General features: G+C 40.3%; 49 protein-coding genes (1 of these 49 only partly in view). 24 read left to right on the forward strand and 25 right to left on the reverse strand.

All coding sequences use genetic code 11. The features are described from left to right. Positions 1–163, forward strand: the end of a protein-coding gene (locus LZZ90_RS12150) for a 5-formyltetrahydrofolate cyclo-ligase (protein WP_237790969.1). 407 nt of this gene lie to the left of the window's left edge; only the last 163 of its 570 coding nucleotides appear in the window; the start codon falls outside the window, past its left edge; the stop codon is at positions 161–163. Between the two features lie 34 nt (positions 164–197). Then, positions 198–380 carry a hypothetical protein gene (locus tag LZZ90_RS12155; protein ID WP_237790970.1) on the forward strand — a complete coding sequence of 61 codons (183 nt, stop codon included), beginning with the start codon at positions 198–200 and terminating at the stop codon, positions 378–380. A 54-nt stretch (positions 381–434) separates the two neighbouring features. On the opposite strand, the gene LZZ90_RS12160 is transcribed toward LZZ90_RS12155, so the two are convergent. From LZZ90_RS12160 to ileS, 3 genes are all read right to left on the reverse strand, one after another. Beyond that, complete coding sequence (locus LZZ90_RS12160) at positions 435–1,028, reverse strand: lipoprotein signal peptidase (RefSeq protein ID WP_237790971.1); 594 nt, start codon at positions 1,026–1,028, stop codon at positions 435–437. Between the two features lie 85 nt (positions 1,029–1,113). Further along, positions 1,114–1,494: a TraR/DksA C4-type zinc finger protein gene (locus tag LZZ90_RS12165; RefSeq protein ID WP_237790972.1), complete on the reverse strand. Its 381-nt coding sequence runs from the start codon at positions 1,492–1,494 to the stop codon at positions 1,114–1,116. Between the two features lie 60 nt (positions 1,495–1,554). Further along, positions 1,555–5,013: an isoleucine--tRNA ligase gene (ileS, locus tag LZZ90_RS12170; protein WP_237790973.1), complete on the reverse strand. Its 3,459-nt coding sequence runs from the start codon at positions 5,011–5,013 to the stop codon at positions 1,555–1,557. Positions 5,014–5,228: 215 nt separating this feature from the next. Here ileS and LZZ90_RS12175 point away from each other — a divergent pair, with 215 nt between their 5' ends. Then, positions 5,229–6,677 (forward strand): hypothetical protein, encoded by a 1,449-nt coding sequence (locus LZZ90_RS12175; protein ID WP_237790974.1) that lies wholly within the window; start codon positions 5,229–5,231, stop codon positions 6,675–6,677. A 68-nt stretch (positions 6,678–6,745) separates the two neighbouring features. Here LZZ90_RS12175 and recO read toward each other — a convergent pair whose 3' ends face one another. Together recO and LZZ90_RS12185 are read right to left on the reverse strand one after the other, a co-directional pair. Beyond that, a complete protein-coding gene (gene recO / locus LZZ90_RS12180; RefSeq protein WP_237790975.1) occupies positions 6,746–7,459 on the reverse strand; it encodes a DNA repair protein RecO in 714 nt (237 codons plus the stop codon). After that, complete coding sequence (locus LZZ90_RS12185; RefSeq protein WP_237790976.1) at positions 7,459–9,753, reverse strand: T9SS type A sorting domain-containing protein; 2,295 nt, start codon at positions 9,751–9,753, stop codon at positions 7,459–7,461. Before LZZ90_RS12185 ends, recO begins: the two co-directional genes overlap by 1 nt. Positions 9,754–9,949: 196 nt before the next feature. Between LZZ90_RS12185 and LZZ90_RS12190 the strand changes: the two genes are divergently transcribed. Next, positions 9,950–10,732 (forward strand): pre-mRNA-splicing factor 38, encoded by a 783-nt coding sequence (locus tag LZZ90_RS12190; RefSeq protein WP_237790977.1) that lies wholly within the window; start codon positions 9,950–9,952, stop codon positions 10,730–10,732. 56 nt (positions 10,733–10,788) lie between these two features. Here the strand turns inward: LZZ90_RS12190 and LZZ90_RS12195 are convergent, their stop codons facing one another. The 3 genes from LZZ90_RS12195 to LZZ90_RS12205 are packed head-to-tail and all read right to left on the reverse strand — an operon-like array spanning position 10,789 to position 12,882. Further along, positions 10,789–11,934, reverse strand: a complete 1,146-nt coding sequence (locus LZZ90_RS12195; RefSeq protein ID WP_237790978.1) for a cystathionine gamma-synthase — start codon at positions 11,932–11,934, stop codon at positions 10,789–10,791. Positions 11,935–11,976: 42 nt separating this feature from the next. Continuing rightward, complete coding sequence (locus LZZ90_RS12200; RefSeq protein WP_237790979.1) at positions 11,977–12,432, reverse strand: DinB family protein; 456 nt, start codon at positions 12,430–12,432, stop codon at positions 11,977–11,979. A 12-nt stretch (positions 12,433–12,444) separates the two neighbouring features. Further along, positions 12,445–12,882: a thioesterase family protein gene (locus LZZ90_RS12205; RefSeq protein ID WP_237790980.1), complete on the reverse strand. Its 438-nt coding sequence runs from the start codon at positions 12,880–12,882 to the stop codon at positions 12,445–12,447. Between the two features lie 123 nt (positions 12,883–13,005). On the opposite strand from LZZ90_RS12205, the gene LZZ90_RS12210 reads away from it, so the two are divergent. The 7 genes from LZZ90_RS12210 to LZZ90_RS12240 all read left to right on the forward strand — a co-directional run bounded on the left by LZZ90_RS12210 (position 13,006) and on the right by LZZ90_RS12240 (position 18,189). After that, the gene (locus LZZ90_RS12210; RefSeq protein ID WP_237790981.1) at positions 13,006–13,359 is read left to right on the forward strand and encodes an arsenate reductase family protein; all 354 of its coding nucleotides are present in this window, start codon (positions 13,006–13,008) and stop codon (positions 13,357–13,359) included. Further along, positions 13,356–14,282 carry a DMT family transporter gene (locus LZZ90_RS12215; RefSeq protein WP_237790982.1) on the forward strand — a complete coding sequence of 309 codons (927 nt, stop codon included), beginning with the start codon at positions 13,356–13,358 and terminating at the stop codon, positions 14,280–14,282. The genes LZZ90_RS12210 and LZZ90_RS12215 overlap by 4 nt, the downstream gene beginning before the upstream one ends. A gap of 51 nt (positions 14,283–14,333) precedes the next feature. Then, positions 14,334–15,194 carry a YicC/YloC family endoribonuclease gene (locus LZZ90_RS12220; RefSeq protein WP_237790983.1) on the forward strand — a complete coding sequence of 287 codons (861 nt, stop codon included), beginning with the start codon at positions 14,334–14,336 and terminating at the stop codon, positions 15,192–15,194. Positions 15,195–15,262: 68 nt separating this feature from the next. Further along, positions 15,263–15,835 carry a guanylate kinase gene (gene gmk / locus LZZ90_RS12225; RefSeq protein WP_237790984.1) on the forward strand — a complete coding sequence of 191 codons (573 nt, stop codon included), beginning with the start codon at positions 15,263–15,265 and terminating at the stop codon, positions 15,833–15,835. Positions 15,836–15,857: 22 nt separating this feature from the next. Further along, positions 15,858–16,439 (forward strand): nicotinate (nicotinamide) nucleotide adenylyltransferase, encoded by a 582-nt coding sequence (nadD, locus tag LZZ90_RS12230; RefSeq protein ID WP_237790985.1) that lies wholly within the window; start codon positions 15,858–15,860, stop codon positions 16,437–16,439. 9 nt (positions 16,440–16,448) lie between these two features. Further along, positions 16,449–16,946, forward strand: coding sequence for a DUF1648 domain-containing protein (locus tag LZZ90_RS12235; protein ID WP_237790986.1), 498 nt, complete (start codon positions 16,449–16,451; stop codon positions 16,944–16,946). Between the two features lie 76 nt (positions 16,947–17,022). Continuing rightward, positions 17,023–18,189, forward strand: coding sequence for an iron-containing alcohol dehydrogenase (locus LZZ90_RS12240; RefSeq protein ID WP_237790987.1), 1,167 nt, complete (start codon positions 17,023–17,025; stop codon positions 18,187–18,189). Positions 18,190–18,219: 30 nt separating this feature from the next. Here LZZ90_RS12240 and LZZ90_RS12245 read toward each other — a convergent pair whose 3' ends face one another. Beyond that, complete coding sequence (locus LZZ90_RS12245; RefSeq protein WP_237790988.1) at positions 18,220–19,770, reverse strand: T9SS type A sorting domain-containing protein; 1,551 nt, start codon at positions 19,768–19,770, stop codon at positions 18,220–18,222. 353 nt (positions 19,771–20,123) lie between these two features. Between LZZ90_RS12245 and LZZ90_RS12250 the strand changes: the two genes are divergently transcribed. Beyond that, a complete protein-coding gene (locus LZZ90_RS12250; RefSeq protein ID WP_237790989.1) occupies positions 20,124–21,119 on the forward strand; it encodes an NAD(P)H-dependent glycerol-3-phosphate dehydrogenase in 996 nt (331 codons plus the stop codon). 214 nt (positions 21,120–21,333) lie between these two features. Continuing rightward, positions 21,334–22,308 carry a TerC/Alx family metal homeostasis membrane protein gene (locus LZZ90_RS12255; RefSeq protein WP_237790990.1) on the forward strand — a complete coding sequence of 325 codons (975 nt, stop codon included), beginning with the start codon at positions 21,334–21,336 and terminating at the stop codon, positions 22,306–22,308. A gap of 66 nt (positions 22,309–22,374) precedes the next feature. Here LZZ90_RS12255 and LZZ90_RS12260 read toward each other — a convergent pair whose 3' ends face one another. Next, on the reverse strand, positions 22,375–25,191 hold the full coding sequence (locus LZZ90_RS12260) for a GH92 family glycosyl hydrolase (protein ID WP_237790991.1): 2,817 nt from the start codon (positions 25,189–25,191) through the stop codon (positions 22,375–22,377). A gap of 203 nt (positions 25,192–25,394) precedes the next feature. On the opposite strand from LZZ90_RS12260, the gene LZZ90_RS12265 reads away from it, so the two are divergent. Both LZZ90_RS12265 and LZZ90_RS12270 read left to right on the forward strand, forming a co-directional pair. Beyond that, complete coding sequence (locus LZZ90_RS12265) at positions 25,395–26,354, forward strand: YjgN family protein (protein WP_237790992.1); 960 nt, start codon at positions 25,395–25,397, stop codon at positions 26,352–26,354. Further along, positions 26,354–27,412, forward strand: a complete 1,059-nt coding sequence (locus LZZ90_RS12270; RefSeq protein WP_237790993.1) for a M48 family metallopeptidase — start codon at positions 26,354–26,356, stop codon at positions 27,410–27,412. The genes LZZ90_RS12265 and LZZ90_RS12270 overlap by 1 nt, the downstream gene beginning before the upstream one ends. On the opposite strand, the gene LZZ90_RS12275 is transcribed toward LZZ90_RS12270, so the two are convergent. After that, positions 27,413–27,820 (reverse strand): hypothetical protein, encoded by a 408-nt coding sequence (locus LZZ90_RS12275; RefSeq protein WP_237790994.1) that lies wholly within the window; start codon positions 27,818–27,820, stop codon positions 27,413–27,415. It abuts the gene before it with no gap. A gap of 99 nt (positions 27,821–27,919) precedes the next feature. On the opposite strand from LZZ90_RS12275, the gene LZZ90_RS12280 reads away from it, so the two are divergent. After that, positions 27,920–28,372 carry a copper resistance protein NlpE gene (locus LZZ90_RS12280; RefSeq protein ID WP_237790995.1) on the forward strand — a complete coding sequence of 151 codons (453 nt, stop codon included), beginning with the start codon at positions 27,920–27,922 and terminating at the stop codon, positions 28,370–28,372. Positions 28,373–28,405: 33 nt separating this feature from the next. Here LZZ90_RS12280 and pheS read toward each other — a convergent pair whose 3' ends face one another. Both pheS and LZZ90_RS12290 read right to left on the reverse strand, forming a co-directional pair. After that, the gene (pheS, locus tag LZZ90_RS12285; RefSeq protein WP_237790996.1) at positions 28,406–29,425 is read right to left on the reverse strand and encodes a phenylalanine--tRNA ligase subunit alpha; all 1,020 of its coding nucleotides are present in this window, start codon (positions 29,423–29,425) and stop codon (positions 28,406–28,408) included. Positions 29,426–29,525: 100 nt separating this feature from the next. After that, positions 29,526–29,882: a hypothetical protein gene (locus LZZ90_RS12290; protein ID WP_237790997.1), complete on the reverse strand. Its 357-nt coding sequence runs from the start codon at positions 29,880–29,882 to the stop codon at positions 29,526–29,528. A 133-nt stretch (positions 29,883–30,015) separates the two neighbouring features. Here LZZ90_RS12290 and LZZ90_RS12295 point away from each other — a divergent pair, with 133 nt between their 5' ends. Continuing rightward, entirely contained in the window at positions 30,016–30,534 is a 519-nt protein-coding gene (locus LZZ90_RS12295; protein ID WP_237790998.1) for a CvpA family protein, read from the forward strand. A 12-nt stretch (positions 30,535–30,546) separates the two neighbouring features. On the opposite strand, the gene LZZ90_RS12300 is transcribed toward LZZ90_RS12295, so the two are convergent. From LZZ90_RS12300 to LZZ90_RS12340, 9 genes are all read right to left on the reverse strand, one after another. After that, a complete protein-coding gene (locus LZZ90_RS12300) occupies positions 30,547–31,290 on the reverse strand; it encodes a tetratricopeptide repeat protein (RefSeq protein ID WP_237790999.1) in 744 nt (247 codons plus the stop codon). A gap of 11 nt (positions 31,291–31,301) precedes the next feature. Further along, positions 31,302–33,119, reverse strand: a complete 1,818-nt coding sequence (locus LZZ90_RS12305) for a BatD family protein (protein WP_237791000.1) — start codon at positions 33,117–33,119, stop codon at positions 31,302–31,304. A gap of 20 nt (positions 33,120–33,139) precedes the next feature. Continuing rightward, complete coding sequence (locus tag LZZ90_RS12310) at positions 33,140–33,895, reverse strand: tetratricopeptide repeat protein (RefSeq protein WP_237791001.1); 756 nt, start codon at positions 33,893–33,895, stop codon at positions 33,140–33,142. Further along, positions 33,895–34,935, reverse strand: coding sequence for a VWA domain-containing protein (locus LZZ90_RS12315; RefSeq protein ID WP_237791002.1), 1,041 nt, complete (start codon positions 34,933–34,935; stop codon positions 33,895–33,897). The genes LZZ90_RS12310 and LZZ90_RS12315 overlap by 1 nt, the downstream gene beginning before the upstream one ends. Before the next feature lie 2 nt (positions 34,936–34,937). Further along, positions 34,938–35,939 (reverse strand): VWA domain-containing protein, encoded by a 1,002-nt coding sequence (locus tag LZZ90_RS12320; protein WP_237791003.1) that lies wholly within the window; start codon positions 35,937–35,939, stop codon positions 34,938–34,940. Continuing rightward, the gene (locus LZZ90_RS12325; protein ID WP_237791004.1) at positions 35,939–37,543 is read right to left on the reverse strand and encodes a DUF4381 domain-containing protein; all 1,605 of its coding nucleotides are present in this window, start codon (positions 37,541–37,543) and stop codon (positions 35,939–35,941) included. Before LZZ90_RS12325 ends, LZZ90_RS12320 begins: the two co-directional genes overlap by 1 nt. A 33-nt stretch (positions 37,544–37,576) precedes the next feature. Then, positions 37,577–38,440, reverse strand: a complete 864-nt coding sequence (locus LZZ90_RS12330; protein WP_237791005.1) for a DUF58 domain-containing protein — start codon at positions 38,438–38,440, stop codon at positions 37,577–37,579. 67 nt (positions 38,441–38,507) lie between these two features. Next, the gene (locus tag LZZ90_RS12335) at positions 38,508–39,512 is read right to left on the reverse strand and encodes a MoxR family ATPase (protein ID WP_237791006.1); all 1,005 of its coding nucleotides are present in this window, start codon (positions 39,510–39,512) and stop codon (positions 38,508–38,510) included. Between the two features lie 152 nt (positions 39,513–39,664). Next, a complete protein-coding gene (locus LZZ90_RS12340; protein WP_237791007.1) occupies positions 39,665–40,471 on the reverse strand; it encodes a DUF4382 domain-containing protein in 807 nt (268 codons plus the stop codon). A 123-nt stretch (positions 40,472–40,594) separates the two neighbouring features. On the opposite strand from LZZ90_RS12340, the gene LZZ90_RS12345 reads away from it, so the two are divergent. Genes LZZ90_RS12345 through LZZ90_RS12360 form a run of 4 tightly spaced genes read left to right on the forward strand, consistent with a single transcriptional unit; the run spans position 40,595 to position 43,645 of the window. Further along, positions 40,595–41,764, forward strand: a complete 1,170-nt coding sequence (locus LZZ90_RS12345) for an ATP-binding protein (protein ID WP_237791008.1) — start codon at positions 40,595–40,597, stop codon at positions 41,762–41,764. Further along, on the forward strand, positions 41,757–42,485 hold the full coding sequence (locus LZZ90_RS12350; protein WP_237791009.1) for a metallophosphoesterase family protein: 729 nt from the start codon (positions 41,757–41,759) through the stop codon (positions 42,483–42,485). Before LZZ90_RS12345 ends, LZZ90_RS12350 begins: the two co-directional genes overlap by 8 nt. Before the next feature lie 26 nt (positions 42,486–42,511). Next, on the forward strand, positions 42,512–43,060 hold the full coding sequence (locus LZZ90_RS12355; RefSeq protein ID WP_255702401.1) for an autotransporter outer membrane beta-barrel domain-containing protein: 549 nt from the start codon (positions 42,512–42,514) through the stop codon (positions 43,058–43,060). 12 nt (positions 43,061–43,072) lie between these two features. Beyond that, a complete protein-coding gene (locus tag LZZ90_RS12360; RefSeq protein WP_237791010.1) occupies positions 43,073–43,645 on the forward strand; it encodes an alkylphosphonate utilization protein in 573 nt (190 codons plus the stop codon). Between the two features lie 158 nt (positions 43,646–43,803). Here the strand turns inward: LZZ90_RS12360 and LZZ90_RS12365 are convergent, their stop codons facing one another. The 3 genes from LZZ90_RS12365 to LZZ90_RS12375 form a co-directional block, all read right to left on the reverse strand. Then, positions 43,804–45,354, reverse strand: coding sequence for an aldehyde dehydrogenase family protein (locus tag LZZ90_RS12365; protein WP_237791011.1), 1,551 nt, complete (start codon positions 45,352–45,354; stop codon positions 43,804–43,806). 106 nt (positions 45,355–45,460) lie between these two features. Then, complete coding sequence (locus LZZ90_RS12370) at positions 45,461–46,006, reverse strand: 3-hydroxyanthranilate 3,4-dioxygenase (protein WP_237791012.1); 546 nt, start codon at positions 46,004–46,006, stop codon at positions 45,461–45,463. Between the two features lie 67 nt (positions 46,007–46,073). Then, a complete protein-coding gene (locus LZZ90_RS12375; RefSeq protein ID WP_237791013.1) occupies positions 46,074–47,174 on the reverse strand; it encodes an endonuclease/exonuclease/phosphatase family protein in 1,101 nt (366 codons plus the stop codon). Between the two features lie 398 nt (positions 47,175–47,572). Here LZZ90_RS12375 and LZZ90_RS12380 point away from each other — a divergent pair, with 398 nt between their 5' ends. From LZZ90_RS12380 to LZZ90_RS12390, 3 genes are read left to right on the forward strand one after another with little or no spacing between them, the layout of a single operon-like run. Then, the gene (locus tag LZZ90_RS12380; RefSeq protein ID WP_237791014.1) at positions 47,573–50,392 is read left to right on the forward strand and encodes a TonB-dependent receptor; all 2,820 of its coding nucleotides are present in this window, start codon (positions 47,573–47,575) and stop codon (positions 50,390–50,392) included. 10 nt (positions 50,393–50,402) lie between these two features. Beyond that, the gene (locus LZZ90_RS12385; protein WP_237791015.1) at positions 50,403–51,020 is read left to right on the forward strand and encodes a DUF5017 domain-containing protein; all 618 of its coding nucleotides are present in this window, start codon (positions 50,403–50,405) and stop codon (positions 51,018–51,020) included. A gap of 8 nt (positions 51,021–51,028) precedes the next feature. After that, positions 51,029–52,399 carry a DUF5689 domain-containing protein gene (locus LZZ90_RS12390; RefSeq protein ID WP_237791016.1) on the forward strand — a complete coding sequence of 457 codons (1,371 nt, stop codon included), beginning with the start codon at positions 51,029–51,031 and terminating at the stop codon, positions 52,397–52,399. The last annotated feature ends 499 nt before the right edge of the window (positions 52,400–52,898 follow it).

Below are 52,898 nucleotides of genomic sequence, written 5' to 3' on the forward strand. Positions count from 1 at the left end.
CAAAGGTTTTTACGATACTTTCTTAGCGGAATGCAAACCCGAAGTAATCAAGATTGGTCTTTCCTATTTTGATCCGGAAGACACTATTTCAGACAGTAACGAAAACGACATCCGATTGAATTATTGCATAACCCCCGAAGGAATTTTTGAATTTAAACTTTAAAAGTTATATTAGCAAAACCAAAAACCTTAACCTTATGAGAAATCTGTTTGGAATTGCTTTATTCGCTTTATTTACGGCATCGCTAACTGCCTGCAGTGTTCGTGTAAATGCTCCCAGAAGAACGGCTGTAAAAGCCAAACCGCTTCCTCCGGGACAAGCCAAAAAAATTACCGGCGAGAAAAGTGCCCGACGCCACGCTCCGGGACACAACAAATAAAAAAGACCTCTAAATAGAGGTCTTTTTTTATTTTATTATATCTGATGATTGAACTTATTTCCCAAAAGCTCGTTTATTGAATACAATCAAGATCCCTACACCGGTAGAAATCGCCACGTCGGCTATGTTAAAAATCGCGTTGAAGAACGTGAAATGCTTTCCACCCCAAATCGGTAGCCATGACGGTAAGTTGCCTTCCCAAATAGGAAAATAGAACATATCGACCACTTTACCGTGAAACCAGTGACCATAAGGTTCGTTGCTGAACAAGGTTGCAACCTGACCGTAACTATCATTAAAGATTCTTCCGTAAAAAACCGAGTCCAGAATATTTCCAACGGCACCGGCTAAAATCAAAGCCACGGCAACAATTAAAAAATTAGACGATTGCTTTTTTACGGCATCCCACAACCAATACGCGATTCCGCCCACGGCCACTATTCTGAAGCTGGTCAATAACAATTTTCCAAAAGCCCCCGGAATTTCAGCACCCCAAGCCATCCCGGAATTTTCAATAAAATGAATACGAAACCAGTCGAACACGAACACTTCTTCATCGAGTTCAAAATTGGTTTTGATGTATATTTTGGAAATCTGGTCGATAACCAAAATCAGAATGACCAGTAAATAGGCTTTCTTTAACGACATTTCTTCTAATTTGGAAACAAAAGTAAACTATTTATGTAAAATAAAAAACGCCCCTAACGGAGCGTTTAGTAAAATTTTGAAAAGATTAACGTTGCAGGTTCTTGGCTTCAATGCTCATGGTTGCATGAGGAACCAGTTTCAATCTCTCTTTATTGATTAACTTTCCGGTTACTTTACAGATTCCGTAAGTCTTATTCTCAATTCGGATTAACGCATTTTTTAAATCACGGATGAATTTTTCCTGACGAATGGCAAGCTGCGAATTGGCTTCTTTTGACATTGTTTCGCTTCCTTCTTCAAAAGCTTTGAACGTTGGTGAGGTATCATCAGTTCCGTTGTTCAAGTCGTTTAGGTAAGCGCTTTTTATCAAGTCCAAATCATTTTTGGCTTTTTCCAGTTTCTTCTGAATCAATTCTTTGAATTCCGCTAAATCCGCGTCGGAATATCTTATTTGTTCATCTACCATAATTTCATCTGTTTTTGGTTAATTACTCATTAATTTGTCAGATGTAACCTTTCGGTTTCCTTACTTTGAAATTAATATTCTTGTTTTTAGGTCGTCAAATTCAATTTCCGTACCATTTTCGATACGTTCGGTGAAAACAAGTTCTTCGGTTAAGGTTTCCGATTTAATGTATGCTTCGTTATCGTTTACGGCTTCCTGAATGATACCGTCTCTTTGCATAGTCACTTTAATCTTGTCCGTTACTTCAAAACCTGAATCTTTGCGGATATTCTGAATTCGGTTGACCAATTCGCGGGCGATACCTTCTTTGCGTAAAGCATCGTTTATCGTGATATCTAAGGCCACTGTTATCCCTCCGGAATTTGCTACCAACCACCCTTCAATATCCTGTGAAGAAATCTCTACATCTTCAGTGGTTAAAGTAACACTATTTCCTGAAATAACAATACTTATTTCGCCTTCTCGTTCTAATTTAGTTATCTGTTCCTGTCCGAAGTTCTGTATCTCTTTGGAAATCAAGCCCATGTCTTTACCAAAGCGGGGTCCTAAAGTTTTAAAATTCGGTTTGATTTGTTTTACCAACACTCCAGACGCATCGTCCAACAACTCTACTTCTTTCACATTTACCTCTGCTTTGATAAGGTCGGAAACAGCTTCGATTTCAGCACGTTGCACCTGATCAAGTACCGGAATCATTACCTTTTGCAGGGGTTGACGCACTTTGATCATCTCCTTTTTACGAAGGGACAACACCAATGAAGAAACCGTCTGGGCTTTCAACATTTTGCTTTCCAGGGATTTATCAACAAAATTGTCAACAAATTTCGGGAATTGCGCCAAGTGGATACTTTCGAAACTTTCCTTATTTGTCGCGGCATTCAGGTCTTTATACAGGCGTTCCATAAAGAACGGAGCAATCGGTGCCGATAACTTGGCTACGGTTTCCAGACAGGTATACAACGTCTGATAGGCCGCAATCTTGTCGGTTCCGTAGTCGCCTTTCCAGAATCTTCTGCGGCACAAACGCACATACCAGTTGCTCAAATTCTCCTGAACAAAATCAGAAATCGCTCTTGCGGCTTTGGTTGGTTCGTAATCTTCATACGCTTCATCCACCAACTTAATCAGTGTGTGCAACTCGGATAAAATCCAGCGGTCAATTTCCGGTCGTTCGTTAAGCGGAACTTCTGCTTCACTGTAAGTAAACCCGTCAATGTTAGCATATAACGCAAAGAACGAATAGGTATTATATAAAGTACCGAAGAATTTACGGCGTACTTCCGCCACTCCTTCGATGTCAAATTTCAAGTTATCCCATGGATTGGCATTGGCAATCATGTACCAACGGGTTGCGTCCGGCCCGTATTCCTTCAAAGTTTCAAACGGGTCTACAGCGTTCCCAAGACGTTTGGACATTTTTTGTCCGTTTTTATCCAGCACTAAACCGTTAGACACTACGTTTTTATATGCTACCTGATCAAAAACCAAGGTTCCGATAGCGTGCAACGTATAAAACCATCCGCGTGTTTGATCGACACCTTCCGCAATAAAATCAGCAGGGAATGATCTTTTCTCATCGATTAACTCTTTATTCTCGAACGGATAATGCCATTGTGCATACGGCATCGCTCCAGAGTCGAACCAAACGTCGATCAAATCCGTTTCGCGTCTCATCGGTTTTCCTGTAGGCGACACTAAAACGATGGCATCTACTACATTTTTATGCAAATCCACCAAATCGTAATTGGCCTCGTCCATGTTTCCGATCACAAATCCTTTGAATGGATTTTCGGTCATGAATCCTGCCGCGATCGCTTTTTCGATTTCATTGCACAATTCTTCCACCGAACCAATACAAACGGTTTCCGTTCCTTCATCGGTTCTCCATAACGGCAAAGGAATTCCCCAGTATCGTGAACGGGACAAGTTCCAGTCGTTGGCGTTTTTCAACCAGTTCCCGAAACGACCCTCTCCGGTTGCTTTCGGCTTCCAGTTGATGGTTTCGTTCAAATCGAACATACGGTCTTTTACTTCTGTAATCCTGATGAACCAAGAATCTAACGGATAGTACAAAATCGGTTTGTCCGTTCTCCAACAATGCGGATAACTGTGCACATATTTCTCAACCTTAAAGGCTTTATTTTCTTCTTTTAAACGAATCGCGATTTCCACATCAACCGATTTCTCAGGTGCTTCGCCTTCGTTGTAGTATTCATTTTTCACATATTTACCACCCATTTCGCCCATCTGAGACACAAAACGCCCTTGCAGATCCACCAGTGGTACAGGGTTTCCGTTTTCGTCCAACACTAACATTGGTGGCACTTCCGGAGTAGCTTCTTTGGCCACTTTCGCATCATCGGCACCAAATGTAGGCGCGGTGTGTACGATCCCGGTTCCGTCTTCCGTAGTCACGAAATCTCCCGAAATCACTCGGAACGCGTTTTCAGGGTTTTGATACGGTAAGGCATAAGGCAACAACTGTTCGTATTGAATTCCAACTAAGTCTTCTCCCTTACATTCAGCTAAAATTTCGAAAGGGATTTTTTTATCACCTTCTTTAAAATTCTCAAAATCGGAAGCCTCACTGGTCTCGAAATAATTCTTAGACAATTGTTTTCCAACCAAATTCTTTGCTAAAATGATGTTGATTGGCTGAAAAGTATACTGATTGAAGGTTTTTACTAAAACATATTCGATTTTAGGACCAACCGTCAAGGCGGTATTACTAGGCAAAGTCCAAGGGGTTGTCGTCCAGGCTAAGAAATGAATTTCATCGAGTTCCAGCGCTTCAAACTTGTATTGTTTTAAATTGTTGGTGGTGATGTACTCATAAAACTTAGCAAAGGTCAGTTTTCTTTGGTTATCTAAAACCTTAAACTGTGCTACAATCGTTGTATCGGTCACATCGCGGTACGAACCCGGCTGGTTTACTTCGTGCGAAGACAATCCGGTTCCTGCTTTAGGCGAATATGGCTGAATGGTATAGCCTTTGTACAACAAATCTTTGTTGTAAATCTGTTTCAAGAGCCACCAAACCGACTCCATGTATTTGGATTTGTAGGTGATGTACGGATCTTGCATATCTACCCAGTAGCCCATTTTTTCGGTCAGGTCGTTCCATACGTCGGTATAACGCATAACCGTTTTTTTACACGCTTCGTTGTATTCGGTCACGGAGATAGTTTTACCGATATCTTCTTTGGTAATGCCCAATTCTTTTTCGGTTCCTAATTCCACCGGTAATCCGTGGGTATCCCAACCTGCTTTACGCTTAACCTGAAATCCTTTTTGGGTTTTATAACGACAAAAAATATCTTTAATCGCACGGGCCATCACGTGGTGAATCCCCGGTAAGCCGTTTGCTGAAGGCGGACCTTCAAAAAACACATACGGGGCGGCTCCTTCACGAGAAGTTACACTTTGCTCAAAGATGTTTTGCTTTTTCCAGAAATCAAGCACTTCAGAAGCCACGGTTGGCAAATCAAGTCCTTTGTATTCAGTGAATTTTGTGCTCATTTTGTCGTTTTCTAAAATCAATGCGCGAAAGTACTAAATTTTGACTAATTCTACGTTAATACTAACATAAATTGCGCGGCTGGTTCAAGATCTATTCTACTAGTAAACAAACAGTTTGAATCAACAAGGAACAGCCCTTTCAAAAACAGGTATTTTTACGCGCAGCGGTTTTGTATCGGATTAGCACCTTTGGGCTAAATTCTAAAACCGACAACATGAACAATTTTACCTCTGTGAACCCCAAGCGTTTCATCTACGGCTGCTTGGCACTGATTCTACTTTCTTCCTGTAAAAAAGAAGTTGAAAAAGAAGAAAACAAAAAAGAAACCGCCGCCTACAACAAAAGTGAAGGCAATAGCTGCGAGGCTTCGTGGTTTCCGCATTCACAAACTCCGGCACCTGAAGAAGGGGAAGGAAGCCCGTTTGACACCACCTCCACCACCAATGAAATTTTCCATCAGTGGTCGTGGCAGAAATTTCTATGGCTGACTAAACCAGAAGCTAATCAAAAACCTTTATTTCTCAATAAATTGACACAAGTTTCCGATGCCTTACTACCTGTTACACCACAACCAGGCGCCTCAATTGTTCTTGCCGATACCGAACAGGCCGGATCAAACGGTGTTTTAAAAGCAAATCCGATTTACGGCGGAACCAACCAGATTGCCAAAGATTTCACGGTGTATTACTCCATACACGCTAATGAGATCATGATAAAAGCTGCCAAAACTTACAAAGACAGCATCAACAGTGGAAAACTGAGTCCTAACAACTTAAAAACATTCCCTGTCGGCTCCTTGGAACTAAAAGTTTCTTGGGTGGATGCTAATACCATTAGAGCCGATAAACAAAAGAATTTCTATATCACGGATGCTGCTGTAAGTGTTGACGGAAAATCGTTCCAGAAAAAGAAAATGGCTTTATTAGGGATGCACGTTGTAGGGGTAGTAATCAACCATCCGGAATTTATCTGGGCTACGTTCCAACATAACGATTTGGCTCCTGTATACGATTGGAAAACCAACCAAGCCTCATCAACAGAGGATAAACTTTTATACAGCAAAGGCACCACAACAGGACTTGACGGCATTACCTGGGTAAAAAACTCAGGGCCGAAACAACCATTAAAAGCTTATGATTTATTTCAGTTCGGAGTTCCGAAAACCTCTGGTGACCAATACATGAAAACCTGCCAGATGGAACCCGAAAACTTCGACAACATAAAAACCATCAATGAATGTGTGGCGGGTAAATTGGACGATGTTTGGAATAACTATTTTTACAACGGCTCTATTTGGATCAATACCGACGGGATGAACCCGCAACAACAAGCGAAAACCATTGTTAATTTAGGTTTCAATATCGGAAATGCCACTCCGGGATCTAGCGCTCGCGGTTCGTTAAACAATGCCAACATCACCATGGAAACGTACACCCAAACTTTTGAGAAAAACATTTCAGACATCAATGCTTCGAATTTGGCCAACTGTTTTTCGTGTCATAACGCTGTGAGTTTTGCTTCAGGTAGTCCTAAATCTCCACTTTACATCAGCCATGTTTTTGATGCCTATCTGTTAAACAGTCAGGGTAAAACAAGAGTGGAAATCAACAACTTGAAAGACAAACAACACTTAATGCGTTTTATAACCAAAACCTTAAAATAATCAAGAGGGAAATTTATAAATTAGGCGTCATGTTACCCACATGGCGCTTATTTTATCAAAGGTATCACTTACGAAAATACTTCTTTTAGCACTTCCAAAGATTTCGGTTTTTTAAATCCGTCCAGATGAATCGAGTAATAATTCAGGAGGATTTTTAAAAGAATTTGACGCTCGGTTCCAGCAAAAATTTTCAGCTGGGAATCAAACCGTAACCCAATGAGTTTTTTAAACAACAACGATTCGTGTTCCGAAAGACAACTCAGCGCCTGAAATTGGGAAAAAACACCTTCATTGAGTTCAAAAAAAGGCAAATCAATTTCGGTTGTATCAGGGTAAAACCCCAAAAACTTAGTAATTTCAAGCAATAAAATCAGGTGAAAATTCGAGATTTCCTCATGAGTATCCAACCAAATCAAAGCGGTTTCCAGAAAAGTAAACAACTCCAGATTTTTTTCTTCTTCCCGAATACTGTGGTGCAAAATCTCCGATAAAAAAATAACAATGGTACTCTTTACCACATCAACATTAATAGAGTGATAAGGTGTTGAGAGCCGAACCTCTTTAAAATGTTCCAGTGTGCCTTTATTTTTGTGATTGGCTTCCACCTCCAAAAGAGAAAGCGGCTGAAAATAAGCAATTTTCTGATTCGATTTCTTGGCCGAGAAAGCGCTGGGCACAAAATACGATTTCAAACCATCCGATTCGGTGAAGCATTTCACAATCAGTGATTTTTCCTGGTATTTTAAGGCACTTAAAACAATTGCTTTGGTTTTGATCAGCATCAGCGGATAATCATCACTTTGGTTACTTTGGTCTCTGTCCCATCTTCCCCTGCAATTAAAACCATGTATACTCCAGAAGCCACACGGTGTTTCCCAAAAGCTGTGGTATCCCATTCGATGGTTCCGCCTTTGGAGGTAGTTTCATGAACCAAATTTCCTTCAATGTCGGTAATTTTAACATTCGCATTATCGATCAATCCACTGATTTTAACCGTTCCGACATAACCCGGACGCACCGGATTGGGGTATGCATAAACGTTGCTCAAGTCTTCGGCTCCTTTGGTGGAAATTCCCATAAAAGACACCAGTCCTTTGTCGGTAGCAAAAAAAACTTCTCCGGTAACTCCATCAATTTCAATGTCGTTTATATTATTACTTGGCAGCGGTGAATTTTCTTTAGTGAAGTGATAAATCGTTTCCTGACCGTTGGGCGAAACCAAGAAAACCCCTCCGTCTGCAATGGACAGCCATTTTCGGTTGGCTCCATCTACAGCGATGTCCATGATGCTCTGTTGGAAAAATAATTCTTGCGCCAATCCGTCTTCCATAATGATGATCGAATTGGTTTTAAGGGTTTCATCGGTAAGGAATTTATCTACACTGGTTAAAATTCGTAAGCCGGAAGCCGTTCCGATCCAGAGTTGGTTTTTAGTGTCTATCGCAAGGCTTCGAATATCTTTTTCGGGCAAATTCCCCTCTTCCCCATATTTGATCAAGTTGAATTTATTGTTGAATTTTTCATTAAATCCAATCACCCCACTTCTAAAAGACGGAATCCATTTGGTACCGTTTTTGTCAATGACCGTAATGGCATAATTATCAATCTGCGGACTTGGTGTTATACCTTCTAACGAATAGGACTGCCATTGTCCGTCGGCTCTGAAAACTTTGATAGCCTTTTTTACCAGACTATTGGTCATCCAGAGATTGCCTTCCTTATCAAAAGCCGGGCCGTTCACCCGTATTGAAACATAATTTGGATTGGGATCGTCCACTCGTTCTAACCCATTAGGCCCTGTATTCAAGTTATTGTAAAGCGATATGTTTTGATTGTCAATTTTCAACAAACCGGAATGAAAAGAACTCACAAAAACCTGTTTATCGTTTCGAGGATTCGGAACTATCGTGGTTAAGGATTTTGCCTGGAGTAAATTCTCATAAGGAAGCAGCGTCCATCCGGAATCTTGAGCATATTTACTGATCGGAAACTCGCCAAGAAACGGATTATAAGGGTTGTACTCATCTGAATAGCTTCCGTAATCAGCCCAAAGAAAATTGGAGGTTTTTTTAATTCTGAAGATGTTATTCATATAAGGACCATTGGGAGTATTGTCTTCAAAAACCGAAACATTACCCGTAGTGGTTGAATAGAGCCCTTTGTCTTTGGTTCCTATAAAAATTTCATCGCTAATAATCGTGGCACTGGTGAAAGTGGAAGCCACTCCCGGAATCTGCGTAATATGCTGCTGTTGAACAAGCTGAGCATTAAACGTATACACATGGTTTGGCGAAGTAAAGACTAATTTGTCCCCCGCAACCCTAAAATCCTCAACTGCCTGACTTACCGTAGAAAATTGCGCAAAGTTGGTTCCTGTCCAGCGGTACAAGTTAAGATTCGTGTTAGAGGCAACCAATTGATTTCCAATGGTAGCGATCCCATTCCAATTCCCTGAATCAAAAACCTGCCATTGGGCATAGCTTACCAAATTCGGATTGGAAAGTGCTCCTTTGCGAATGCCATTATATCGGGTAACGGCATACAACTCATCATTATAAACCGTTGTTTGAAAAACCTGAACATATTCTCCTGAAGGTCCAATTATGTAAGTGTCCCCAAATTGCAGGGTTGCCAAATCAAAAATACAAATTCCAAAATCACAGGAAAGATACGCCTTACCATTGTACTCGTATATATGATTGATTTTTTTAATATTTGGCGGAATAGACGGTTTGTTTACAATATCCAACACATTCAACACCGATTTGTCGGCTTCATTGACCACCAAAAGCAACCCGTTTTGATTTCCGATTAGTAATTTTCCAGTAGAATTACTTTTATAAATACAAGTAATAACATCCGCTTTCAGACCATCAATCGAATTGATTGTTTTTATCTCATTAGTCGTACTGTTTTTGGAAAACACCGCATTTTCAGCTCCCGCATAAACTGTTGTTGGCGAATCGGACACATCGTTAATGTTTGTGTACGAAAAATAACCTTTCCACAACTGATTTTGTTGTGAAAAACCAATCAAGGTTATAAAAAACAGGGTGCAAAAAAATACTTTTTTCATTTACTTAACAGATAGTCTACAAATATAAGCAAAACCGTGAAATACCAATTTTATTGTGATTACACACTGCTTTTTAAAATTAATTGTTCAATCTATTAACAAAATAATTTGAAATTAAAATCAAATTTTTCTTTTTTTTTTCAAAGTAAGTTTGTTTTTATATATTTGTCCGGTAATGACCTAAAAACATTAAAAAATGCCCAGAAAAATTTTATTCTTCCTGCTAGTTGTTTTTGGAAGCAGCTTTGCTACTAGAGCTCAGTTCGGTTTTTCCCATGAAATTGGAGTTATTGCCGGTCCGGTAGCGTTCATGTCGGATTATGGTGAGCGATTTGACTTAAAAACAAACTCAGGAAATACAGGGTATGGAATAGGGCTAATTCACTACCTGAATTTCTCATACAGAGCCGAGTGTAACTGTTATACTCCGGAAACCTATTTCAACGATCACTTTAAATTAAGATCTGAACTTTCTTATAACAAAACTCAGCTTCAGCATTTTGGAGAGTGGGTTGACAAAAAAAGTAACTCAACTTTTACACAGCAATTAAAAGCGATGCGAGGCAGCACGGCTGTAACCAACATCGGTATGCAGTTAGAGTACTTCCCGTTAAGTATTCGTGACTTCACGGCTACAAACGGAGCTTTTGGTCCTTTTATAAGTTTGGGAGCACAGTATTCTTATTTCAGTCCTGAAGCATGGTCTACAAGAGGGCGTATAGATCAGCCAGGGGTTTTACCAACTAAATACATCGGAGCAACTTCCAACGACGACGGAAGCACATGGTCTGTAGTAGGAAGTGTTGGAACCCGTTATAAATTAACCGAACTTTCCGACTTAATGGTTGATTTACGTTGGCAGTACTATTTTTCCAACTGGGTTGACGGTTTAAATCCGGATGAAAACCTATATCCTGAGAACAAAGCAAACGATTGGTTAGTTTGGCTAAACTTCGGATACATTTACTACCTAGATTAATCTAAAGTTTCTGATATAAAAAAACCCCGAGTAATGCTCGGGGTTTTTCTTTTTATTTAAGCCAACGCCTGTCTCAAATCTTCTATTAAATCATCGGCGTCTTCCACACCAACACTTAACCGAACCAAATCATCGGTAATCCCAATTTCTTTGCGTTTGTCTTCAGGAATTGAAGCATGTGTCATTAAAGCCGGATGATTGGCAAGCGATTCTACCCCACCTAACGATTCCGCCAAGGTAAACACCTTAACCTTTTCTAAAAACACAATAGCATCTTCTTTAGCACCCGACTTGAAGGTAAAAGTCACCATTCCCCCAAAACCACCATTCATTTGCTTCTTCGCAATTTCATGAAACGGGTGATTTTCTAAACCTGGATAATAGACTTTATCCACTTTCGGATGATTCTTCAAAAATTCTGCCACTTTTACACCGTTCTCACAATGACGCTGTACGCGTAAATGAAGCGTTTTTATTCCTCTTAACACCAAAAAGCTGTCCATTGGCCCTAACGTTCCACCAGTTGCAAATTGTTTGAAATGCAATTCGTCCCCTAAAGTTTTGTCTTTAATCACTAAAGCACCCGCAATTACATCACTGTGACCACCAAGATACTTGGTTGCAGAGTGCATTACAATATCAGCTCCTAAATCCAAAGGTTTTTGCAAGTACGGGGTAGCAAAAGTGTTATCAACCGCAAATAAAATATTGTGCTTTTTAGTAATTTTAGCGATTTCGGCAATATCGGCCAATTTCATCAAGGGATTCGTTGGCGTTTCCACCCAAACCAACTTAGTGTTTTCATTAATCAGTTTTTGAAAACCTTCCAAATCGTTCATGTCAACAAAATGGAATTTGATCCCGCTGTCTTTATATAAACGGGTAAATAAACGATAGGTTCCGCCGTACAAATCGTCCATGGCAATGATTTCATCACCAGCTTTAAAAAGGCGTAACAAACAATCCGTAGCTGCTAAACCCGAAGCAAACGCTAAACCACGCGCTCCATTTTCAATCGAAGCCAAAGCATCTTCCAAAGCCTGACGCGTTGGATTGGCGGCACGACTGTATTCGTACTCTCCTACGGGTTGTCCTGGAGAAACCTGAGCAAAAGTAGAAGTTTGAAAAACCGGAGGCATAACCGCTCCTGTCACTTTTTCATGATGTTGTCCACCATGTATTACTTTAGTATTGAATTTCATATTTCTTTATTTTAGAGGATAAAATTACGGCTTATTTCAGGATTATAAAAACTTGCTGATGCGCATCATTACACCGGTATGCACTCCTTCGTGGTAATTATTGAATTCCATAGCCTCCTGAGCGTTTCTGATATTGAAACCACTCATGGTGGTAAAAGCGTTGTACTCTTTAAAAATATTTGCAGAAAAGTCGTTTTTAGTTTGTTCCAAAGTGGCAAAAAGCAATTGTTTAATTTGTTCAATTTCTTCTTGAGAAACCGGTACCTCTGGTTTGGTTCCTTTTTTGTATTTCTCTACCATTTCTGAAGAAATCTTCATAGGCAAGCCGGATAAATTATACACCAGCATTTGTTGGACCACCACTATATGGCCAATGTTCCAGATCAGGTTATTGCTGTATCCTTCCGGGACCTTGTTTAGTTGGTCTAACGAATAATTTTCAAGAAATTTCAAAAGAATGTTTCTGCTCGATTGATTAATGTCAAAGGTAGATTGCATGTTATTTATAATTTAAAGTAAAATAAAGTCTTCGGTTTTTGGAAAGGCACTCATGACTTGTTGGGCAATTTCCGGAGTAGGACTGGCTAATTTTCTCAGTTTTGTATCGATCCAAGCGCCGTCTACACTTAGTACCGCACAAAGTTCCCCTTTACTGTTGCTCAATTCATGAACAATGGTCCATCGGGAAGCATCTGCTTTCATTTTTCCGATTTTGGTACTGATGGTTATCGTATCACCCAAATGGATTTCCTTCCTGAAAATACATTCTTCACGAAACAAAACCGGGCCAAAATGCTCCTGTTGCATAACCCTTAAAGTCAATCCGTTTTGCTCCAGAACTTCAATACGGTGCTGGGCACCAAAATCATAATAGGCACTGTGGCGCATGTGAAAATTCGGGTCCAGATCCGACCATCGAATCGAAATTGTCTTGGTAAAAACACTCATCGTTTATAAAGTTTACCCAAAAATAAAGAGAATTATTCGCTTGGGTATTCCTAAGTCATTTAAATTAAATCTATTTTAACGAAAACCGTATTTTTGCAAAGCAAATTTTAAAAAGAGCGTTCCATGAATAAAATATACTATCTCGCTTCGTGCGACACCTGTCGAAAAATAATCAAATCGTTACCCAACTCCAATCGATTGGTTTTTCAGGACATCCGCCAGGATCCAATCACGCCAGAACAATTGGAAGAAATGTACCAGCTTTCCGGAAGTTACGAAGCCCTTTTCAGCAAAAAAGCACAATTATACAAGTCGATGGATCTTAAAAACAAGAACCTGACCGAGGCCGATTTCAAAAAATACATTTTGGAACACTACACCTTTTTGAGCCGACCGGTTTTCATCATCGACGGGAAAATTTACATCGGAAACAACCAAAAAAACATTAACGAAGTAATAGCCGTATTAAGTCGATGAAAGCCCGTACTTATGCCCTAATCGCCGCTTGGATGGTAGCCCTGATCTACGGAGTTACTTTTACCATAGCCAAAGACGTGATGCCCAAGTATATTGACGCTTTTGGTTTTATTTTTTTACGAGTTGGCGGAACGATGCTTTTGTTTTGGCTTTCCGCTCTTTTTGTAAAAACCGAAAAAATTGAGAAAAAGGATTTTCCGAGAATTTTAGCCGCTGCCTTTTTTGGAGTAGCCTTCAATATGCTTACTTTTTTTAAAGGATTGAGCTACACTTCTCCTATTATGGGTGCCGTTTTGATGGTAACCACACCAATGATTGTCTTGGTTTTGTCGGCCATTATTATGAAAGAGCGTATGGAAAACCGCAAAGTTCTTGGAATTTTATTAGGATTGGCCGGTACCGTTACTTTGATTTTATACGGAAAATCGATGGTAAACGCACCGAACGCCACTCTTGGAAATTTCTTGGTTTTTGTTAACGCAGTTTCTTATGGTTTTTATTTGATTTTGGTGAAGAAGCTCATGGACAAATACAACGCCTTTTCCTTTGTAAAATGGATTTATCTGTTCGGTTTTCTGATGGTACTTCCCTTTGGCTGGAACGAATTTCAGGCAGTGGATTGGAACCTTGTTCCCATGCATATTTATTGGAAAATTGGTTTTGTGGTAGTAGTTTCCACTTTTTTGACGTATTTGTTAAACTTGCTTTCGATGCGCGAACTAAAACCGACCACGGTAGCTGTTTTCATCTACCTGCAGCCCCTTTTCGCCTCTATTTTTGCCATCGGACTGGGCAAAGACGAACTCAGTTGGGTAAAAATTGGTTCAACAGCCTTGATTTTCACAGGCGTTTATCTTGTAATTAAGAAAAAACCGGAAATTATCGAAGAATCCCTTCCCGGAACAGATCCAAGCCAACACTAAGCACTAAATACTGAACAGTTTTATTTATCTTTGAAGTCTATTTAGAAAAACATGATACAATCGATGACCGGATTTGGAAAAGCTACTTTACAGTTGCCTACCAAAAAAATCACAGTAGAAGTTAAATCGTTAAACAGCAAAGGGCTGGACTTAAATGTTCGCATGCCATCGGTGTACCGCGAAATGGAATTGGGGCTGCGCAACCAGATTTCCCAAAGCCTGGAACGCGGAAAGGTTGATTTTTCTTTATATGTTGAAATTACCGGAGAAGAAACCTCATCAAAAGTAAATGCCCCGATTGTAAAAGGTTATATCGCACAAATGCGCGCTATTTTACCCGAAGCCGACGCGACCGAACTGATGAAAATGGCGGTTCGTATGCCCGATGCCTTAAAAACCGAGCGCGACGAAATCGACGAAAACGAATGGAAACAGATTCAGTCTGCCATTGAAGACGCACTGGTAAACATCAACCAGTTCCGTAAAGACGAAGGACTTTCATTGGAAAACGAATTCAAACTGCGCGTGGGCAACATTCGAAGCTTCATGAATCAGGCGCTGGAACTGGATCCGGAGCGCATCGAAAACATCAAAAACAAACTGCAAACGGCCATAGACGAACTGAAAGTGAATGTAGACGAAAACCGTTTCGAACAGGAATTGATTTACTATCTGGAAAAATTGGATATCACCGAAGAAAAAGTACGTTTAACCAACCATTTGGACTACTTTCTGGAAACCTTAAACGGTAGCGAGGCCAACGGTAGAAAATTAGGATTCATCACTCAGGAAATGGGTCGTGAAATCAATACGATGGGCTCCAAATCGAACCACGCCGGTATGCAGAAACTGGTGGTTCAGATGAAAGACGAACTGGAAAAAATTAAAGAACAGGTTTTGAACGTTTTATAAGCCAAAACTATTTTTACAAACACACAACCAAGCTGAAAGCCAAACGCTGAAAGTTAAATGCTAAAACAATGAGTAAAGGGAAATTGATCGTATTCTCAGCACCATCCGGTTCGGGAAAAACCACCATAGTTAGACATTTATTAGGAAAAGAAGACTTAAACCTTGAGTTTTCGATTTCTGCCGCAACAAGAGCTCCACGAGGAGAAGAAGTAAGTGGAAAAGACTACTATTTCATGTCGATTGAAGACTTCAAAAAACACATTAAAGCAGAAGATTTCGTAGAATGGGAAGAAGTGTACCGCGATAATTTCTACGGGACTTTAAAAAGTGAGGTAGAACGCATTTGGGCGCTAGGTAAAAATGTAATTTTCGACATCGATGTGGCTGGAGGACTCCGCATCAAATCGAAATTCCCGGAAGAAACGCTGGCCGTTTTCGTAAAACCGCCAAGTGTAGACGAATTAAAACGTCGTTTAAAAGAACGTTCCACGGAAAGCGAAGACAAAATCAACATGCGCATTGCCAAAGCACACGTAGAATTAGCCACGGCACCACAATTTGATACCATCATCAAAAATTATGATTTAGACATTGCCAAAGAAGAAGCCTATCAATTGGTAAAGAATTTTGTAACCCAGTAGTGGTCAGCTCATAGTTAATAAAATGAAAATCGGATTATACTTCGGCACCTTCAACCCAATTCACATCGGGCATTTGATTATCGCCAACCACATGGCGGAACATTCCGATTTGGATCAGATCTGGATGGTGGTTACCCCGCACAATCCGCACAAACAGAAAACATCCTTACTGGACGATTACCACCGTTTGCACATGGTGCATCTGGCTACGGAAAACTACCCGAAAATCAAGCCGTCCGATATCGAATTCAAATTACCGCAACCCAATTATACGGTCAATACCCTGGCACATCTTCAGGAAAAATATCCCACCCATGAATTTGCATTGATCATGGGAGAAGACAACCTGAATTCGTTACACAAATGGAAAAATTACCAGGTAATTCTCCAAAACCACCAAATTTATGTGTATCCGAGAGCGGCTTCGGGCGAAATCGATGCGCAGTTCATCAATCATCCCAAAATTCACAGAGTTGGGGCACCCATTTTAGAATTATCCTCTACGTTTATCCGCGAAAGCATAAAACAAGGGAAAATTATCCGTCCGATGCTGCCCGAGAACGTTTGGCAGTACATCGATCACAATTTATTTTACAAGAAATAAGTTACTGTAATGGAAGAACGGCCAAAGCTAAAAATACCGCTTAAACCCTTTGATAAAATAGTGGAAGCCTTGGGCTGGGCGGCTCTAATAGGCATCTGGATACTTACACTTTCTAATTATACAGAATTACCCCAAACAATCCCTACCCATTTTGACGGCTCGGGTCAAGCGGATGGTTATGGGAGTAAAATGAATTTACTGGCGCTTCCTCTAATCTCTTCTGTAATTTTTATTGTACTGACAGCACTTAGTTTTTTTCCGCATCTTCACAATTACCCTGCTGGAATTACTCAAGAAAATGCAGAAAAACAATACCAAACCTCAACGCGAATGTTTCGATTTCTAAAATTGATCATTCTGATTATTTTTGGTCTGATTGTCTACATGACCCTAAAAACCATAAACGGGACTGCAGACGGACTGGGTACTTGGTTTTTACCTTTGGTTTTGGGATTGATTTTTATTCCCATCTTCTATTTCCTAACTCAAATGGTTAAAAACAGTTAACATTCCTTTATCAGTTTTCGAATTAAACTATCTGTACCTTTAAGCTTTCAAATTTTGAACTTTTAAACGGTATTTTATGTTAAACTTCGAACTATACAACCCGACCAATTACGTTTTCGGGAAAGAACAAATGACCAAACTCACTGATTTGGTTCCCCAAAACACCAAAATTCTTCTAGCTTATGGCGGAGGAAGCATCTTTAAAAATGGGGTTTATGAGCAGGTAAAAACCGCGCTTGCCAATGTTGAACTCTTCGAATTTGGAGGTATTGAACCCAATCCGCGTTATGAAACTCTAATGAAAGCCGTAGAGATCATCCGTAAGGAAAACATCGGCTTCATTTTAGCTGTTGGTGGAGGAAGTGTGATTGATGGGGTAAAATTCATCTCGGCAGCGGTTAAATTTCAGGGCAATCCGATGGATATTTTACACAAACGCCTCTTGATGAAAGACCTTTCTCAAGTTATTCCTTTTGGAACCGTGCTGACTTTACCGGCAACCGGAAGCGAAATGAATTCCGGAGCAGTAATTACTATCGACCAAACTCAGGAAAAATTATCCTTTGGCGGCAGCGCTTTGTTTCCGAAATTCTCGATCTGTGACCCGACGGTGATCGAATCACTTCCAAAACGACAAATTCAGAACGGTGTCGTGGATGCCTTCACTCACGTAATGGAACAGTACCTCACTTATCCCACCGATGCATTACTGCAAGACCGACTTGCCGAAAGTATTTTACAAACCTTAATTGAAATTGGTCCGGGAGTCGCCGAAAACCCAAGCGACTATAAATTGGCATCGAACTTTATGTGGTGCGCAACCATGGCTTTAAACGGCTTAATTCAAAAAGGGGTACCAACCGATTGGGCAACCCACATGATTGGCCATGAACTTACAGCTTTATACGAAATCGACCATGCGCGAACTTTGGCTATTATTGGCCCGAATCTGTACCGAGTGATGTTTGAAACTAAAAAAGAGAAACTGGCACAATACGGTGAACGCGTTTTCTCAATTCAAGGAAATTCCATCGAAGAAAAAGCGGAAAAAGCTATCGAAAAAACCGTAGAATTTTTCCATAAAATGGGTATGCAAACCAAACTTTCTCAAAACACTGCCGATTACCAAAACACCGCAGATTTTATAGTAACCCGTTTTGAAGAGCGTGGTTGGAAAGCACTGGGTGAAAAGCAAAACATCACACCGGAAAAAGTTCGCGAGATTGTGGAACTAAGCTATTAAAATGACAAACGCTCCTTTTCGGAGCGTTTTTTATTGTTTGAGTAGTTTTATTTCCTGTGTTCCGTTATCGGTAGTAATCCTACAGAAATAAACTCCTGAAGGACAATCTGAAACATCGATGGGCTTAGCTGCAAAATCCCCTTTAACCCTTTTAATTTCCTGACCAAAAGAGTTACGGATACTCAAAGCCAAAACCTTTTCTTTGCTAGTTACCGAAAATTGGTGTTTAACAGGATTTGGGTAAATCCTAAGTGATTGCAAACCAAATTCAGACAATCCCATAACCGCTTGTACTTCGATGGAAACAACTGCCGTACTGCTTCCGTATTGATTTTCAGCGGTAATCGTATAATTGGTTGGAGGAGAAACAACAATTGGCGTTCCGGTAATTTCACCTGAAGCCGGATTCAAAACCAATCCTAAAGGCAATTCAGGGGTAACCGTAAAGGAGTAACTGGATATTTTACGGATTTTATTGTTCCCATAATCACAGATGAACAGCGTTTTAGAATCGACGATGCAAATGCCGGTTTCGTTATTAAAAGAGGAAGTATCTGCCAAACCGTCTACGGCTCCAACAGCTCCGCTTCCTGCATAGCTGCTTACCAATCCGGAAGGTGATATTTTTCTGATTTTATTATTATACTGATCGGTTACATAAAGCGTCTGGCTGGCTTTATCGATTGTCACAACCGCCGGATGATAAAACGAAGCTGAAGTACCTTGACCTTCTTCCGAGCCGGCCGTTCCGGAACCCGCCAAAGTAGTCACCACACCAAAAGTATCAATTTTACGAATGCGATGGTTTGCATAATCGGCCACATAAACATTTCCTGAGTCATCCACACACAGACCAGTTGGTCCGTTAAATTGCGCTAAAGCCGCCTCTCCATCTGCAAAACCAGAGACAGATCCTGCAAGTGTGGATACAATTCCTTCGGGCGTGATTTTTCTAATTTTATTGTTGTACCAATCCGCAATATAAATAACATCATTGCTATCAATGTCCATCGCGGCCGGATAATAAAATTGAGCATTTGCCGCATCTCCATCCTGAAAACCACCAACCCCGGTACCTGCAAAAGTACTTACCATACCCTCGGGGGTAATCTTCCTAATCTTACTGTTGCCTTGGTCGGTAATAAAAATATTGCCGTGAGAATCTACCACGGCTCCGTCGGGATAACGAAATGTTGCCGTATCGGCTGGTCCGTCAACAGAACCATAAGCACCTGTCCCTGCAATAGTGGTTACCGTCCCATCGGCCGCTATTTTTCGAATTTTATGGTTCATCCGATCCACAACAATTAAGTTACCCGAATGATCCGGTGTTACCACTGTTGGTAAATTAAACGAAGCTTCAAAAGCTGTACCATCAGCCGCACCCGTCAGACCTGAGCCTGCGAAAGTAGAAACCACAGGTTTTTCCGGAACTGCTCCTCCGGTATTGGCAACCTGTAAAGGGATTATGGGTTGGTTTTCTGTATAAACAACAAGGCTGGGATAGGCAATCTCGGGCGCCTGTCCGTAAAGAGAAAAATAAGAAGCCCAAAAAAGGCAAAAAACAAGAATTGTTCGCATTGTTTTGTAAATGGCTGTGCAAAAGTAAGTTAAAAAAATGAAAGGCGCTCCAGAAATTTTCACAGAGCGCCTTTCTCACCAAAAACAAAAAATATTAACTAATCCTAACCTAACTCAAACTATTGTAATTAAAACTGAAGTTCCCTAGTTTAGAAACGTTCAGATCTTTACTGTTGTTGATAATAACGGAAGGTCTCAAAATTCATTGTTTGTTAAAATCATAATCTAATGTTAAAGTTTCCAAAAGGGGAACATTTGACCCCAGGAGCGTTTCATTAATCGATTAAAAGACATTGCTTTTTACACTTTCAGCAATTTTAAGTACTTTTGAGGTTCCAAATTTAAAAATTAAGATGAGTGACACTCCTAAGTTTGCAGTAATTGGTGGCGGAAGCTGGGCAACTGCCATTGCAAAAATGCTTTGCGTTAACCTTCCGGAAATCGCTTGGTACATGCGCAACACTTACGCAATTGAGCACATAAAAATCAACAAACATAATCCGAATTACCTTAGTTCGGTGGAGTTCGACAACAAAAAACTAAAACTTACCAGCGACATCAACGAAGCGGTTGCTTATGCAGACTACGTAATTTTCGCAATTCCCTCTGCGTTTTTAAACGATGAGTTGCAAAAACTAACCGTTAGTTTGGAAGGCAAAGTGATTTTTTCGGCTATTAAAGGAATTGTCCCGGAAACGAGCCTTATCGTTGGAGAGCACTTTCACAAAACTTACGACATTCCCTACGACAACATTGGAGTGATTACCGGACCTTGTCATGCTGAAGAAGTGGCCCTGGAACGTTTATCTTACCTTACCATTGCCTGCGGAGACGACCAAAAAGCCAAAGTGATGGCCAAAAACCTCAACAGCCACTACATCAAAACCAAAATCTCCGACGATATTATCGGTACGGAATATGCGGCCATGCTAAAAAATATCTATTCCATTGCTGCCGGAATTGCACACGGTTTGGGTTATGGCGATAATTTCCAGGCACTATTGATGAGCAACGCCATTCGTGAGATGAAAAAGTACATCAAGAAAGTTCATAAAATGAAGCGCAACATAAACGATTCGGCCTACTTGGGGGATTTGTTGGTTACCGGATATTCCATTTTCTCGCGAAACCGAATGTTTGGAAACATGATTGGAAAGGGTTACACCGTTAAATCGGCACAAATGGAGATGAGTATGGTGGCAGAAGGCTATTACGCCACAAAAAGCGCACACAAACTTAACGAGGAATACAAGGCAAAAACACCAATAATTGATGCCGTTTACGATATTCTATACGAAGGAAAAGAGCCTAAAAAAGTCTTTAAAAAACTGACGGAAAAACTCGATTAAAAAAATTTGATTTTTTTGGAAATTGATGCGTTTCGAGAAAAAATAATTACAAAATAACCGCAAAGCCCTGTAAACAAAAGTATTGCGGGGCTTTGTATTAAAAAACAGTTAAGACAAGATTTTTGTCAACCCTAATAAACATAAGGGCTTCCAGCCTTTCCCTTGGAGAAAAAAATAACTTTTACCTTAGCCAAAATAAATTTAAAAAGCCAAAATGGATAACCTAATCAATCACCCGGGAATTTTAACTGCTTTTACTATCGTCATTCTTGCCATGCTCCTACTGGACTTGGGCGTTTTCAAGAAAAACAATCATGCCATCAGTAACCGTGAGGCCTTAATGTGGTCAACTTTATGGATCACACTGGCTATGGGATTCAGTGGAGTAATCTACTACTACATGGGTGTGGAAAAATTTGCACAATTCCAATCGGCCTATTGGATTGAAAAAGCATTATCGGTAGACAACCTATTTGTTTTCATTCTTGTTTTCGGGTTTTTCAACGTACAGAAAGAACTGCACCATAAGGTATTGTTCTGGGGTATTATCGGAGCTCTGGTGTTCCGAGCGATATTTATTTTCACTGGGGTAGAACTCATTAACCTTACTTATTTACCGGAAATGGACGTTTTTGGGCATCTGGTAAAAATAAACGTGATTTTATCAGTTTTCGGATTCTTCCTGATTTTTGCCGGTTTCAAATCCTGGTTTTCCCAAGAAGACGATGGCGAAAAAGACTTTACCAAAAGTCCCGGTGCTCAATTGGTACATCGATTCTTCAAGGTAAGTGAAAATTACGACGGCGATAAGTTCTTTACGGTTCAAAACGGGGTAAAAATGGCAACTCCACTTTTAGTTGTGGTAGCCGTTATCGAATTTACCGACCTGATTTTTGCCGTAGACAGTATCCCGGCGATTTTTGCCATTGCGCCTAACGATCCACTAATTTTGTATACTTCAAACATTTTTGCAATTTTAGGGCTTAGGGCGCTTTATTTTCTTTTGGCCAACTTCATGCACATGTTTAGTCGTTTAAAGTTCGGATTAGCCGTTATTTTAGCTTTTATAGGGGTAAAAATGCTGATTGCTCCTTTCTTTCACATTTCGTCTCCGGTTTCTTTAACCATCGTAGGAAGTGTACTGGCGGTTTCGGTGATTACTTCACTGTTGTTCCCTGTAAAAGAATAATTTCAAACTACAAAATAGTAAAAAGGCGTTAGAGTTTCTAACGCCTTTTTAAATTTAAGTACTCCTCTATTTCACTGTAATCTCATCTACAAAAATATAAGCATCACCTCCGGCTCCCTGATGCCATTGGGGAAGTTTTCCGAAATTGTATGCTTTAACCTTCAGGTAACGTCCACTTGCTTTAACATTTGCTTCAAAACTCTTGATTTGTGTTTCGTAGTCTTTAGCCTCCAACGAATTGCTTACCGTTGCGGCCAATTGAAAGTTCTTATTGTCTTTGGAAACATAATATTCCACTTTAGCAGGCATTAAAATCCAGGCGCGGGTATCTTGTAAAAATCGGGCAGAAACACTATTGATAGCCGTTTCTTTCTTCAAATCGATTACCGCTTCAAAATCCTGTGATTGATAGCCCTGCCAATCGCCTTTACGCCAGTTTTCGTTCCCGAGCACCCCATCGATTAATCCTTCGGGTCCGCCAGCATGGTACTGAGGAGTGTAGGTTGACTTGATGGCAATACTGAAATCGTTTGGTTTTTTATAAAATTCTGCTGTTACTTTTTTACTTTCCATCCCATAATCGTCGATATAGGCTTCAACTTTACAGGATTGACTCACTTCAAACGGCTTATCGTATTTAATAAAAGACACATTAGGATTATTGGTCAGTACACGATACAACACCGCCGCTTTTTGTTTTCCTACCTGAGAATCACAAGAAGTTATCGAAACATTCATTTTGGTTTTAAACGATTTGCTGTCTGCATTAATAACCGGTACCGGAACAATCGGTCCATAATTTTCAGTAAAAGGTTTATCGTGAAACTCAACAAAACCGAACAAATCAAGGTTTTCCAAATTTCCTTGCCTGTGAATCTCCCCGCTGGTTCCGTTTTCGAAATGTACTTTTACAAAATCAAAGAACGGTTCGGTAGTACTCCAACCCACTTGTCCCGGAGTAATTGCATAAATTCCCATCGAACTCAACACATACCAGGCGCTCATCTGACCGCAGTCTTCATTACCAATCAAACCGTCCGGCGTGTTTTTATAAAATTCATTTAAGATATAATGCACTTTTTCTTTGGTCTTTTCAGGTCTGCCCACAAAATTGTAGAGGTACGCCATATGATGACTTGGCTCGTTCCCATGAGCATACTGACCGATTAACCCGGTGATATCGGCCTGTTCACGGCCGGTAGTGGAGGAAGGCGCCGTAAATAGTTCGTCCAGTTTTGCTTCAAACTGATCCTGACCACCGTGAGCAGCAATTAAGTCCATAATGTTCTGCGGTACAAAAAACGAATACTGCCACGAATTTCCTTCAGTAAAATTGTTGTTCACCTCACGCGGATCAAAAGGTTTGTCCCAACCAGCATTTTTCTTAGGACGCATAAAGCCAGTTTGAGGATCAAAAAGGTTTTTCCAGTTTTGCGAACGGGTCATGAAGTACTCGTAATCCTCATTTTTTTTGAGGATTTTAGCCATTTGGGCGATGCACCAATCGTCGTAAGCATATTCCAGAGTTTTGGAAACACTCTCGTGCTCGTCGTCCATCGATAGAAATCCGCTCTTTTTATAGGCATCTAAACCTAAATGATCCAGCATGGCGCTGTGCTTGGCTGCCTCGAAGGCTTTTTCGTAATCGAAGCCTTTGATCCCTTTTGCCATCGCATCGGCCATAACCGAAACCGAATGATACCCGATCATACAATCCGTTTCATTGGAAGCCAGTTCCCAAACCGGAAGCCTTCCAGCTTGTTCGTACTGTTTGATAAAGGTGTTGATGTAATCTGAAGTGCGTTTTTTATCAATTAAAGTATATAAAGGGTGCGCTCCTCGAAAAGTGTCCCAAAGCGAAAAAACAGTGTAATAGTCGAAGGTGTCGGCAAGGTGGATTTGATTGTCCCTGCCGCGGTATTTTCCGTCTAGATCTTCGGCGATGTTGGGCTGCATCATAGTGTGGTACAGCGCGGTGTAAAAAATCCCAAGCTTGTTTTTATCGGTACTGGTTACTTCAATTTTAGAAAGTTCTTTGTTCCATAAGGCTTCGGCATCTTTTTTAGTTTTTTCAAAATCCCAATGTTTAATTTCAGAAGCATTGAGCTTTGCGCCTTCATAACTCGTTGGAGACAGCGCCACTTTTACCAAAATTTTCTCTCCTTTTTTTACGGTTTTGGAAAAACTTAATGCTAATTCGGTACCAGAATAAAGACCGGAGGAAGTAGTTCCGTTTACTTTGGTTTTATTGAGGCTCATCGGCACATTAAATTCAATACGGGCAAAAACATACTGATCGCGTGCCCAAGCCTCGCTTCTGCGGAGAATTTCAATGGTTTTGGCATCTACCACACGTACTTCCCCCAGCAACAATTTATCACGATGGTTTAAATCTAAAATGAGGTTTGCCTGTCCGTTTTGATTAAAGGTGTACTCGTGAAAACCAACGCGCGTTGAAGCTGTTAACCGAACATCAATATTGTGCTTGTCTAACTTCACACTGTAAAATCCAGCCATTGCTTTTTCGTTCTGATGGGAAAAAGTGGATGAATAGTTTTTAGTGTCGAACGAAGGTTCACCCATGGTAGGCATCAGCATAATATCGCCATAATCGGAAACGCCCACCCCATTGAGGTGTGTATGGGAAAACCCAAAAATCAAGTTGTCGGAATAATGATAGCCGCCGCAACCGTCCCAACTGCCGTCAATTCGAGTATCGGGTGAAAGTTGTACCATTCCGAAAGGAACCGTCGCGCCCGGAAACGTATGACCGTGACCACCCGTCCCTACAAAAGGATTCACGTATTGTGCATAATTCGTGGATTGTGAAAATGCAACGGCACAAAACAAGACCATTGCAATTGAAAAAACTGTTTTTCTCATTAAAAGTGTGCTGAAAAATTTCCCTAAAGTAACGAATCTGAAGCAAAAATAACCTTGTCTTTTTGTGATTTACTTCCCAAAAAACAAGCATCTTATCAAATCAATTTCAAAATCAGATTGTTATAAAGCAAAATATTTCTTACAACCTGCTAATTAGATCAAAACAATACTTATATTAGCTTTATTAACCTTATCCCAATTTTATGGAACACAATTACTCAGAACAAAAAAACTACAAGCTGAATTTTCAAGGAAAAGGAACCGACTTTTTTGGAATTATTGTAGTAAACTGGATTTTAACCATGCTTACTTTAGGATTATATTATCCTTGGGCTAAAGCAAAAGTTTTACAATACATTTACGGAGCTACCGAACTGAACAACGACCGTTTTACCTTTCACGGCACCGGAAAAGAAATGTTCAAAGGGTTCATCAAAGCTATTTTAATCTTTGCCGCGATGTACGGAGTTTTATTTTTATTTATTTGGTTGAATATGCCTTTTGTTGGTATTTTTCTTTTTTACGTATTGATTATCAGCATCATCCCGATCGCCATCCACGGATCGTACCGTTACCGCATGTCCCGAACTTCCTGGAGAGGGATTCGTTTCGGCTACCGTGGCGATCGTAATAAATTCATTAAGCTGTTCTTCAAAAACATTTTCTTAACAATCATTACCTTAGGAATTTACGGAGCTTGGGCAACGGTAAACATCCGTACTTATGTTTTGAGCCACATCCGTATGGGATCCATCAAATTCAAATACAAAGCCGACGGAGCTGATTTCTTCCTACTGAACCTTAAAGGCTATTTCCTTACTTTAATCACGTTAGGAATCTACTCCTTTTGGTGGCAGAAAGAGATTTTCGAGTTTTATGTGAACAACCTTTACATGGAAAAAGACGAACAGCGCATTCGCATGAAGTCTACGGCTTCCGGCGGGGATTTCTTTGCTTTGATCGTGGTGAACCTGCTTCTTTTGGTTTTCACTTTAGGTCTTGGCTATGCATGGGTGGCAATGCGCACTTTTAATTTCATTGCGCAAAACATTACACTGGAAGGAAACATCGATTTGGATCTGATTGCTCAAACCGAAGAAGAATTCAAAGACGCTACCGGTGAAGATATTAATGATATGTTAGACATCGATTTTGTAATGTAATGACCGTTACCGCTATTTTTTATGACGGAGTTTCTTCCGCCCCACAAACTATAGAACTTTCATTCAACAAAAGTCAAGGTGTGCTGGTTTACAGCACACCTTCTTTTCAAAAAAGAGTTCTCCTGACTGAAGCTAAAATCGAAGTATTCGGTTCGGCTCTGAACGTGCTTTTTGGAGAAAATCCATTACAGCAGATTAAGATCGAAGACCGAAACCTGATTGCTCAAATAAACGCTTACCGAAAAGAAAACGGTCAAATTAGCTGGTACCAACGCTTTGTGAGTTTGAACTTTCCAATATTGGTTGTTTTTTCCCTAGCATTTTTAGCATTGGTTGGCTGTGGTTACTTTTGGGGAATTCCTTGGGTGGCGGAAAAAGCGGTAGTTGCTATTCCTGAAGATTACGACAATTCTCTCGGAGCAACTTTTTATGAACAGTACATTGAAACCGATTCAGTAAATATTGAAAAAACGAAGCTTCTGAATCAATTTGCCCAAGAGCTTAAACTCAACAATACTAAAAAACTTCATTTTACCGTTGTCGAATCAGAGATTATAAACGCTTTCGCCCTGCCCGATGGCAATATTGTAGTGTATTCAGGTTTGTTGAATCTCCTTGAAAAACCTGAAGAATTGGTTGGGCTCATTGGTCACGAAACTTCCCATGTAAACCAACGTCATTCCATGAAAATGTTGTGCCGTAATCTTTCGGGTTATTTATTGATTTCGACAGTTTTCAATGATGTGAACGGAATTACCGCTGTAATTGGGGAAAATCTGCACAGTTTGCAAAACCTGTCCTATTCCCGAAAATTTGAAACACAGGCCGATCGCGACGCGGTAACTATCATGGAACAAAATCATATAGACCCAAAGGGAATGCAGCAACTTTTCAGCCGATTGCAGAGCCATCACGACATCGAAATGCCGGAATTGATGAGTTCGCACCCAATAACCAGACAGCGTAAACGCAACATTGAAAATCTCATCAAAGAAAAACCTTTTACCGTTGTTGAGAATCCGAAACTAAACGTGATTTTTCAAAAACTTAAGGAATAATTATTTAACCAAAACCCCTCTTTTGTTCATTACAGGAACGTCTACCAAAGCGCGCTCATTAATGGAATTGGTTTTGAAAACATACGTTTTGTCGTAAAGTTTATCCCCAATGAAAAACGTCACCATAAACTCGTTATTCAACTGAAGAACATTGTTCTCCAACAATTCTATTTTCACTGAAGCATTCGGCTCCACTTCCTTAAAGGCATGACGGAAGGTTCCGGTTTTGCGTTCTTCTCCGTTAATCAAACCATACGCTCGGGAAACCACGATAGCCATTTCCAGTTTTACATCGCTGTCGTTAATTAAATGAGCGTACCAGGCATTTTCCATAAAATCATCGTTCCATTCCTGAACGGCCGCCACATACACCTTTTCCACTTTTGGTATACTAATATCCTTCTGCATAACGTTGTCTATTAAAAGTGCGCAAATTTACTACAAATATTCCGTAATTTTATATTCAGACTTACTTCGGAACCTTTAACAATGTAAAACTTCAAAATCATGAAACAGACTTTTTTAGCTTTGACATTTCTTTCTTTTGTGCTTACCGGTTGTAAAAAAGAAGTTAAAACGGAAACAGAGTCCGCCGCAACAGTTCTTGACAGTACGGCTTCGGTTCCCGATTCACATACTTCTGAAAACGCTTTGGATTGGAATGGTTCCTACCAAGGCGTGGTTCCTTGTGCCGATTGCCCGGGAATTGAAACAAAACTCACCCTGAACAAAGACAAAACCTATGAACTTTCCGTTTTGTATCAGGATAGGGAAAAACAACCAACAATTACCAAAGGAAACTTTACTTTTGACCAGTCCGGAAGTATAATCACTTTAGACAAAGCCGGAAAAACAACCAGTTACAAAATAAAAGAAGGTTGTTTAACGATGCTGGACCGCGATAAAAAAGAGATTGGAGGCGCGTTAAAGGCTAAATACATTTTGAACAAAAACCATTAAAATAAAAAAGCTCCGTAATTCGGAGCTTTTGTTTTATATACTGGACTTGAATTGTTCCAGAAAACGCACATCGTTTTCATAAAACATTCGAATATCACCAATTTGATACAACAACATCGCAATACGCTCGATTCCCATACCGAACGCGAAACCGTTGTATTTGTCGGCATCGATCCCGCAGTTTTTCAAAACGTTAGGATCCACCATACCACAACCCATGATTTCCAACCAACCGGTTCCTTTGGTAATACGATAATCGGTTTCCGTTTTCAATCCCCAATAAATATCCACCTCAGCACTTGGTTCGGTGAACGGAAAATAACTCGGGCGTAAACGGATTTTCGACTTTCCGAACATTTCTTTGGTGAAATAAAGCAAGGTTTGCTTCAAATCGGCGAAGGAAACATTCTGATCGATGTACAAGCCTTCCACCTGATGGAAAATACAGTGGGAACGCGAAGAAACTGCCTCATTACGAAACACACGTCCCGGTGAAATCGTACGAATTGGCGGTTTGTTGTCTTCCATATAACGCACCTGAACCGAAGAAGTGTGCGTGCGCAACAATACATCCGGATTGGTTTGAATAAAAAACGTATCCTGCATGTCACGCGCCGGATGGTATTCCGGTAAGTTTAATGCGGTAAAGTTGTGCCAATCGTCTTCAATTTCCGGACCTTCGGATACATTAAACCCGATGTTTGAAAAAATATCTACAATCTGGTTTTTTACGATGGAAATAGGATGGCGCGAACCAATCACTAAGGGTTCGCCCGGACGCGTCAAATCACCATAAACCCCGCCAGCCACTTCTTTACTTTCAAGGGCCTCCTGTATGGTTTTTACTTTATCTTCAGCAGTGGTTTTCAACAAATTGATTACCTGACCAAATTCTTTTTTCTGGTCGTTCGGAACGTTTTTGAACTCGGCAAAAAGGTCTTTCAACAAGCCTTTGCTTCCCAAAAACTTAATTCGGAATGCTTCTAGCGCATCCTTATTGTCGGTGGTAAACGCCTGTGCTTCACCAATGTATTCTTTAATCTTGTCAGTCATCGTCATGCGGTAATTGGATGCAAATTTAGTAAAAAGTTAGAAGTTAGACTGCAGAAAGCAGAAATTAGATTCCAGAAACCTGCTTTTTGTGGTCTGATTACTATTTAATAATTTCTTTCTCCAAAAAATAGTTTACAATCGCTTCTTTCATCAAAACGGACTGTTCACCGGCTTTTAACGGCGGCAATTGTTCTTTTACCTGATAATGCGGCCAGCCTTCTTCATCGAAAAAATCGAATTCATAATAGCCGTAAGGCTCCAGCAAACGGCAGATGGCAATGTGCATCAGGTTTAGCTTTTCGTCTTTTTTGAATTTTCGGTTGAGTTGCCCCAATTCCTGCACACCGATTAAATAAATGATTGCGTCCAAATCCAGGATTTCCCCATCAGCAAACTGATTGGAAAGTATGTTGACCACTGCGTCCCAGCGGGTTTTTAATTGTTCGTCTCTTGACATTTTTATGAAATTATGAATTATGAATTATGAATTATGAGTTCACCTCTCATAAAATTGATTGGCAAAGATAGGGAGTTGTAAACTGACTTGTTGCATTTCTTTTATCTTTGCGCTTGTTTCTATCCTCTTAACTATGAGTTTTATCGATATCGTTTTAGCGGCCGTACTGGTTTTTGGCTTAATCAAGGGCCTGCGAAACGGCCTTTTTGTGGAAGTGGCTTCACTGATTGCTTTTTTCATCGGGATTTATGCGGCAATCAAGTTTTCGTATGTTGTTAAATCGATGCTAGAAACAACGGTTTCCTGGTCGCCGAAAACGGTTCAGGTGACCGCTTTTGTTTTTACACTACTTGCAGTTGTGGTCGCAATTCACTTATTAGCCAAAATCTTTACTGGAATTGCCGATTTTGCATTTTTAGGCTGGTTCAACTCTATAGGCGGCGGCGTTTTAGGGGGCTTGAAAACAGTGCTGTTGCTTGGAATTATTTTGAGTCTGTTCCAAAAAGTGAACCTCAACAACATGATTGTATCCAAACAAACTCAGGAAAACTCTTTGCTATTCAATTCTGTTTTAAAAACTTCCGAAGTGCTGCTTCCAGTAGTAACCCATTGGTTTGAAGATTTAAAAAAAACACAACTTTCAGCACAATAGGAAAACAAAAAACTATTTAAGCTCTTTGATCTCGCTTTTTTTAATCCAGCCCTGGGTTTGATCGGTTAACTCGATTTTTTGCCAATCTCCCTGGGACTCCAAAACAAAAACTTTGGTTCCCTCGTGCAGTTCAAAAGCATTTGGTGCTGAAGACTTCGGTTCATTTTTAACGACAGCAATTTCTGCAAAAACAATAGCCGGTTGTTCGGTATCGAAGTTGTTGCGCTCGATAATGGCCGCTCCAACGCTTAAAAGTACAATCAACAAAGCCAATACCATCCCTACAAAAAAGGTACGCTTCCAAACGGAAACGGCTCCAAAGTAATAACCGATAAAAAACACCAGAAACAAAGCAGAAAATCCGGTGGCAATTCCTGCCCAAACATCGTAATGGAAAACATCCAGAAAGTCGTTAAGCATTTTGGAAAACCCAACTTTAGGCACCACTTTAATTTCATCGATGGCCATTTTTTGAGCGAATTTCAAATTGGTCTGAATTTCGGCATCGTCGGGGTGCAGTAACAGCGCTTTTTCGTAATTGTATACGGCCGGTGCTACCTTGTGCAATTTGTAATAAGCATTCCCTAAATTAAAGTACAATTCTGCCGATTGCTGACCCGATTGTAAAATTCCTTCGTAAACCACAGCCGCTTGTTCGTACTGCTCTTTTTTGTACAATTCATTCCCTTTCTGGAAAGCCGATTGTGCAAAAACGGCACCGGAAAGCAACAAAAATATATAGACTAACTTTTTCATTTTCTTCGGAATTAAATCTGCTTGCTCAACTCGGAAATTACTCCCACGGCTCTGTCGTAATCCTGCTGCATTGCTACGCTGGTGGACGGCGCGTAACGGGCAAACTCGCAACTATCCATCAACTTCATAAAATCAGTAACCGTATGAGACTCTGCCTTTTTGGACATCAATAATTCCTGAATGTTCTCCTTGCTCATTTCTGAAGTTTCGATATGCAGTTTTGCTTTTAAGAAATTGTGCAGTGCGCGTTCCATGGCATCGTAAAAAGGTTCCTTGTTCCCCATTTGCTTACTGGCTTCCGAAAGGAATTTCTTGGCCAGTTTGTTCGACTGACGGATCTTGTTTCCGGCCACATCACCATCCAAGGCTTCTTTCTTCTTCTTGGCCAAAACAATTATCGGAATAATTAAGAATGGGACAAACAACAAGGTATAAAACAAGGTTGAACCCAAGAAATCGTCACACTTGATCGGCTCCAATTCTGTGTTGGATTTCACATACGCAAACTGATCGCTTTTGGCAACGGTTTGTTTGCCGGTCGCAGCGGTTTGATCCGTAGAAGTTGGCATTATCCCTTCCAATACATCAAGTTTGATTTCCTGTGAGGTAATGGTTTTATAGGTTTTGGAATTCAGATCGAAATACGAAAACGTCAACGGTTTAATGGCGTAAATCCCTTTATATTGCGGCACAATCGTATAGGTGTCTGAAATGGTTCCTTGGGTTCCGGTAAGCGGCGTGGTTACACTTTCTTTATGCTCCGGATCGTACATCTCCAAAGCGTTGGGTACAATTGGTTTGGGCAATGTGAACAATTTCATGTTTCCTTTTCCGGCTACACTTACTTCCAACTGCATCGATTCTCCCGATTTTAAGGCCGTTTTTGACGGTTTTACCCTGAAATCGAAATGACCTACTGCCCCTGTAAAATCTTCAGGTTTACCTGCTTCTGGCAAAGCTTTTACAAAAATGGATTTTGCTCCGGCAGATACTTTTTTAGTTCCGTTGGTGTATTCCATACGTCCGAACATATCACGTCGACCTGTAGGGGCTTGCATATTAATGTCCAGCGACAACGGTTCAATGTTTAGTTTTCCGGCTTTCTGCGGATACAATACGGTTTTGCGTAAAATCACGTAACGGTAGTCTTCGCCGTTGTATTTACCCATTTGTACCGACAGGTTTTTAACGTCGATCGCCTGACTCCAGAAGTTGTTGTATTTCGGGCTGGCCGATTCACGAAAATCGCTCACACTTACATAAGGGCTAACGTAAAGCTTATACACCGCAGTTATCGGTTCGTTCAAATACGGATTTGTGTTTGAAATTTCGGCCACCAAATGAATACCATCTCCTTTGAGTTGTGGCGGCAATTGCATTTGTTGTTGCTGTTGTTGTTGACGACGGCGCTGATTTCCGAAAATGATCGCAAAAGGATCTTCCTCTTCTTCCGGCTCAGGCTGGGTTACTGCGTTGCCCACAGTAACTTTAACCGAATTGGTCTTATAAATTTTTCCGGCAATTTCTATCGAAGCCGGTTTGATTACAAAAGTCCCTTTTTTAGTGGGCATCAAAAAGAATGAATACGATTTGCTGAACGATTTTCGTCCGTTAACCCACGAATAATTTACCGATTGATTAGGTCCTCCGAAAACCTTAAACCCCTCAAAAGAAGGAGCTTCAAAATTATCCCCGTCGTCGTTCATGGTAAAATCGATGCGCAAACGCTCGTTAATACCAATAGTGCTTTTACTCACAGCAGCTTTAAATTCCACCTGAGCAAAAACCGATTGAACGGCTAACAGCAAAAGAAAAATATACTTGTTCATCTTCGTACTTATCATTACCTCTACCAGTCTTTTTCGTTTCGTTTCGGACTTCCTTTCACTTCTTTTCCTTTCACGCGCTCCTGAATCTTTTTCTCTTCGTTGTTTAACGCATCAAGAAGATTTTCCATGCGCTGTTTGGTAGCTCCGCTAGGCTTTGGCTGTTGCGGTTTTTGATCCTGATCACCTTTGCCGTCTTTGTTTTCAGGATTTTTAGGATCGTCTTTTTTGTCTTTGTTCTGATCCTTGTTTTTATCCTGCTGATCTTTATTCTGATCTTTGTTGTCTTTCGGCTTCTGATCTTTGTTCTGATCTTTATTTTTGTCTTTGTCGTCTTTATTGTTTTTCGGCGGATTCTCCTTCAACTTTTGTTTGGCCAAGGCGTAATTGTAACGCGTTTGGTTGTCGGTTGGATTGTTGCGTAGTGCGTTTTTATATGCTTCTACCGCGCCTTGATAGTTTTTCTCCGTCATTAGAGTATTTCCAAGATTGTGAAACGCTTTGTGCTTCTCCTCTTTGGTAGTCGCCTCAGTAATCGCTCTGGAATAAGAAAATTTAGCCTCGCCCGCCTGTTTCTGACGATAAATAGCATTCCCTAAATTATAGGAAGACGTAGCCGATTTAGGGTTCTTAAACTGAGAAATTCGGTATTCTGCCTCGGCTTCAGCATAATTTTTATCCTGAAACTCATCGTTCCCTTTGGGCAGGTTTTTATCTTTTTCCTGAGCCGAAAGCCATAGGGAAAAAAGTAAGAAACTGTATGTAATCAGGTGTTTCATTATGCTTTGCTCTTTTCATTAAATAAATTCAATTTCTTTACCCAGGCGGTTTTTCGCTCTAAAAAGAACACATCCAACAGCAGCAGGAAAAACGCAAGTCCTAAAAACCACTGGAACTGGGATTCGAAATCGGCAATCTGCTTGCTTTCAAAATCCGTTTTTTCCAAATTGTCCAAACCGTTTTTCACGAATTCCAACACTTCTTTGGTACTTCCTCCAAAAACATAACCTCCGTTGGCATTTTTAGCAAGCGTTTTTAAGGTTTCAGGGTAAAGTTTGGTAATCACCGTTTCCCCATTTTGGTCTTTTTTGAAGCTTTCGATTACTCCATTATGGCGTAAAGGAATAGGACCTCCTTTTTCGGTTCCTACCCCAATGGTCATTACTTTTATTTTCTTGTCTTTGATTTCCTCCAACGCTTCTTCAAAACCTTCCCCATGGTCTTCCCCATCGGAAAGCATGATGATCAGTTTGCTGGTTTGCGGATCGTCAAAATAAGAGGCTGCCAGTTTCAAAGCTTCTCCTAATGCTGTTCCTTGAGAAGAAACCATATCGGTATTCATGCTTTGCAAATACATTTTGGCTACACTGTAATCGGTCGTGATTGGTAAAACAGGATAAGCACTTCCGGCATAACCCACAATCCCTATGCGGTCACTACCCAATTGGTTGATGATCTGGGAAACGATTTGTTTGGTTTTTTCCAATCGGTTCGGCGCGATGTCTTCCGCAAGCATACTTTTGGAAATGTCTACCGCAAAAACGATGTCTACTCCCTGACGTTTTACCGTTTCCATCTTGGTTCCGATTTTCGGATTGACTAGTGCAATAATTAAAGCCGCTAAACCTAATAAAACCACGACCAGTTTCAAGACCGGTTTAAACGTTGATTTTTCGGGCGCTAAATGTTTGAGCAATTCCTGATCGGCAAAGTCCTTTTGTTTTTTCTGTTGCCAATACAAATTGACAAAGAAAAGCAAGAGCAAAACCGGAAGTATCGCTAACAGATAAAAATATTTTGGTTCGTCAAATTCCCACATAATTAAATAAAACTTCTGAAAAGGGTTTTACGTAACAACAATTCCAACACTAAAAAACCAAGGGCTAAAAAGGCCAGCGAGCGGTATTTTTCATCGTAATTATAAAAACGCTGCTCCAGTACTTCGGTGGTTTCCAGCTTGTTGATTTCGTTATAAATACTAGTCAAACTTTGGTTACTGGTGGCGCGAAAGTACTTTCCTCCGGTCATAAGTGCAATTTCTTTCATTAATTTTTCGTCAATTTCCACCTTCATCATTTTAAAGAGGAATTCTCCGTTGGGCGCTATCGCATAAGGAAACTGAGCCATTCCGTTGGTTCCGATACCGATGGTGTACACCTTAATTCCATATTCTTTAGCAATTTCCGAAGCCATACGCGGATCGATAAACCCGGCATTGTTTACTCCGTCGGTCAAAAGTATGATTACTTTACTTTTGGCCTTGCTGTCTTTTAAACGATTTACCGCAGTAGCCAATCCTACTCCAATTCCGGTACCATCCTGCAATACATTGTCGTATTTCACGCTTTCCAATGCGTCTAAAACTACCGCTTTATCACTGGTTACCGGTGTTTTTGTGTACGATTCCGATGCATAAACCACTAAACCGATTCGATCATTAGGACGTTGCTCCACAAATTCTGCGGCAACCCTTTTTAAGGCTTCCATACGGTTCGGTTTCAAGTCTTTGGCCAGCATACTTCCGGAAACGTCGATGGCCATTACAATATCGATACCTCTTGTGGTTCTGGATTTATTGGTTACATCGGTGGATTGTGGTCGGGTTAAAGCACCGATCAACGCACTTAACGCCAACATTCTCAGAACGAAAAGCACGGGCTTTAATTTCGGCAACACTGTCCCGGTAGTTTGAAATGCTTTTACCGAACTCATTTTCAAGGTCGCACTCTGTTCTTTTCTTTTCCAGAAATACCAGCCAATGGCTATCGGAATAACCAAAAACAGCCAAAAGAATTCCGGGTTTGCAAAAGTGATGTTCTTCATTACTGTGCTGCTTTTCTAAGTTCTACAGAATCTAAAATTCGTGCCGTGATTTTCTGACCGAATTCGTCGCCCTCTTTATACATGGTGAGTACCTGCTGTAAACCGCCTTCCTGACTCATCATTACAAATTCATAATACACTTTGGTGGATTGTTTGCTGATGCCATCAAGCATATTCATGGTTCCGTAGGCTTTTCTTCCCGAGATGCCTTCCCCGGTATTAAAATCTTCGGTTTTAACGATAATATCCTGGGCGCCTTTTTGTTCCATCAGTTGTAAACCTGCCTCAAGAGACTTATCTAAATCGATTTGCGTTTCTTTTTTGAATTTTGAAGTGGAAACCATCACGTAATAATCATCAAAATAGCCCCCGAACTCAAAAAGCTGCAGTTCTTTTAGAAGCGCCATACTGTTTTTAGGAAGTTCCTTTTCCGCATCTTGACGCTTTAAAACACGCGGTGTGGAGATGACTACTCCCGGATTTCCGTATTCGCTGGTTACCCAATCGGTCTCATACAAATGCTTGGTCGATTCCCCAAAAAGGTTGATGGTGCCTGAATAAACCAAATAAGCAAAAGAAACAATCGCAACTCCAACAACAGTTAAAACGGTCATTTTTTGACGCTGTTTTTTTCTTCGCTTGGCTTCTTCCTGTTGTTTTACCGCATCAGGAATTAACTCTTCTTCTACTTCTTTTGGAAGTGCTTTATCAATAGTTAAGATGATGCTTTCAATATTTTTACGGTCTTCGGCGATTTCAAAATCCAGCGGTTTGGATTTGGCGAATTTTACCAAATCGGCATTTTTAAGGATCTTTTCGAAAACTTCCATCGTTTCCTGACGAATACCCATTTTCTTTTTCAAGGAAGCTTTCTTCATCGCTTCCAAAAGCTCGTCGGTGGTGCTTTCCATGGCAGGAATTTGTACCGTTTCCTCAATATAAGTACGGGTAATATCGGTCATTTCGGAATAATAGGATTTGACTTCCCCACGTTCCAAAAGTGATTTCTTCTCTAAGTTTTGCAACAAACTCGTTGCTTTTTCAATCGGTGAAGCGTAAACGATTTCTTCTTCAACCTCTCGGTTTTTGTATTTCTTGTACAACCAATAACCTAAAAACCCTAAACCGGTTGCCAAAACCAAACCTAAAAGGTACCACCAGAACTTCGAGGAAGAATCTTTGGGCTCCATAATCGGTTTGATGTCGTACATTTTTTGTTTTAAAGTATCCACCACCACATTGTTTACCTCAACCACCGCAGAGTCCGATAAAAACTGACGATTGCCGATTAAAACCGGTATCCTCGGAATCACATAACGACCCGAATCAAACTGAGTCAAACCATATTTTTTGATGAACTCAAACGTTGCATCTTTCTTGATGGTATCGATGGGATAGGATTCTAAAACTTCCAAACGCCCAATGTTTTTAACATCGGGAAATGCTACTCGGGTTTCTTTGGTCCCTTTAACTTTTAGGGTAAGGTTGAATTGCGAACCAATCTTGATTTTGGTAGAATCCACGATGGTTTGCACCGGTTGTTGTGCAAAACCCAAAGCGGTAAGCATTAAAAAAAGAAAGATATACTGTTTTTTAATTGTCATTTTCTTGTTCGAATTATACTAATTCTGTTTGCGTTATCGGGATTTGAAATAGCCCAACAACTTTTTCACATAACTCTCATCCACACGGGTACTCACCGTGCCACTACCGCAACGGGAAAAGGTTTCCTTAAAGTAGTTCACGTGGTTTTGATAGTTCTTTTCATACTCCTCACGCACTGCTTTCGAATTGGTATTGACTACCGTAATTTCACCGGTTTCAGCATCTTCCATGGTAACCATTCCAAGATTCGGGATGCTTTCTTCGCGTTTATCGTAGACACGCACACCGGTTACATCGTGTTTTTTTCCGGCAATTTTTAAGGTATGTTCATAATCGGAAGCCATAAAATCGGAAATCACGAAAACGATCGCCTTTTTCTTTTGCACACCCGAAAGAAACTTGAGTGCCTGCGATAAATCGGTTTTTTTGCTTTTCGGCTGAAATTCGATTAACTCACGGATAATGCGAAGTACGTGCGACTTTCCTTTTTTGGGTGGAATGAACAGTTCGATTTGATCCGAAAAAAGAATCAATCCGATTTTGTCGTTGTTCTGGGTAGCCGAAAACGCCATGGTAGCCGCTATTTCGGTAATAATTTCGCTCTTGAGCTGATTTTGCGTACCAAAACTTTCCGAACCACTGCAATCCACCATCAGCATCATGGTCAGTTCGCGCTCTTCCTCAAAAACCTTTACATACGGCTCGTTGTAACGCGCGGTCACATTCCAGTCGATCGCACGCACATCGTCGCCAAACTGATACTGACGCACTTCCGAAAAGGTCATCCCACGTCCTTTAAACGACGTATGGTATTCCCCCGAAAAGATATGATCGCTCAATCTTCGGGTTTTGATCTCTATTTTGCGTACTTTTTTGAGTAATTCTTTGGTATCCATCTTCTTCAGTAATTCGTACTTCGTTGTTATATACAACTGCCTACTATGACTGTAAACTGTTTACTGATTAAGGCACTTCTATCTCGTTAACTATTTTGTTGATGATGTCTACCGAAGTGATGTTCTCGGCTTCTGCTTCATAAGTAATTCCGATACGGTGGCGCAATACATCGTGTACCACGGCACGAACGTCTTCCGGAATAACATACCCACGACGTTTAATAAACGCATAACATTTTGCCGCAGTGGCCAAGTTGATACTTCCACGTGGCGACGCTCCGAAACTAATCAGTGGTTTTAAATCGGCTAATTTGTATTTTTCAGGATAACGCGTAGCGAAAATAATATCTAAGATATATTTTTCGATTTTTTCATCCATGTAAACCTCACGAACCGCTTCTTGAGCACGGATGATTTGGTCTAAAGAAACCACTTGGTTCACTTTTTCATAACCTCCGTTCAAATTTTGACGGATTACTAGGCGCTCGTCTTCCATTTTAGGGTAATCGATTACCACTTTTAACATGAAACGATCTACCTGCGCTTCCGGTAACGGATACGTTCCTTCCTGCTCCACAGGATTTTGAGTTGCCATTACCAAAAACGGCTTGTCCAGTTTGAAGGTTTCGTCTCCGATGGTCACCTGTTTTTCCTGCATCGCCTCCAATAAAGCTGATTGCACTTTTGCAGGAGCACGGTTAATCTCATCGGCCAAAACGAAATTGGCAAAAATAGGCCCTCTCTTGATGGAGAAATCGTTTACCTTCATATTGTAAATCATGGTTCCTACTACATCGGCAGGAAGCAAATCCGGAGTGAACTGAATTCTGCTGAAAGAACCGTGAACTGCCTGAGATAGGGTATTGATCGCTAAAGTTTTCGCCAAACCGGGAACCCCTTCCAAAAGAATGTGCCCCTGTGCCAAAAGCCCAATCAGCAAACGCTCAATCATCGTTTTCTGGCCCACAATCACCTTGTTCATCTCCATGGTAAGCAGGTCGATAAATGCACTTTCCCGCTCTATTTTTTCATTAATTGCTCTAATGTCCAGAGTAGTTGTTGTCTCTTCCATTTGTTAATTTTTTTCTGCCGTGAAATTAAAAAGATATTTTAACACTGCAAATTGAAAATTAATTTAGTGTTATCTTGTTAATAATTGGTTAAAAATCAAAAGACAGCCATGGTTTTAGCTGTCTTTTAATATAATTTTTATTTCTCTTTAACTTATTGCAGCACCAGATTGCCCAAATTAGTCACTTCACCATTGACAACTACCACATTGTCAATTGTTAAAATCGCCAATCCTGAAGCAGGATCTGGAGTTACAGTTACCGTATAAGTTCCCGAAGGAATTCCGTTCAATTGAAAAACTCCCGCTTCATTGGTATATGCAGATACGGCAGTGCCGTTAACCTGAACGGCAACGAGTGTTTGCACATCAATAGGACTTATAGTTCCTTTAATGGCTCCGGAAGTCGCTTCGGTTGTTACCCGAATTACCGGATGCAGGTTGTAATTACCCGATCCTCCGGCCTCTACCACTACGGAATGTGCTACGTCAAAATCCAAAAGAAAATTATAAGTTCCTCCCGGTTGAAGCATTTGATTTACCTGAATTTTTAATCCGGATTGCTGAGCACTGGGTGTATTTAGCGGATAAGTCACTCCATCTTTCACCACGGTATTCTCGTCACCCAGAACCAAACGGATTTGGCTAAGTTGTCCCGATGGAATGGTATTTTCACCCAACAATACGTTAATCCCGCCGGTTAAGTCCAAAAGGTTGTACACTCCGGCCTGAATATTTCCCAGACTCACCCAGCCGTTATCTCCTGCATCGGAACTGCCTTTAATCATCACATCCAGGACTTCCACATTTACTTCATCATAATCCCCGGGAGCATCGGTCATTCGAACCGCCACCTTTGAAGTGCCTTGCGTTTGGTCTTCGCTGTCGTTGCAACTCATCAATACGGCAAAAAGAGGGGCAATTACTAATAAACCAAACAAATACTTTTTGAAATTTTTCATGGGAAACTGTTTTTAAATTAGTAATTTCATAACGATTAAATTACCGGCATCTTGCTTAGCTTAACATAAATTAACCCACTTTTATAAAAACTTTATGCTTTTTTGTAAGTATTTTATTTTGAAATGATTAACAAACGTCTTCTTATCAAAAATTTGCTGGCTCACAACGATGAGAACAGTTTCTATGACAAGAAGCGCCAGTTGAATCTCCACACCCGGGAAGGGAAGGCAAAATTCCTAAAACACATCTGCGCGCTGTCCAATTCCAACCCGATGAACAATTCCTATATTGTGGTGGGAGTGGAAGATCAGGACAATGAAATAGTAGGCGATGATTTTTTTGACGACAGCCGTATTCAGAACCTGATTAATGCTTTTCTGGAAAATCCTCCGAAAATTCAATACGAGAATGTTCCGTTCCCTAATTTACCCAAAGACAAGGTGATCGGGCTGGTGACCATAAAACCAAACAATAAAATTTCGTTCTTTAAAAAAACCATTCACACGATTCCTGCCAAAACGATCTTCATCCGTCGTGGCAGCAATACCATGCCGGTGGAAAACAACGAAGAAATTCCGAGTTCCATCAAAACCAAGAATCAGAATACCGAAACGGTCATCAGCATCGAGAACAATTCCCGAAACAGTATTGCTCACACGCTGGAAGGTGTTATCGATTTCATGAACAACCGCCACAAAGACATGAACCCGCGATACCATGTTTTTAAAGAATTGTTTGTGGTGTGTTGGGCCGGTAATAAAAAGAAAATACGAGAGAAAACATTTTTTTCAAGAGTCGATATCGAGCTGATCAACGAACAGGTCAAACTGTTTTACTCCGCCCTGGACGAAGTGACCATCGAATACGACGACCGCACGTTTTCCATAACCGAATACGTTCCGTTAGGTTTGAACGACAAAACCAGTTACTACCCACTGGAAAAAGTAACTTTGCATTTTTACGACAACGGTTATTACAAAATGAACAGCGAACTGCTCTTTGAACCTCCGGAATACAACCGTAAAATGCTCTACCACATCTACAATTCCAATCTTTCCCTTATTGGAAAACTGCAAAAAAGTTTACCTTTGTCTGAACGGGAAAACAAAGATCTGGAGAATTTACCTTCCACCCTTATGATTTGTTTTCTCAACGGTTTCGAAGAAGCCAAACAGAAACTGATCGACGCAAAACTTTTGCTCAAAGCACATGAAAACCCAACGGTTTATGTGTCTTTTAAAGAAGTAATGCGCATTTTAAGGAAAGTGAAATACGGAAAAAACAATGAGTAGAACTCTAGTAATTGGTGATATTCACGGCGGACTAAAAGCTTTAGAACAGGTTTTAGACCGCGCCAAAGTGACCCCGAGCGACAAACTGATCTTTTTAGGAGATTTTGTAGACGGCTGGAACGACACACCCCATGTAGTTGATTTTTTAATCGAATTGGACCAAACCCATGATTGCATTTTTATTAAAGGGAATCATGAAGAGATGGTGCTGCGCTGGCTCTCCGAAGGGGAAGACAATGAAGAATGGCGTCGTCACGGCGGACAATCCACCGTGGATGTGTATGAAAGCGTTCATGAAGAAATCAAAGGACGCCATATTGAATTTTTGGCCCGTTTGAACGATTATCATTTAGACGGGAACAACCGCCTGTTCATTCACGCCGGGTTTACCAACCAAAAAGGAGTGGAATACGAATACTTTAGAGGCATGTTCTGCTGGGACCGTACGTTGTGGGAAGCCGCACTGGCTATGGATAAAACGCTTTCCAAAAAAGATTTATTTTACCCGAAACGTCTTTCGTTGTATGAAGAAATTTTCATAGGACACACCCCGGTAACCCGCATCGGGTATTCTGTTCCCGTGAATCGGGCTAATGTTTGGAATGTAGACACCGGTGCCGCTTTCAAAGGCAGGCTCACCATTATGGATGTGGACACTAAAGAATATTGGCAAAGCAAACCGCTTCACGAACTTTATCCCGACGAAAACGGTCGAAACTAACGTATATTTGCAAAAAATTTGAAGCCATGATAAAAAAAATTGCCCTATTGGGCCTTTTAGTAAGCGGAATGTTTTCTGCCCACGCACAAAGTAAAAACGAAGTAAAAGTAAACTTCCTGAACACCATCGTGATCCAATCGGTAGAGGTTGGCTACGAGCACTTTATCGAAGACGGATTTTCCGTAGGCGGTGAGGTTTTCATCAACGACCGATATTCCTATTTCCCGGAGATCAAAAGTGAAGGGTACAAATTCAACACTAGCAGCATCGGATTGAACGCAAATTTCTATTTCAGTTCGAACAGTTCCGGCTACTACATTTCTCCAATGTTAAAGTACCGTTTCGGTGATTTTGAGGAAAAAGAGACCGAGCCGGTAACACAAATCGAATACATCAAAAAAACCGACCTGGACAGCTTTATTTTAGGCGTAGGGATGGGTTACAAATGGGTTTGGAGCGATCATTTTGCCTTTGCGCCGTATGCGAACATCAGCAGAAACTTCAGCGAGCAGGTGAACGATCGTTTCTTCGCCGTAGAACTGAATGCCGGAGTTAGTTTAGGATATCGTTTTTAATACCTTGAAAAGATGAGCGTAATAGAGAAAAAATTAAAAGACCGCAGCGATTCCAAATGCGAATTGTGTAGCAACCCGCATGATTTACAAGTGTACAACATTCCTCCGGATCCTAAAGACACTTTGGAGACCAGCATTTTGGCTTGTAAAACCTGTGTAAACCAAATTGAAAATCCGGATACGATGGATACCAACCATTGGCGTTGTTTGAGCGACAGCATGTGGAACGAACATTTACCGGTACAGATCGTTTCCTGGCGCATGCTGAGCCGTTTGAAACAACACGATTTACTGGAGATGATGTATTTAGACGAAGAAGCTTTGGAATGGGCAAAAGCCACCGGTGAAGGCGAGGAAGACGAAGGCAAAATCATTCACAAAGATTCCAATGGGAATATTTTACAGGATGGTGATTCTGTAGTATTAATTAAAGATTTGGATGTAAAAGGCGCTAATTTTACCGCAAAACGCGGAGCAGCTGTTCACAACATCAAATTGGTTTGGGACAACGCCGAACAGATTGAGGGAAGAGTTGAAGGACAGCATATTGTCATCCTTACCCAATATGTGAAGAAGACGAAGTAATTAATTTACCATATAAGTCATAAAAGTAAAGCGATCTGAAATTTCAGATCGCTTTTTTAATATATCCAACTATAAAACAAATAAAAAAGGGTTCAGCTAGTGAACCCTTTTTAAAACTAAGTCTATAAAACTTATATGACTTATATGGTTATTTATGATTAAAAATCAAATTTGATTCCTTGTGCCAACGGAAGTGCTGTTCCGTAGTTGATCGTGTTGGTTTGTCTTCTCATGTACGCTTTCCAAGCATCTGAACCCGACTCACGGCCACCACCGGTTTCTTTCTCACCTCCGAAAGCTCCACCGATTTCCGCTCCGGAAGTTCCGATGTTTACGTTGGCGATACCACAATCTGAACCGGCAGCAGAAAGGAACAACTCCATTTCTCTCATGTTGTTGGTAAAGATTGATGAGGATAATCCTTGCGGCACACCGTTTTGGATAGCAATTGCTTCCTCAATAGTACTGTATTTCATTACATATAATACTGGTGCAAACGTTTCATGCTGTACGATTTCAAATTCGTTTTTCGCTTCGATGATGCATGGTTTCACGTAACATCCGCTTTCGTATCCTTCTCCTTCTAATACACCACCTTCTACGATTACACGTCCGCCTTCCGCTTTTGCTTTCTCAATTGCGTTTAGATAATCCTGAACCGCACCTTTATCGATAAGTGGACCTACGTGGTTGGTTTCATCTAAAGGATTTCCAATTTTCAACTGACCGTACGCACCTTTCAATACTTCTAAGGTTTTGTCGTAAACACTATCGTGAACGATTAAACGACGCGTTGAAGTACAACGTTGTCCTGCAGTTCCTACCGCTCCGAACACTGCTCCTACCAATACCATTGATAAGTCTGAGTTTTCAGAAACGATGATCGCGTTGTTTCCTCCTAATTCCAAAATAGTGTTTCCGAAACGAGAAGCTACCACTTGAGATACGTGACGTCCGATTCTTGTAGAACCTGTGAACGATACTAAAGGAATACGCTTATCGTTGTTGATTAAATCTCCCGATTCGTTTCCAACCACTAAACAGCTTAATCCTTCCGGTAAATTATTTCTTTCTAATACGCTTTGGATGATGTTCTGACAAGCTACCGCACACAAAGGTGTTTTTGAACTTGGTTTCCAGATGCAAACGTCTCCACAGATCCAAGCGATCATCGAATTCCAAGACCATACCGCTACCGGGAAGTTAAACGCAGAAATGATTCCTACGATCCCGAACGGATGCCATTGCTCGTACATTCTGTGCATTGGACGCTCTGAGTGCATGGTAAGTCCGTGTAATTGACGGGAAAGACCTACTGCGAAATCACAGATGTCGATCATTTCCTGAACCTCTCCTAAACCTTCCTGGTAGGATTTTCCCATTTCGTAAGAAACCAATTTTCCAAGTGCTTCTTTATTTTTTCTAAGTTCCTCTCCCATTTGGCGAACAATTTCACCACGTTTTGGAGCCGGAACCAAACGCCAAGTTTTGAACGCTTCTTCTGCCGCGCTCATCGCTTTTTCGTAATCTTCTTTTGTCGCAGATTTTACTCTTCCAATCAATTCACCGGTTGCCGGAGAATACGATTCGATGATTTTTCCGTTAGAGAACCAGTTTTTACCGGTTGATGCTCCTTCATTTATTTCTTTTAAGCCAAGTTGCTGCAAGGCTTCCTGAATACCAAATTGGTCTACTGCAGTTGTTGCCATTATTAAAGTTTAATTCGTTTTTTTATAAATTTTTGCAAAGTTAGTCTTTTTTGTTAAATCGATAACACACTACCACGTTAAAACTAACCTAAAGAAAATCAAAAGGTTAACTTTCGTATTTAGCGGTAAATCTCGGATCGGTTTGCATCACGGTACCACATTCGGTACAAGTTCGCAATTCTTCCGAATTGTAAAAGTGCTGAAAATGAGGCAGAAAATCGTTTTCGATATCGTGCAATTCAAAATACACTTCATATAATTTATGGTTGCACTGTTCGCAGTGCCAAAGCAAACCGTCGGTATAGCCTTTTCCGGCTCTTTTGCGTTCGATTACCAAACCTATAGACCCTTCGCTGCGTACCGGAGAATGCGGCACGCGGGCAGGGTGCAGGTACATATCCCCCGCTTTGAGTTCCATTTCTTTTCGCTCACCTGCTTCCTGAATTACGACCTTGATGGTTCCCTCCAACTGGTAAAATAGTTCTTCGGTTTCGTTGTAATGGTAATCTTTTCTTGCGTTTGGACCGGCCACAATCATTACGATATAGTCGTCGGATTCCATATAAAGATTTTTATTCCCTACCGGTGGTTTTAAAAGATGGCGGTTCTCTTCAATCCATTGGATAAGGTTAAACGGTTTTAAAATACTCATGATCTTAATGTTTTGCTCCGCTAATTTACAAAATAAAAAAAGGCCGGCTTAGCGCCGACCTTAAATATTATTTTACTTCTTTGATCAGATAGATGTACACCGGAAAGTGGTCGCTGAAACCAACTTCTCCGTTCGAGTTACGAAGCGGATATCCTTTGTACTGCCCAGTTTTCTGAACCAAGAATGGTTTGTTGTACACTCCAGCTTTCCAATACCTCCAAGAAGAATAATCGTTACGGATCAAAGGCTCGGACACCATGATAATGTCGAACAAATCCCAAGCATCACGGTAGGCTAAAGTTCCGATTCCTTCTTCAGCCATTTTTTGCATTGGATTGTAGATTCCTAAAGGCTTTACGTCTTCCTTTCTTCCTTTGGCACCTACTTCCACTTTAACACTGTTGTTAAAACTTCCGTCGTTCAAATCTCCCATGGAAATAATTTTTGCATTCGGATTAATCGCGTATAATGAATCAATTATTTTACGGTTTAATCTTCCAGCAGCCTCACGATTTGGACTACTTTTTTTCTCCCCTCCTGAACGCGATGGCCAGTGGTTTACAATCACATTAACTTCCTCACCATCCAGCAATCCGGTAACCAGCAATTGATCACGAGTATAGATACGCTTAGTAGTTTTATCAAGGTTTACGTTTTCTTCCTTGTCTTCGTCTTCTCCTTTTTTATCCTTTTTACCTGTTTCTTTTTCATAAATCAACAGTGGAATGTTTTTGTAACTTAAAGGCTGAAAATGCTTCTTTTTGTATAAAAGCGCCACATCAATTCCTCTTTTATCCGGTGAATCAAAATGTATGATTCCGTAACCTTTCTCGGCCATTCCTGGATGCTTTACCAAATCTTCCAAAACCCCACGGTTTTCGATTTCACATCCTCCAATTAAAACCGGAGATTCTTTTTGGGCTTCGCTGGTACCCAATTCTGAAAGAACACGACTTAAATTGTCTAGTTTTTTCTTGTATTTTTTTCCTGTCCAGTTTTGAGCCCCATCCGGAAGCCATTCTTCGTCTAAATTAGGACCATTAATGGTGTCGAACAAGTTCTCAAAATTGTAAAAACCAACGGTGTGCACCATGAATTTTTTCTGCTGAGCCGACAAAGGCGCTAACGCGAAAAACAATGCAACTAAAAGGATTACCTTCTTTTTCATATTTATCAATTAGGTGTTTTTAAACATAATATCTTGTTGAATAAAACAACACAAATACCAAACCAAAAACAAGATAAAGGGACAATTTTCTCATTTTTGGGGCAACAAATGTAAAATAATATTGGTAAAAACCGCTCTTATTTTGATTAATTAATTCTTAACCTGTCTCATAAAAGGACATTTTCCTATAAAATACAACTAATACTTTGAAAAACAAAGATTTAAACTTTTTATTTTAGTTATATTTTTGGCAATTGTTCGATTTTTATATTAACTTAGGATTAAGTTTCACAAAAATTTCTAAGGCATAGTATTGTTTGTTGTGGTAATTCATGTAAATTTGCGCCCCTTTGTTATCTTATTGATTAATAAACAGGGATTTAACTTTAATCTTTTATATGAAAAAACTTGTAATTTGTACCTTACTTGTAATGCAAGTCGTTTTTGCTTGGGCACAACAAAACCCGGCTTTGAAAGGAAAGGTTGTGGATTCAAAATCACAAAAACCATTACGAAATGTGGTGGCCACCATCCAAAGCACAAACCAGTCAACCCTGACTAATGCTTTGGGAGAATTCGTTTTCACGGCAGCACCAGAAGGAAACCAGTCTGTTCAAATTAGCAGCACGGGTTATTCCGCACAAACTTTTGCAATTGAAATCAAAAAAGGGGAAACCCTGGATTTGGGTGTGGTTGTTTTAGAAGAAGACATCACTTCCGAACAACAAATGAGCTTGGTTACCATTACTGAAAACGATTTGGGTGATGATAACAGTGGTTCAGAAAGCACCTCCGGCCTATTGCAGGCTTCAAGAGATGCGTACCAACAAGCAGCGGCTTTCAACTGGGGTCAGGCACGTTTCCGTATTCGCGGTTTAGACAACGCATACGGGACCACCATGATTAACGGTATCGCAATGAACAAGATTTACGATGGAAGACCACAATGGAGTAACTGGGGTGGACTTAACGATGCAACCCGTAACCAAGAATTTACAATGGGTTCTGCTCCATCAGATTATACTTTCGGGGGTGCTTTAGGTACTCAGGAAATCAATACCCGTGCTTCTTTTTATAGACCGGGATCCAGAGTTTCATTCTCAGGAACCAACACCAATTACAGCTGGAGAGCTATGGGAACCCATGCTTCCGGTATGAACAAAAAAGGTTGGGCGTTTGTTGTTTCAGGATCAAGAAGATGGGCAGAAGAAGGCTTTTTTGAAGGAACCGACTACTCGGCAAACTCTTTATTTGCAAGTGTTGAGAAAAAAATCAACGATAAACACAGCTTAAACTTTACTTCGTTCTACGCTCAGAACAGCAGAGGAAAAACCTCTCCGAACACTAAAGAGGTAAACGATTTAAAAGGATTCAAATACAACTCTTATTGGGGATGGCAAGACGGGAAGAAAAGAAATTCTCGTGACAAAGACATTCAGGAACCAATGATGATGTTAAGTCATTACTGGAAAATCAATACGAAAAACTCATTAAACACCAACGTAGCATTCCAAACAGGATCAATTGGTAACTCAAGATTAGACTACCAAATGGCTAACAATCCGGATCCTACGTACTATAAAAACTTACCTAGTTACTACTACAATTCTCCTAGTTACTATGTTCAGACAGGAGTTGACGGAAGTGGTAACCCGATTTTTGCCAACCCAATGGCAGACTTAGCCCGTGCTAATTTCCAAGCTGACGGTCAAATCAACTGGAGCTCAATGTACGACCAGAACCGCAGAACCGGAAAAAGCGTTTACGCGTTATACGAAGACCGAACAGACGATACTCAAATCACGGCAAACAGTATTTTAACTTCTGAATTATCGGATAACATCAGCTTGAATGCGGCGGTTAACTTCAAAAAACTAAAATCGCACAACTTCCAAAACATGTTGGATTTATTAGGCGGTAACTACTTTGTAGACATCGATCCGTTCTATACCGGAAATGCTTCTCAGTCGGATTTGAACAACCCGAACCGTATGATTAAAGAAGGAGATACTTACGGGTACAACTACAATTTATTTGCTACGGTAATTGATGGATTCACACAATTCAAATTCAACTACAAAAAAGCGGATTTCTATTTAGCACAATCCTTTTCACGTTCAGAATACCAAAGAGAAGGTTTATACAGAAACGGTATCTACTTGAACAACTCTTTTGGAAAAAGCGACAGGTTAACTTACGAGAACTTTGGGTTTAAAGGAGGTTTAACATATAAGATCACTGGAAACCACTTGTTGAACTTCAACGGAATGTACATGACTAAAGCGCCAACGATGAGAAACGTATTCTCTAATGCGCGCATCAACAACAACACTACTGAAGACATTGACAGCGAAAGAATTTTTAGTGCCGATGCAAGTTATATCTTGAGAACTCCAAAAATTAAAGCACGTTTAACCGGTTTTATGTCTAAAATCCAAAATGCAGCAGACTTATCGTTCTTCTACGCTGAAGATTTATTCGACGCAGATGCAGTTGGTTCCGGAAACGAAGACTCATTCATTAGTGAATTGGTTACGGGAATGGACAAGAGAAACATCGGTGCAGAATTAGGTATTGAGTACAATGTGACTTCAACCATTAAAGCAACTGCAGCGGCTTCTTACGGGCAGTACATCTACAGCAACAATCCTCATTTAAGAGTTAACGACGATGCTCAGGCTACAGCAACCAACACAAATCCTTTGACGGATTTTGGTAAAACGTATTTGAAAGGATACAGACAATCCGGTATGCCACAACAAGCTTACACTTTTGGATTGGAGTATAGAGACCCTAACTTCTGGTGGATTGGAGCTAACGTAAACTATTTAGCAGACAACTATTTGGATGTTTCTAATATTTTAAGAACGGACAACTTTACCATCGACGGTACCACAGGAATTTCTTTTGAAGGAGCTTCTGAAACTAACGTAAGAAGGGTATTAAGACAAGAGAAATTCGACCCGTTCACGTTACTTAACCTTACAGGGGGTAAATCATGGAGAATCAGCAGCAAAAACAGAAACATCATTGGTTTCTTTGCCTCTATGAACAACGTTTTAGATGTAAAATACAAAACAGGTGGTTTCGAACAGTCAAGAAAAGCAACGTATCCTAATTATACTGCGGATTATGCAAACGGAACCCCATCATTTGGCTCTAAATATTTCTACGGATACGGAAGAACGTTCTTCGTAAACGTTTACATTAACTTCTAATTCAACTACTATGAAAAAGATATTTTTAAAATCCGTTTTCTTGCTTTCGGTATCGGCACTTTCAGTTAGCTGTACCAAAGAGGATGATTTTGATATTCCAACGGTAATCAATCCATTTTTTAAAGAAGACTTCCAAACTGCTGTTGACAATACTGATTTAGACATCTTGGGCTGGACCAACTTTGCAGAAGCAGGTACAAAAAAATGGAAAGAGGAAGTGTTCGATGGTAATGGCTATGCTGAATTCAGTGCATATAACTCAGGATCTGCCATCAATAAAGCATGGTTGATTTCTCCAGTTGTAAATATGGATACTTTTGCTAACGAGCGTTTAACCTTTAGAGTGGCTCAACACCACTTGGATGTAGATTCTCCAGACAATTCCCTACAGGTTTTAATCTCAACGGATTATGATGGAACTAATGTAACTGCTGCAACTTGGACAGCGCTTAATGCAAATATTCCAACCAAAAGCGCTTCTTGGTATGAATTTGCTACATCAGTAATTGATCTTTCCTCATATACAGGAAATGTGCATATCGCTTTTAAATTTACTGGCTCAGGTACAAACACAACGTTGGACGGAGCATTTCAGGTAGACAATGTCTTTATTTACAACGAAAAATAAAAAGAGCTATGAAAAAAATAAATTTAATTATACTAGCTTCTGCGGCAACACTTTTCACAGCTTGTGTGAACGGAGATGACTACGGTACACCCGATTTATCAAATCAGTGTACTACGCTTACCAAAACTAAGGAGGTTTCTGATATTGCTGCCTTAGCAACTTCACCAACTCCTGTTAAATACAACGATGCAGACATCATCGAGGCTTATGTAACTTCAAGTGATTTGGGTGGAAATTTCTACAAATCAATTTCATTTGTTTCTGTGGATGGAAATACTGGTTTCAGTATTCCGATTGATGATTACAACTTATACACACAATTCGAACCGGGAAGAAAAGTATATGTAAACATGAAAAACCGTTACATTGCTAAAGATTTTGGTTCAACACTTATTGGTTCATTATACAACAATGATACTCCTGCCGATCTAACTGATGATGAAGTGGGAAGAATTGCCCCGGTGGAATACAAAAGTGTATTAACCCGTTCTTGTGATGTTGTTAGTGAAGAATCGCTTGTAAACAGAGGTTTGACTATCACTCAGATTAAAACCGACGCCAACATCAATAAATTAATCGAGATTGATAATGTTCAGTTTACCGATCCTTCTTTAGGAAAGAAATTTTATGATGCTTCTCTTAACAGTATTGGTGGTGCTACAAATCACGAAATCGTTGATGCAAATGGTGCTAAAATTGTTGTTCGTGTAAGTGAATTTGCTACGTTTGCCAACAAAGCTGTTCCAAGCGGTAACGGAAAAATTCGTGGTGTATTGACTAAGTTCGGATCTACCTACCAATTCATGATCAGAACTGAGAATGATGTAAAAATGACCAATCCTCGTGTTAACGTATTGTTTGAACAGAATTTCGAATCTTTAACCTCTACCGGGAATAATCAATTTATTAATTTATCTGGTTGGTCCAATGTGTCTTTAAACGGAGGTGCTGAGCGTTGGGAAGGAAGAACTTTCAACAATAACAAGTATGCTCAACTGTCTTCATTTGGTACGGGAGAAACAAACATGGATACTTGGTTAATTACCCCTGGAATCAACCTTAACAATACTATCAACGAGTATTTAACCTTCGGATCTAAGATAGGTTTTGCAAATGGTGTAGCCGTGACTGTTTGGGCTTCTACAAATTACAATGGTGCTAATACTGCTGCTGCGATTAACTCAGCAACATGGACGCAACTAAATCCAATTATGGCGCCACAAACCACCTCATTTCCGAATGATTATACAAACTCTGGACAAGTAGATTTATCTTCCTACAACGGAACCGTATATATTGCTTTCCGATATGTAGGTTCTTCAACCGGAATAACTTCTACTTACCAAATTGATGATCTTAGAGTTGTTGGAGCACAATAACAATAATCATATATTATAAAAAAAGCGCCTTAATAGGCGCTTTTTTTATTTATTTACCTTCCTCCCCTAACATGATGTAGAACAAAAGCATTGCTCTCTTTCATTAAACCAAAAAGAATCAAATCTTTAAATCTAAAAAGGGTTGATCAAAATCAAATGGAACACTTTACTACCTCAGAAAACACCTACTTAATAAAACTCAAACGACACTCTTCTGGCTTTTAATAAATTTTGGATTGGAGAAAAAGTCTCTTAATTAAAATAGTCTCTGTTGTAGTTTTTGAGGCAGTTTTTATAAATTAATCATCGAATGTCTTTTCAAACACTTAACCAACACATCACAAATTAGCTTTATTTTAAGGATAGCGGTAAAAAAAAATTATTTCAATGTACTTTGCTTGTTTTCTTAAAAATAAAGCTTAAAACGTATAAAATCAAGCATAAAAAAACTCCCTGCTTTCACAGAGAGTCTTTTAGGGTAATTTAACTTACTATAATT

Origin of the sequence: Flavobacterium sp. SM15 (assembly GCF_022012335.1) — a bacterium.
GTDB lineage: Bacteria > Bacteroidota > Bacteroidia > Flavobacteriales > Flavobacteriaceae > Flavobacterium.

What these genes read in the sequence shown, in the direction of transcription:
- LZZ90_RS12300 (WP_237790999.1), bottom strand. Translation starts at nt 31,290, where the DNA reads ATGAAAAAGTTAGTCTATATATTTTTGTTGCTTTCCGGTGCCGTTTTT.
- LZZ90_RS12375 (WP_237791013.1), bottom strand. Translation starts at nt 47,174, where the DNA reads ATGAAAAAGAAGGTAATCCTTTTAGTTGCATTGTTTTTCGCGTTAGCG.
- LZZ90_RS12235 (WP_237790986.1), top strand. Translation starts at nt 16,449, where the DNA reads ATGGAAGAACGGCCAAAGCTAAAAATACCGCTTAAACCCTTTGATAAA.
- LZZ90_RS12320 (WP_237791003.1), bottom strand. Translation starts at nt 35,939, where the DNA reads ATGAAGAACATCACTTTTGCAAACCCGGAATTCTTTTGGCTGTTTTTG.
- LZZ90_RS12365 (WP_237791011.1), bottom strand. Translation starts at nt 45,354, where the DNA reads ATGGCAACAACTGCAGTAGACCAATTTGGTATTCAGGAAGCCTTGCAG.
- pheS (WP_237790996.1), bottom strand. Translation starts at nt 29,425, where the DNA reads ATGACTGACAAGATTAAAGAATACATTGGTGAAGCACAGGCGTTTACC.
- LZZ90_RS12165 (WP_237790972.1), bottom strand. Translation starts at nt 1,494, where the DNA reads ATGGTAGATGAACAAATAAGATATTCCGACGCGGATTTAGCGGAATTC.
- LZZ90_RS12345 (WP_237791008.1), top strand. Translation starts at nt 40,595, where the DNA reads ATGATTAACAAACGTCTTCTTATCAAAAATTTGCTGGCTCACAACGAT.
- LZZ90_RS12195 (WP_237790978.1), bottom strand. Translation starts at nt 11,934, where the DNA reads ATGAAATTCAATACTAAAGTAATACATGGTGGACAACATCATGAAAAA.
- LZZ90_RS12275 (WP_237790994.1), bottom strand. Translation starts at nt 27,820, where the DNA reads ATGCAGAAGGATATTAGTATACCAAAAGTGGAAAAGGTGTATGTGGCG.
- LZZ90_RS12295 (WP_237790998.1), top strand. Translation starts at nt 30,016, where the DNA reads ATGAGTTTTATCGATATCGTTTTAGCGGCCGTACTGGTTTTTGGCTTA.
- LZZ90_RS12200 (WP_237790979.1), bottom strand. Translation starts at nt 12,432, where the DNA reads ATGCAATCTACCTTTGACATTAATCAATCGAGCAGAAACATTCTTTTG.
- LZZ90_RS12385 (WP_237791015.1), top strand. Translation starts at nt 50,403, where the DNA reads ATGAAAAAGATATTTTTAAAATCCGTTTTCTTGCTTTCGGTATCGGCA.
- LZZ90_RS12215 (WP_237790982.1), top strand. Translation starts at nt 13,356, where the DNA reads ATGAAAGCCCGTACTTATGCCCTAATCGCCGCTTGGATGGTAGCCCTG.
- LZZ90_RS12340 (WP_237791007.1), bottom strand. Translation starts at nt 40,471, where the DNA reads ATGAAAAATTTCAAAAAGTATTTGTTTGGTTTATTAGTAATTGCCCCT.
- LZZ90_RS12250 (WP_237790989.1), top strand. Translation starts at nt 20,124, where the DNA reads ATGAGTGACACTCCTAAGTTTGCAGTAATTGGTGGCGGAAGCTGGGCA.
- LZZ90_RS12380 (WP_237791014.1), top strand. Translation starts at nt 47,573, where the DNA reads ATGAAAAAACTTGTAATTTGTACCTTACTTGTAATGCAAGTCGTTTTT.
- LZZ90_RS12330 (WP_237791005.1), bottom strand. Translation starts at nt 38,440, where the DNA reads ATGGATACCAAAGAATTACTCAAAAAAGTACGCAAAATAGAGATCAAA.
- LZZ90_RS12310 (WP_237791001.1), bottom strand. Translation starts at nt 33,895, where the DNA reads ATGAAACACCTGATTACATACAGTTTCTTACTTTTTTCCCTATGGCTT.
- LZZ90_RS12175 (WP_237790974.1), top strand. Translation starts at nt 5,229, where the DNA reads ATGAACAATTTTACCTCTGTGAACCCCAAGCGTTTCATCTACGGCTGC.
- LZZ90_RS12370 (WP_237791012.1), bottom strand. Translation starts at nt 46,006, where the DNA reads ATGAGTATTTTAAAACCGTTTAACCTTATCCAATGGATTGAAGAGAAC.
- LZZ90_RS12315 (WP_237791002.1), bottom strand. Translation starts at nt 34,935, where the DNA reads ATGTGGGAATTTGACGAACCAAAATATTTTTATCTGTTAGCGATACTT.
- LZZ90_RS12325 (WP_237791004.1), bottom strand. Translation starts at nt 37,543, where the DNA reads ATGACAATTAAAAAACAGTATATCTTTCTTTTTTTAATGCTTACCGCT.
- LZZ90_RS12185 (WP_237790976.1), bottom strand. Translation starts at nt 9,753, where the DNA reads ATGAAAAAAGTATTTTTTTGCACCCTGTTTTTTATAACCTTGATTGGT.
- ileS (WP_237790973.1), bottom strand. Translation starts at nt 5,013, where the DNA reads ATGAGCACAAAATTCACTGAATACAAAGGACTTGATTTGCCAACCGTG.
- LZZ90_RS12155 (WP_237790970.1), top strand. Translation starts at nt 198, where the DNA reads ATGAGAAATCTGTTTGGAATTGCTTTATTCGCTTTATTTACGGCATCG.
- LZZ90_RS12265 (WP_237790992.1), top strand. Translation starts at nt 25,395, where the DNA reads ATGGAACACAATTACTCAGAACAAAAAAACTACAAGCTGAATTTTCAA.
- gmk (WP_237790984.1), top strand. Translation starts at nt 15,263, where the DNA reads ATGAGTAAAGGGAAATTGATCGTATTCTCAGCACCATCCGGTTCGGGA.
- LZZ90_RS12205 (WP_237790980.1), bottom strand. Translation starts at nt 12,882, where the DNA reads ATGAGTGTTTTTACCAAGACAATTTCGATTCGATGGTCGGATCTGGAC.
- LZZ90_RS12240 (WP_237790987.1), top strand. Translation starts at nt 17,023, where the DNA reads ATGTTAAACTTCGAACTATACAACCCGACCAATTACGTTTTCGGGAAA.
- LZZ90_RS12255 (WP_237790990.1), top strand. Translation starts at nt 21,334, where the DNA reads ATGGATAACCTAATCAATCACCCGGGAATTTTAACTGCTTTTACTATC.
- LZZ90_RS12350 (WP_237791009.1), top strand. Translation starts at nt 41,757, where the DNA reads ATGAGTAGAACTCTAGTAATTGGTGATATTCACGGCGGACTAAAAGCT.
- LZZ90_RS12190 (WP_237790977.1), top strand. Translation starts at nt 9,950, where the DNA reads ATGCCCAGAAAAATTTTATTCTTCCTGCTAGTTGTTTTTGGAAGCAGC.
- LZZ90_RS12260 (WP_237790991.1), bottom strand. Translation starts at nt 25,191, where the DNA reads ATGAGAAAAACAGTTTTTTCAATTGCAATGGTCTTGTTTTGTGCCGTT.
- nadD (WP_237790985.1), top strand. Translation starts at nt 15,858, where the DNA reads ATGAAAATCGGATTATACTTCGGCACCTTCAACCCAATTCACATCGGG.
- LZZ90_RS12390 (WP_237791016.1), top strand. Translation starts at nt 51,029, where the DNA reads ATGAAAAAAATAAATTTAATTATACTAGCTTCTGCGGCAACACTTTTC.
- LZZ90_RS12305 (WP_237791000.1), bottom strand. Translation starts at nt 33,119, where the DNA reads ATGAACAAGTATATTTTTCTTTTGCTGTTAGCCGTTCAATCGGTTTTT.
- LZZ90_RS12270 (WP_237790993.1), top strand. Translation starts at nt 26,354, where the DNA reads ATGACCGTTACCGCTATTTTTTATGACGGAGTTTCTTCCGCCCCACAA.
- LZZ90_RS12360 (WP_237791010.1), top strand. Translation starts at nt 43,073, where the DNA reads ATGAGCGTAATAGAGAAAAAATTAAAAGACCGCAGCGATTCCAAATGC.
- LZZ90_RS12220 (WP_237790983.1), top strand. Translation starts at nt 14,334, where the DNA reads ATGATACAATCGATGACCGGATTTGGAAAAGCTACTTTACAGTTGCCT.
- LZZ90_RS12210 (WP_237790981.1), top strand. Translation starts at nt 13,006, where the DNA reads ATGAATAAAATATACTATCTCGCTTCGTGCGACACCTGTCGAAAAATA.
- recO (WP_237790975.1), bottom strand. Translation starts at nt 7,459, where the DNA reads ATGCTGATCAAAACCAAAGCAATTGTTTTAAGTGCCTTAAAATACCAG.
- LZZ90_RS12355 (WP_255702401.1), top strand. Translation starts at nt 42,512, where the DNA reads ATGATAAAAAAAATTGCCCTATTGGGCCTTTTAGTAAGCGGAATGTTT.
- LZZ90_RS12245 (WP_237790988.1), bottom strand. Translation starts at nt 19,770, where the DNA reads ATGCGAACAATTCTTGTTTTTTGCCTTTTTTGGGCTTCTTATTTTTCT.
- LZZ90_RS12290 (WP_237790997.1), bottom strand. Translation starts at nt 29,882, where the DNA reads ATGTCAAGAGACGAACAATTAAAAACCCGCTGGGACGCAGTGGTCAAC.
- LZZ90_RS12280 (WP_237790995.1), top strand. Translation starts at nt 27,920, where the DNA reads ATGAAACAGACTTTTTTAGCTTTGACATTTCTTTCTTTTGTGCTTACC.
- LZZ90_RS12160 (WP_237790971.1), bottom strand. Translation starts at nt 1,028, where the DNA reads ATGTCGTTAAAGAAAGCCTATTTACTGGTCATTCTGATTTTGGTTATC.
- LZZ90_RS12335 (WP_237791006.1), bottom strand. Translation starts at nt 39,512, where the DNA reads ATGGAAGAGACAACAACTACTCTGGACATTAGAGCAATTAATGAAAAA.